The organism is Chryseobacterium sp. Leaf404, assembly GCF_001424145.1.
Classification (GTDB): Bacteria; Bacteroidota; Bacteroidia; order Flavobacteriales; family Weeksellaceae; genus Chryseobacterium.
The window spans coordinates 300,078-357,748 of record NZ_LMQM01000010.1; the positions used below are offsets into that span (position 1 = coordinate 300,078).

Here is a 57,671-nt window from a genome sequence, read left to right on the forward strand (position 1 = left end):
CGTTTTATTTTTTTTTACTGTATGCTAAAATTTCTGTGAACTGTTTGTGCGACTGTTTGAGATGGTACAGATGATCTGCCAGAACAGATTTTGTTTCTGCTGAAAATCCATCATCCTGAAGTGCTTTTTCATACGTCTTGTATGCAGATTCTTCCTCAGAAATCACACTTTCTAATGTAGAATTTACAGAGTCTATATTAAACGCACTTTTGATATCAATCCACGTGCTGTGAAGATTTCCGAGGACGCTTGAAGAGTCTTCGCTGCTTTGGTTCTCGTTCTCACGCAGAATATTGATCAGCTCATTTTTCATTATTTTGGTGTGCGAAATCATCTTGTCATATTCAGATTTAATATCCGGATAACTTTCCCAAATCTGACCCTCCACTTTTTCAAACGCCGAAATTCTGTCATTAGTGATCTGTACAAGATCCTTTATTACCGCCTGGGCTTCCTGTGTTTCCATGATATAATATTTTGTGATTGGTTTTAAGATTTAATCTAAAGGTCTTCTGCCTGTGAGAAGATTGATGATAATAACAATAATTGCAATTACCAGTAAAATATGAATCAGATTTCCTGTATCTAATCCCGGTACAAATCCCAGCATACCGAGAATCCAGACTGCGATGCAGATTACGGCTACAAGCCAGAGAATACTTCTCATAAGAATATAATTTAGTGTGTGTACAGACAGAGATACAATTAGTCTGCCCTTTTTCCTGCGGTATAAAACTTTAGATACCACACGTGATTTTATGGGCTTTTAAGGCACCATTATTGTAATTTAGTTACTACCAAAAATAATAAAGTAATATGGACAACACGAAAACAGTTTCAGTATTGAATGATCTACTGACGATTACCAACGACAGAATTCAGGGATTTTCTAAAGTAGAAGATAAAGTCTGGGAAGGCTACCCTCACCTGCGCGCAGATTATGACAACATGGTTGCACAGTCTGCTACAATGAAAAACGAACTTACTAATCTGATTACAGAACGCGGCGGAGAGCCAGACCATACAGGGTCCGCAGCGGGATCGGTTCACAGAGCGTGGATTGACGTGAAAAACGCTTTTGCAGGCGACAATGCTGAGGCAAGTCTTGGAAATGTAGTTTATGGAGAAAATGCCGCCATCAACGCTTACCAAAGTGCGCTGGACAGCGGAGATCTTTGCCCGGAAAGCTCAAAAACAGTACTTGACCAGCTGCATCATTTGAAAGCTTCACACGACAAATTTAAAAATCTTGAAGAGCTGAAAAACTAAATAAAATCATCCGCTTCCTTTACGGGAGCGGATTTTTTTATGATTTCAATCAGCGGATTTACATTAGATTTTCTGTTGTTTTACAAAAAAAAGAAATGACTAAATTTCTGCTCTTTCTTTCCCTTATGTGTTTTTCCTGCTTTTCAGCACAACTCTTGAGCTTTGAGAATCTTCAGCATCTCTCTCATTCTTCAGAGCAGATTCTTGATACCCAACTTTCTGCACATTTTGATTTGCTTCACCATCCCGAAGATAGCAAAGAAAATATAAAAGTTTACAGCAATAAGCACTTATCTGACAGCAAATTTACCGTTCTCACTGTTTTCCTGAAAGATTTAGGCTGCCATGTATTTTCAATTGTTTCGCACGACATAGAACAAGTGGAATTGTTTAAAAATAATTTAAGAACAGATCAGTTTCAGTCAGAAATTATTCAGAATAACGCTGGTGAAGAACTTCACGTTTACACCGATAAAAAAATAAAAATTTTAATTAAAAATCCGGATCCCTCTTTAGATGCGCACCAGATTGTCTGGATGTGTAAGTAAAGTAAGTCCGGATCTAATCTTGACAGTGTTTCAGGCAAAGTATAATTTCCAAAAACTAATTCTCTTTCCTGGGCTTCATGATCATTCGGATGGAGGCATTGTTGGTAATAAATAATCTGAACCATTCTGCAGCAAGCCGGAATCTGTTTCTAAAACCGGTAAGTGGAATAATGTGGATAAAAAGCCAAGTGAACCATGCTAAAATACCGGTGAAAGAAAATTTGGGCAGATCTACTACAGCATTGTATTTTGAAATAATCGCCATACTTCCTTTATCATTATATCTGAAAGGTTTTAGAGGTTTACCAGCAATTCTGTTTCTAAAATTTCTCGCTAAAAGTTTTGCCTGCTGAATAGCTACCTGTGCTACCTGCGGATGACCCTTGGGGAATGCCGGATCTGACATGTTTATGCAGATATCGCCCAGCGCGTAGATGTTTTTAAAACCATCAACCAGATTGTGAGAATCTACTGTAATTCTTTTACCTTTTGCCAGCGAAGCTTCAGGAATACCGTCAACGGTTCTTCCCACAACTCCGGAAGACCAGATCAGTGTTTTTGTCGGGATTTTTGTGCCGTCAGAAAGAATGACATTATCTTCTACATAATCTTTTACAGAAACATTCAGTTTTATATTTACTCCCAGTCTTTTGAGGTTTTCGTATGCTGTTTTTTTTGCAGTGTCGCTCATGTTTGAGAGCAGTGAGGGCAAAGCATCCACAAGATACAGATTAGAATGGCCAAGCGCGATGTCGGGATAGTCTTTTTCTGCGATATAGCCAGCCATTTCCGCAATCATACCTGCCAATTCTACGCCTGTAGGTCCTCCTCCGGCTATTACCACGTTGATGAGACTTTGTACACTTTCGGTTTTTGCATTCCGCGAGGCTGCTTCCAGATTTTGAAGGATATGATTTCTGATGTACAGGGCTTCATCAACCGTTTTCATCGGTAGTGCATATTTTCTTACATTTTCCAGCCCGAAAAAATTGGTTTCTGTGCCGAGAGCCAATACGAGCTCATCATAGTATAAAACTCCTTGGTCTGTGATTACTTTATTTTCTTCAGGAACTACTCTTTCCAGACTTGCCATGTAAAGACTGACGTTGGAGTATTTAGAAAACAGTTTTCTGAAAGGATAGGAAATATGAGAAGGCTCAATAAAAGCCGTGGCAACCTGATAGATAAGCGGTGGAAAAAAATGATAATTATTTCTGTCTACAAGTGTGATTCTGAATCTGTCATCGTCTCCGATGGTTTTGATTAAATTTAATCCGGCGAAACCTCCTCCTACAATTACAATGTGCTTTTCCATAGCAAATATTTTATTGTTATAAGTTTAACCAATATGAGACCAAATACAGGCAAAAAATGAATTAAACTGAACAAAATAAAGCTGCGGAAAATTGTGGTATTTTTACTTAAAACAGAGTTGTTAAACCGACTTTATAAAATTCACTCAAATTAAAACCGAAATACGGTTCAGTTTATTCTGAAATGATTTCAATGCTTCAAAACTGCTTTGATCTACGTGTCTTTGCAGAGAAACAGGATCAAAAATATCCCAGATTCCGCTGTGATGCCAGTCGTTGAGGTTGTCCCAGTCTGGTCTGTCAACCACTGGGTAAAAACAGCAGCCTAAAAGTGGCAAACCTGCTTTTAAAACTGATACGCATTCTTCTGTGACTGACTTTATCCACTTTGCACGGTCTTCGCCGGGATGGCTGGTTTCTGAAATAACTATGGGTCTTCCGTATCTTGTGAAAACAGTTTCAATCAAATTTTGAAGCGTTCTGTATTGTGGATGTGGTGGCTCTTCTGCCCAAGGTAAATAGTCATGAGTCTCGTTAGTCCATTGATTGTTATAGTAAAAATTGACTCCTATGATGTCTAAATATTCTGGCTTACCGCGAAGTTCCGGACAGATTTTCCCGGATAAAATATCGTGTACCTGAAACTGTTCGTAATGCTTTTCTTGAGCAGCAAGCAGAGAATAAGTGTCACCCGGATTATCTGACACGATACTGATTAAAGGTTCTGTGACCATAATCCTTATTGCAGAATCTACCGATTTCATCATTTCTATTCCCTCGATATAGGCTTTCATTAATGCATATTTCACTTCCCAGCCCTGCCCCACGCAGTATGGCGAAGTTCCTTTCACATCCCCGCCAAGCCATGAGATAAAACTGACCTCGTTGATTGGTGTAACAATTAGAAGACCATCCGGAACCAGACTTCTGTATTTTATTACAAATGCTCTGCAAAGATGGCTGAATCGTCTTGCAAACATAGGATGGAGAGGCGTGAGATCATCGGGGTAACCAAAATGACAGATGTCCCAGATCACCTGTATATTTTTGTCTTGTGAAACGGAAATTAATCTTTCCACTTCAGACCAGTCATAGTGGTAAGGTTTTTTTTCTACAGCACTCCAGCGAATCCCTTCGCGTACCGTTTTAATGTCTAAATTGTTGAGGTGGTCATAATCTTGCTCCAGAAATCTGTCGTGACCTGAAATTTCATATAAATCTATTCTTTTTCCGTAGGCATTCTGGTGGTCTGCACATTCAAATCCGCCCATCAGAAAACTGTTGAACGGATTGCTGTCTGAAGCTGGAAAATCATTGCTGAACATACTCTTCCTTATTTTTTATTTTCCTGAAAAGTGCCAGAGACTGCGCAACTACCTGATCCATGTTGTAATATTTATAGGTTCCCAAACGCCCTGTAAAAAGTACATCCGGATGTTGCTCTGCCAATTTTCTGTACTGATTGTAAATTTCCTGGTTCTGCTTTCTGGGAATGGGATAATAAGGATCTCCTTCTCCAGTGGGATATTCATAAACTATTGTTGTTTTATCGTTTTTCTGTCCCGTTAAAAATTTAAACTCGGTAATTCTGGTGTATAAATTAGAGGTTGGAAAATTAATGGTTCCTGTTTCCTGATAATTATCCTGGCTGAGGGTTTCAAATTTAAAATCAATCGAACGGTAAGGAAGTTTACCATAGCAGTAATTAAAATAACTGTCAATAGGCCCTGTATAAATTAGTTTTTTAAACGGAATAATATCCAGAATATCTTCATAATCTGTCTTCAGCATGATGCTGATATTTTTATGAGACAGCATCTTTTTAAACATTTCAGTATATCCGTTCTTTGGCATTGCCTGGAAGGTATCTGTAAAATATCTGTCATCTTTATTGGTTCTCGTGGGAACACGTGCGGTAACCGAAGCGTCCAGCTCTGATGGGTCAAGATCCCACTGTTTTTTGGTATACCCTTTAAAGAATTTCTCATACAGCTCCTTTCCTACCGCGTTCAGGACCACGTCCTCAGAAGTAAGAATAGGATTTCTTTTTTCTGCTTTTGAAGCAAGAAAATCTGTAACTTCATCTGACGTTAAATTTTTACCGTAAAGTTCGTTTATCGTTGTGAGATTAATAGGAATTGGAACCAGTAAACCGTCTACACTTCCCAAAACACGGTGTTCGTAAGGTCTCCATTCTGTAAATTTTCCTAAATATTTAAAAACATCCTCAGAATTGGTATGAAAAATATGCGGTCCGTATTTATGAATCAGAATTCCTTCTTCGTTATAAAAATCGTAGGCGTTCCCGGCAATGTGATCTCTTTTGTCAACAATTAAGATTTTTTTTCCTTCACTGGCGAGTCTTTCCGCTAAGACTGCTCCGGCAAAACCACAGCCTACTATTAAAAAATCATACATGGTTGATCTGCTTTTGTTTGTTAGTTATTTCAATTTTATCAATTAATGCGTTCATTCTGCTGAAGGCCTGATCCCAAGATTCATCCTCCAGAAAATGGTCTACAGTACGCAGCCAGTGGTCTCTGTCTGGATCTGCCATTATTTTTTCTGCAGCCAGAATAAAGGAGTCTGCATCATCGATAATCTGTACCAGTGATGCGTTACCATACGGCTGCACCACGTCTCTTATTGCGGTAGAAATCACTGGTTTTCCTGCTGCCAGATATTCGGGAGTTTTAGTGGGGCTTATAAATTCTGTAGATTCATTCAGAGCAAATAAAATCAAAGCAATATCCCAGTGTGCGATGTAAGATGGAAGTTCTGAGTAGCTTTTGGAGCCTAAATAATGAATATTTTCTGCTCTCGGCAGATCATCAGGATTTATTTTAACTACAGGCCCTATGATTACAAACTGCCAGTCCGGACGCTGGGCAGATACATCTCTCAGAAGTTCAATGTCAAATCTTTCATCCACAACACCGAAGAACCCCAGTCTGGGAAATCCTATCGCACACTGATCTTCAGGATCCGGCTGATATTGTCTCGCTTTTTCAAAATGAGACTTGTCTATACTGCTGGGCATCGCATGGATATTGTGGTGTCTGCCTTTTTTTGCCTGATATAGAGAATGACCTCCTGTGAAAACCACATCTGCCTTTCTGAAAAGTTCTTCTTCCATCTCCAAAAGCTTTGGCGGAGCAAACCTGAATGCCGAAAGCTCATCCATAGAATCAAAAATAACTTTCTGAGGCTGTAGCATACCTGTAAACTGCAGTGCCATTGGTGTGTAGTACCAGGTAAGATAATCTTTAATATCATACTCTCTCAAAACATTCAAAATCAAATTCTGAATCCTCTGGTTTGTAAACTCATTATGCTCAGAAATAATAAGCTCAATAATGTAAACGCCATCCTGAATATTGACAGTATATCTGTCTGAATCTCCAAGTTTAGGCTCTTCAAAATAGAAAACCTGATACTGTTTGGCAAATCTTGTGAGTAAATGTTGTGGTCTTTGGTACACAAAGTTCCACGATAAGTGACTGAAACATAGTAAATACTTCATTTTTGATGTGTGTGGTTTAATTGTTAACAATTTATTAGAACTTATCTTAAATTGTTATGACTATAGTCATAGTTTTTAAATATTAAAAATTTGAAAATTTTGGCTTGATTTTAGTGAAAAGTCTTCAAAATATTTAAACCAAATATTTTTCTCTTTAAGTTGAAAAGTTCTCAGACAAAATGATGGCTTTTTCTCTCAGATGAATGATCCGGTTTTTATTTAAAAAAGAAAATATGGCAACAAAAGAATTTAAAAAGGAAGATTTTACGCAGAATCAATCCGGAGAATATTCGGTAGAATACAAAACCGAAGAAATTGGTCAGGGAAGCAACCTCATTATTGAGGAAAAAATCAGCGATGGTGAATATCAGGTCGTTCAGGTTCCTGTAAGACGGCAAAATGACAGCATCTTTATCATTTTTTCTGAACCTGTGGATGGCCGTTTGATTATTGAAAAATAATCCTGAAAAAATTAAAGCAAAAACCAGAAATGTGACTGGAAACACAATTTAATTATTCCGGTTTTTATAAATTTGTGACAGGGAAAATGCTCTAATGCAACATAACCTTATTTTCATCATTTGTGTTTTTTAGCCTTCTCTCACGGGAAGGCTTTTTTTTAACCAATTAGTTCTGTGAGCAACAAATGAACCTTAAAAAAAAGAATGACCATCTGTGATGATGGACATTCTTATGAGTATTAAGCGATATCTGTGATCAATTCTTACGCAGATATTCTTCAATCTCATCTCTTGGCAGCAGATCCAGAATATCATTGATGTCAATTATTTTGTGCTTTGTGATAATGCTTTCAACAGCTGTTTTTACGCAAGGCTCTGTCACTAATCTTTCTAAAAGTCCGTACACGTTTACCATTTTTTTATGGGTATTTTCTTCATCTCCCCCAAACCATGAACCGTTGAAATGGTGGCTTACGTAATTCTTCGGCAAGTCCTGAGAAAAATAGACTGAGGGATAAAGTGTTACACCATGCTTAAGATGCTGAATGGTATCACTGTGCCGGTCTGCGCCATATTTCTCTTCAAGCATTTCAGAGAAAATGTCTGTGTTGATTCTTTCTACAAACCCATCCTGACTGTCATAATACGCTACAAAATCTTTAGAAAGCTGATGCTGAGGTTCTGCCATCCAGAAAGCCGAGTAAGGAACGCCCTTCACTTCAAATCCACAAACAGCTTTTTCATTTAAAAATTCATCCAGCGGAAGTTTGAGAACCATGTCGGTATCCATATAAATACCGCCATGTTCGAGCATTACTTTTGAGCGTACATAATCTGATACAAATGCCCATTTCTCTTGTTCGAACGCTTCTTTTACGTAATTATTGTCTTTCAGTGGCGCATTAGATTCATTCCATTCGATTATTTCAAAGTCTGGGTGAATCTTCTTCCACGTAGCGAGACAGTGCTCAGCAAGTTCATCTTTTTCTTTCCCGCCAAACCAGCAGTAATGTATTTTTTTTGGAATCATAAATTAATGTATTTGATGTGATTGATTACAGAACAGCAAACCCGCTCTTTCGCTTGAACCTGCAAAAAATAAACCTTTAACTGAATTTTGAACTATATAAAATACCACTTTTCAATAATCACATCATCGTTTCGCTTATTGGCGAAGCTGCTTTCCGAATATTTTAATCTGAAAAAAAGCTGAACATCAGTAGTCTAAATAAAGTCTGATAGGAAATGGTACAGTTATTTCTTTTCAGAGAATATTTTAGAATTTCATCTGAAAAATCAGACAAGTATTTAAGCAAGCGTTTATGACAAAGCCAAAACAAACATCTTATCAACCCAAAAACTATGTTGAAATCACCGCTCCGGATTGGGTGAAAAATGCTGTGCTGTATGAAGTCAACATCCGGCAGTTTTCTGAGCAGGGTAATTTCAGAGAAGTGGAAAAACAGCTCGGAAGACTCAAAAAAATGGGGATTGATATTATTTGGCTGATGCCTGTTCATCCCATTGGCGTTGTCAACAGAAAAGGAAGTTTGGGAAGTTACTATTCTGTGAAAGATTATTATGGGGTAAATCCCGAATTCGGGAATGAAGAAGATTTCAAAAGCCTCATCAAAGCCATTCATCAGCAAGGTATGTACGTAATTTTAGACTGGGTTGCCAATCATACAAGTTGGGACAATCCGTTGGTAGATGAGCATCCGGACTGGTACAGAAAATCCAGAAAAAATACATTTCAGTCCACAAGATGGCGGGATTATGATGACATCATAGAATTTGATTACCAAAATGCAGCGCTGCGTGAATACATGACTGAAGCCCTGAAATACTGGGTTCAGGAATTTGATATTGATGGCTATCGCTGCGATATCGCAAGTTTTGTACCCATTGATTTCTGGGAAAACGCAAGAACCGAACTTGATGCCATCAAACCTGTATTTATGCTTGCTGAAGCTGAAGATAAAGACCTCCATAAACGTGCATTTGACGCCACATACAACTGGACTTTATGGAACATCCTCCATCAGATTTCCCGTGAAGAAACCAATGTGAAAACCTTGGCAGAAGCCTATCTCGCCGAGCATGTTTCTATTTTCCCAAAAGAAGGAATCAGAATGAATTTTGTAGATAATCACGATAAAAATTCGTGGGAAGGAGATCAATACAGCAATTTTGGTGACGCTCTGAAGGCTGTTTCTGTTTTTACTGCGATGATGGACGGCATACCGTTAATTTACAGCGGTCAAGAAGCCGGTCTTAACCGCTCCCTCGAATTTTTTGAAAAAGATCCCATCGAGTGGAAATCACATGAAAATGAAGATTTATATAAAACCCTTTTCACATTAAAACATCAGAATCAGGCTCTCTGGAACGGCCCGCACGGCGGGGAGATGGTAAGAATTATGAATGACAAAATGGAACAGGTGATGTCTTTTGTGCGAGAAAAAAACGGCGATAAGGTTCTGGTTTTTATTAATTTCAGTAGAGATCCTGCACTTGTGCAATTTGATACGTCATTTGATATCAGTGTCTATACCAATCTTTTTACCGGGAAGCTACATAGCATTACAGGAACGTTTATTCTCGAGATGGCGCCGTGGGATTATCTTATTCTTCATAATACAGGTCTTCAAAAGTAATTATTTTTACCGATTTTAAAGAATATCAAAATTCACATACCACAGTAATGCAACTATTATCATGAGTTTAAGTTTTTGGCAGATAAATTGTTAACAATGCAGAAGGTTATTTACTTACAGATAACTTTACACCCAATTAAATCAAATTATATGAAAAATTCAATTCTAACGTTATTTGCCGTTGCAACGTTAGTTGCGTGCAACAAAAAAGAAACGCAGACTACAGACACATCTACAGACAGTTCTGGAACTGTAATGACTGACGACACTATGAAGACTCCAGGAGATTCTACAATGGCGACTACCAATGCAAACGCTGCTACACTAAATGATCAGGACAAAAAATTTGCCGACGCTGCAGCAATGGGCGGTATGATGGAAGTGATGTTGGGCGACCTGGCAAAAACAAATGGCAGTGCAGCTTCGGTAAAAAGTCTTGGCGCAATGATGTCGAAAGATCATGGAAAAGCAAATGACGAACTGAAAGCGTGGGCATCCTCAGCTGGTTACATGTTGCCAACGAGTCTTGATGCTGAAAAGCAAAAGATGGTGGATGATCTGAAAGCCAAAAAAGGTGCAGATTTTGACAGAATGTACGCAGATGCAATGGTAACAGACCACCAAAAAGATATTGCTGAGTTTAAAAAACAGGCTTCTTCCGGGATGGACGCTTCATTGAAAGGATTTGCAGACAAAACACTTCCAACCCTTGAGCATCACTTGATGGAGGCTGAAAAAGTGAAGGCTTCTATGAAATAATGACCTCTGATTCAGATTACGAAAAATCAGATAATCATTTTGTTATCATTTATACTTTCAAAGGTTTGGCTTCTGTGCTGAACCTTTTTTATGAGCTTAAAATTTAAAGAACAATATTCTGAGTTTAAAAGTGAGATGAATGAAATCTTTTTTTTAAACTGATAATCAATCATAAGTCAATCGAAAACTGTTGAAAGAATGAAAAAATTCTGGACTGCCTTTTTAGTCGGAAGCTCTGTAAGTGCTGCAATTTATATTTCGGGATTTGGATATATTTTTAAAGCGATTGGCAAAAATCTCAAAAAAGGCCCCATCACTCCATCTACAGATGATGAAGAAAAATTTCCATCCCATATCATTCAAAATTATCACTGTGATTTGTGGGATAAAGACGCGGAGTATAACCAAAAGACTCTTCCCGAAAATATTTTGCAGGAACTGAAAAAAACCAGAACTTCTTCACTCGTAATTATTAGAGATCATCAGCTGATTTTCGAACAATACTGGAAAAATCACAGCCAGGATTCTCTGCTCAATTCTTTTTCTATGGCAAAAGGCATTCTTTCTATGATTACAGGATTTGCAATCGAAGACGGAAAGCTGGATTCCGAAGATCAGCTTATTTCCACGATATTTCCTCAATATGCCGACAGTGATTTCGGCAAATTTCTCACTGTGAAACATCTTATGATGATGCAGGCAGGATTCGACTGGGAAGAAGAATACCGCCATCCGTTCGCAGAAAATTCTAAGCAGTATTTTATTGACGATCTTGCCAGTCAGACCCTGAATGTTGACCTGAAAGAAATGCCCGGAACGAGGTATGAGTATCAAAGTGTTGCAGCACAGTTATTGGGCTTGGTTTTAAGAAAAGTAATTGGGTGTGATCTTTCTTCATACCTGTCAGAAAAGCTTTGGAAGCCTTTAGGCATGGAATATCCTGCAAAATGGAGCACTGATGAAAACAATACAGAAAAAGCATTCTGCTGCATTCACGCCACCGCGAGAGATTTCGCAAAGATAGGTCAGCTGGTGATGGATGAAGGTTTTTGGAAAGAAAAACAGATACTTTCAAAAGAATTTTGCAGAAAACTTATTAGTCCTTCCGCGCAAAACCCTGCTTTTGCTTACAATGTCTGGGCTAACAGAGATCATACAGTTCCGCATTATTTTTTTTACGGTTTTTTAGGACAGTTCATTATTATGATACCTGAAAAGAAATTGATTATCGTTAAAACCGGCCTGTATAACCGTCTTGAGGTAGATAAAAATAAACGTCCGCAGCAGGTGAAATTTTTGGTTGATGAGCTCAGTACTCTTTTTCAGAAAACTTTTCCACTTCAGTTTTTAATATTTTTTGTGTTTACAAATCGGTTTTTTGCTTACTGAAATTATTTTCCATTCTGAGAACTTTTTTAAAAATAATTAAAAAACAAATTTTCACGTCATTTTTCTTTACCCCAGCCCTCAAGGTTGGAAAAATGTCTTTAAATTTCATCGAAATAAACTCCAATATCATCCTGAACTTGTAAAACTAAGTGTCGGGATAATTAATTTTTATGAAATTTAGACGAGCTCCATAAATAATAAAATACCCTAAAAATCATAAAATCCATTGCCTGGCGGGGATTTTGAATCATGAACTTAAAACTGTAACCAAAGTTTTAAATTTTTACTATTTTACAGATGATGAGGTACTGTTTGGTCTTCCGATTTTGCCACATTTATTTAAAGATAAAGTGAAATTTATTGAAAATTCAGATCATTATTCCTGTACGTATTGTGGGCATTCTCTACTCCTGAAAACCGGTAACCATACCTGCGGAAGATGCGATAAGAATAGGTAAAGGCGATCGGCACTGTGCGTTTAACATAGATTACTTTGCAAAAATTGATTAAAGATATTAAAAATTATATTTAACTTTACAGGAACCGGAATAATTTGAAGATATGAAAAAAATAATATTTTTTCTTCTTACCACTTTCATTCTCACTTCCTGCGGTGAAGAATGCTACAATGCTCCCCAACCTATTGTTTTTGAATTTGTAAATGACAATGGAGATAACCTCATTACCACTGGAGCGCTCAATCCGTTTACAATAAAAGATGAAAATCAGGTGACAGTACAGGTTACTAAGACGGATGATGACAAGATTGTTCTCCAAAATGTAGGAGCGTATAACGGAACCAAAAATTATACTTTCACTTCCCCCGTCAGAACATTCAGTTTTTCTATTGTCTCTTCTGAATTTAAAGGTGGCTGTGATGGTTACCAGATCAATAAGCTCACATTTACAGGAATCGCTATTGACGTTAAAGATGACAATGGCTATTACCAAATTATTCTTAAATAGGACGATAATTAATAATTCAGATCTTCTCTGAATTTTTACCATTTAATTTCGAAATTCTCTACGCTCTCTTCACATTTTGAAGAGAGTTTTTTTTTTCAAAATAAAGAAAATTTGTTGATATTATTTGTTGCAAAATAACGTATATTTGTTGCTGTAATTTATAGCAATGTCAATTTTATCTGAAAATATAAGGTTTTTGAGAGACCAGTCAAAAGTATCACAACAAAAGGTTGCCGATGAAATTTCGATTACACGCGGAAGATATTCTACGTATGAAGAAGGCAGATCAGAGCCACCTATTGAACTTCTGGTCAGACTTTCAAAATATTTTAAAATTAATATTGACGTCTTACTCACCGTAGATTTAACAAAATATTCTCTGCACGACATCGTGAATCTTCCTAACAACAGAACGCTGCTGCCGATGAAAGTGGATGAGGCAGGAGAAAATAAGATTGAAATTGTACCACAGAAGGCAAGTATGGGATACCTGAGCGGCTATAACGATCCGGAATTTGTAGACAGTCTTCAGCATCTCTCACTGCCGTTTCTCAGAAATGGTAAATTCAGGGCTTTTCCTGCTGATGGTGATTCGATGCCGCCTTATAGTGACGGGACTTTTATCGTAGGTAAATATCTGGAAGATAAAAAAGATTTAAAAAAAGGCAAAACCTATATTTTTATTACAAAAGACGGTATTGTTTACAAAAGATTTTCACATCAGAATGACTCCGGGAGTTTTGTAAGTTCGGATAATACTTTTTACGAGCCCTACGAAATCAAATGGCAGGAAGTCTATGAAATCTGGGAATTTGCCTGCAGCATTAATACTCAGGAACTGAAAATCGAAAATCTTGAACATCAGGAAATCAGACGCATGTTTGAAGAATTAAGATCAGAAATACGAAATTTTAAAAATTAAATCTGAATAGATATCGTTGAAAGCATACAAACACAAATAACAAGAATTGTTTAAACTTTAAAAGCTTAGAAAATCATGAGGCAGCTCAGTTTATTTGATACAGGAGAATTTTATAACTTTCCGCTGAATCTTCTTGAATTCAGGGAGAATTTTCTTACGCCCGAAGAAGCCAATCTGATGCACAAACTGCTTCTCACAAACTGCCCGTGGAAACAAAGAACTCAAAAAATGTATGATAAAACAGTTCTCACACCCAGACTTACCGCCTGGTACGGTGATGGCGAAAAAGCATATAAACTCGGCGGAAGCGATTTTGAAGTCAACAGTTGGACGCCGGAACTCTTTTCACTGAAAGAAAAGATTGAAGGAGCATTTGGGTATGAATTTAATTCGGTTCTCCTTAATTTATATAGGGATAATAACGATTCTGTTGCCTGGCACCGGGATAAAGAGAAAAGATACGGCGAACGTCCCGTGATTGCATCTGTAAGCCTGGGAGAAACCAGAAAATTTGATTTCCGCAAAATGGACGATCACAGCAGAAGATACAGCCTTCCACTTCCCCACGGCTCACTGCTTATTATGAAAGGCGATCTGCAGGAAAACTGGCAACACAGAATTGCAAAATCTACCCAACCCATGAAAGAAAGAATCAATCTTACCTTCAGGATGATGAGGGAAATTTAGATTGAATTCAATTTTTCAGTACAGATAGAAAATACTTTCTCAAAAATTTAAGATTCTAATTTTCATTTTAGAATAAGTCATGATTTCAAAAAATAGCGACCCGTAATTTTCAAGATTTCTGGAGATTTATGGTGAAAATTTAAAAATGATTTCAATCATAAGCTTTCAGCAAAATTTAAAGTATGAATCTAAAATAAGGGTACATATTTTGAAATGAAATAAGAATAAGACCACACACTTTTATGCCAGACATCAAATCACAGACTGTAGCCCTCATTGGAGGTGGGCCTGCAGCACTTTTTTTCTTCAAACACATAACAGCAAAAAAAATTAATCCCAGAAAGATCATTGTCTTTGAGAAGAATTCTTATTTGGGGATGGGAATGCCATACGGAGCCGCGGGAGCTGGGAGGGAGCATGTTGCCAATGTTTCAGCAAACGAAATTCCGCAGCTGGTGACCGATATTGAAGAATTTATTACAAAGAACGATCTCGCAGATTTCCCGGATTACAAAAATGAAGGAAAAATCAACAGAGATCAGGTGATCCCCCGCCTTGTACTTGGGAAATACCTTGAAAACCAGTTTAAAATGCTTGTAAAATCTGCAAAAAATCTGGGAATCGATGTTGAAATTCATTTGAATACTACTGTTGACGATATAAAATCCCATGATGATGATTCATTTAGCATTATTACCACTGACGATGAAAAATTTACTGCTGATGTAGTGGTTTTGAGCACAGGTCATCAATGGATAAAATCGCGCGAAGGAGGTCAGAAAGGATGGTATGATTCTCCCTACCCACCGTCAAAATTTACAGAAACTACTAATTTTCCCGTTGCAGTGAAGGGTGCTTCTCTCACGGCAGTGGATATCATCAAAACGCTTTCAAGACTGAATGGTCATTTTTCTGAAATGAAAAATCATCAGCTGAAATACACTTTAAATGATGATGCTCAGGATTTCAGAATTGATCTTTATTCTTTGAGCGGGCTTCTTCCGGCTCTGCGTTTCCATTCTGAAGATGAAGCGTTTTCTACAGAATGGAAAATGTCTCTGAAAGAAATTTACGAATATAAAAAAACACACGCTGGCTTCGTAGATCTTGATTATGTTTTCGATATTAATTTTAAAAAAATTGTTGCGAAAAAAGATCCGGATTTTTATGAAGAAATCAAAGACCTGACAATTGAAGGTTTTGTAGAAAAAATGATGAAACTCCGAAAAGAGCTCGATAGTTTTGAGCTTTTCAAGGCAGAATATACGGAGGCCGAAAAATCCATCAGAAGACATCAGTCGATCACGTGGAAAGAGGCTTTAACATCTTTCAGCTATGCGATGAACTATCCTGCAAAACACTTTTCGGCGGAAGATATGCTGAGGCTTACCAAAACACTGATGCCTCTGATTTCTATTATTATTGCTGCGCTTCCTCAATCCTCATACAGAGAAATTATTGCTTTGTATGACGCAGGAATTATAAGTTTGAGTAATGTGGATGCAGAAAGCGAGGTAGAACCTCACAACGATGAAGGGGCAGTCTACAGTTTTAAAAATAATGAAGGAATTTCACATGAAATTTTTTACCGGATGTATGTAGACGCCACGGGCCAGCGTGCGATGAATTTTAATGATCTCCCATTTGACGGGCTTAAAAAGGAAGGTTTGGTTTCTTCCGGCTATCTGAATTTCAAGGATTCTCAAAAAGCCCTCGAGCTGCTGGAATCTGGAAATGAGATGATCAAAAAAGGTCAGAATGATAATTTTTATCTTCAGGTGAAAGGGCTGAGCATTAACGATAATTTTCAGGCGCTGGATGTGTATGGAAAAATACGCAAAAATCTCTACATCATGTCTGTAGCTTATATCGGTGGCCTCAATCCTGATTATTCGGGCCTGGATTTTTGTGATACCGCTGCTGAAATTATTGCGGAATCTCTGGCTCACACTCATTAAATCATTTTTTTTTTAACTTGATTAAACAAATTTTATTAATCAATTTTTATGAAATAAGAATTGGTTCTAAATACCTTAAATATAAGAGCTTATCTAAAGATCATTAAAACTATTTGATTATATTGATTTTTAGCGGATGATTTATTTGGTTTTCGAAAGACATAGATTTACAAATCTAATACTAACCGATCAATATAATAGTTTCATTATGAGTTTGTTAAAAAGTTTTTAGACCATGATTAATATTTGATAAAAATTTAAACAGGCTGTAAGCAGAAGATATTTTATTTTAAAAACTTTGAATTATGGTTTACAGGTTTCAAATCATATTTGATAATACTTAATTTGTTTACATTTGCTCACTATGCCGAAAATACGTTCTACATCAGACGGTTTAATCTACGTTAAATCTTCTTTAATCGAAAACTTAAAAAGACCGAATGCCCTGGAAGGAGCCAAGGCACTGGGCAAACCCGTTATAATCAATGCAGATCATATCGGCTTTCTGAGCTACAATAACGACGGGAGGGTAACTTTTTTTATGACGAACGGATTCGAGATTTCCATCAATGTTTTTTTTGATGAAGCAGAAATAATTTTTAACTGCGCGAAAGGTGGTATAGAGAAGGAAATTCTGTAGTTTAATGAAATAACATCGTGGCAGTTTCTGATGGAGTTTATTAAAAAAAACTTTTCAGCTTTTCTAAATTAGCTTTTAATAAATTATTCTGATTTTTATTAATACCAATCAATTTTTTATTTAAAGTATTTATTTACAGTATTTCTGTAGTTATTTCAGAATCATTTTCAAAATCAAGTTTTTTATAAATTACCAAATCAATAATATTTTGGTGCTATTCTTGCAATATCGAAATATGAGAAAAATTTATATCGTTGAGGATGATGATTCCATCAGGGAAATTTTAGAGATATTTTTGATTTCAGAGGATTTTGCAGTGCAATCGTTTGAAACTGTGAAAGATTTTGATCAGCGAAATAAGGAAGACAAGCCGGATCTTTATCTTTTTGACGTCATGTTACCCGACGGATCTGGTATCGATCTTTGTACAGAAATCAAAACAAGTCGTGAAAATGCAGAAATACCGGTTCTGATAATGAGTGCTCATGCTCAGCTTAAGAACTTTGCAGATGACTGTCAGCCCGATGGATTTATATCAAAACCCTTTGATATTGATCACCTTCTCAGCCAAATCAAAGAAATTATCGGAAACAGAGAAAATCACAGATAAATTTATTCTCATCAATTCAATCTTACAGTAAATTCAAATTTTTTTAATACAAATTTCCGTTTTGCAATCATCTGTGGGATGGGTTTTTTTTTGAATTACTACGCTTAATTTTACTTTTCAAAAACAGTTTTAGGTTTTCTTCATGATTTTGAATTAAATCTTGGTTTTAATTGGTTCAGAATCACATTTTTTCATTATTGGAATACGTTTTGTTAAAATGCTATTTATATTCTCACCGATGAAAAACAAAACCCAACACCCTCCTACCAAGCGACGTAAGTGGCTTATTTCTATAATTGCTGTAATCGTTGTTTTGGCCCTCCTTTTTCCGTTTGCGCTCGAGTATTATCTCGAAAAAAAACTGCCTTCATTAGTCAGCAGCAAGACTCCGTATACTGTAAAACTGGCAGATTTTAAGCTGAATCTCTTTAAAGGAAATATCTCTGTACTGAAAGTTGATATTGCAACCAAAAATCCTGCAGACAAAACAATTACACAGATTAAAGGTCATGCAGAAAAAGTTGAAATTACGAACATGGGACTTTTTGCAGCTGCATTTAAAAAATCTTATAACGCTGATAAAATCGTTCTTAATAATTCTGATATAACTGTAAAACTGGCTGCTCCCAAGAAAAAAGAGGCAAAAGAAAGAAAACCTTTTGATCTGAATGTAAATTCGCTTGAAGTAAAAAATGTAACGGCAAATATTTCTGATGCTCTGGGGAAACCTGTTTTCACGGGCAAGAATATTCATATCAATATAAAAGATATTAAGCAGAGTGAAAGTACTTCCAAAATTCCTCTTGCTTTTTCAAAAATTAATATTGATGCTTCAAATGTGAAGATTGGAGTGAATGAATTTTATGAAATTGATGCAGACAAAATCAATACAGATAACAGGATTTTAACTTTAACTAAATTCAGACTTAAACCATTACAAGATCCATCAAAGTATAATGCGAAAAACGTGTTTGATTTTGCAGCTGATGAATTTGTGGCGAAAAACTTTGCCGTAAGCCAGGATTCTCTCATCGTAAATGAGGTTTTATTCTTAAAACCAGATCTGAAGGTGATGTCTACCGGTAAAAACAATGTAGAAAAGAACACCAATCCCAAAGAAGTTGAGATGAAAATCGGAATGAAAAATATTCATTTTAAAAATGGTAAAATCGCCGTATTCCAAGCTAATAAAGAGAAAACTGCATCTGTAGACAATTTTAATTTTAACCTCAGTGATATTGTTTTTGATAAAAATACGGTGAAAGAAAAAATTCCGTTCCGTTTTACCAATCACGATATGGAGGCTGAAAATATTTATTTTAAAACCAATCCTCTCCAGGCCATCAAAGTTTCAAAAATCACTTCTAAAAACTCGGATATTATTTTGGATGATTTCAAAATGATTGCCTTGGGAAAAAGTAATGTGAAAGATGTTTTTTCAGTTTCCACAAAGCAGCTTAAAATTTTAAAAAATAAAAGTAAATTCAATGGCCAGAAACTAAATCTGAACTTTGCCGGTATTGAAGTGAATCAGCCTGTAATAGAAGTTTATTCTGCCGCCAAAAAAGCTCAGACTAAAAAGAAAGACAATGCTGTTCCTGAATTTTTGGCTCAGATTGGGTACATCAACATTATCAACGGTAAAATTAAGCATTCTCTTAATTCCAAAGAAAAGCTGTCTGTAGGTGAGTTTAATGTAAAGCTGAATAATGTAAAAGCTGATCCTGAAACATTAAAAGCTACCCTGCCCTTCACTGCTGTGAGTCATCTTGTTAATCTGAAAAAACTGCATCTGGATGCAGGTAAATATTACAGTCTGAACGTAGCAGAGATTGTAAACTCAGGTAAAAAAACAGATATCACCAATATTCAATATCTGCCAAAATATTCAAGAAAAGCATTCAGCCGCGTTATTGAGAAAGAGGCTGATCTATATACTTTGAAGGCTAAAAGGATTTCAATTCTTGACCATAATACTTCGTTCGGGAAAAATGGAGCTGTTGACATAGAAAAAGTCTTTATTGACGGTCTTAACTGTAATATCTACCACGATCTGGCACCGCCCGATGATGTTGCTGTTAGATATCTTTTCAGCAAAAAATTAAGAGATATGAAAATGCCGCTTTTCGTAAAAAATGTAGTGTTGAAAAATTCTGAGCTCGTATATGAAGAAGACGCAGACAACAAAAATATCCCTGGCAAAATTATTTTCAGCAACTTTAATGCAAATATTGCCAATGTGAACAACGGGAAGATAAAAGGCCGCCCAACGGTCATCAGTACTGATGCACAGTTTGATTTTTATGACAATGCACATACAGATGTGAACTGGAAATTTGATGTTCTTGATAAGGCTGATAAGTACACAATTAAGGGAGATATTCAAAAGCTATCTGCTGAAAATGTTAATTTATTTGTACGACCCTATCTCAACGTAACGCTTGACGGGCAGATTGATTATTTAAAATTTGATTATTACGGTGATTCTAAGGGAATTGCAGGCAGATTTTATTTTAAGTATAAAGATATGTATGTGAATCTGCTCAACAAACAGGGAAAAGAGCGTAAACTGCTTTCAACAGTTGCAAATTGGTTTGTAAAAAACGAATCTACCGGCGAGCCAGACCACGTGGTGATCGAAAAAGAGCGAGAGCCTACACGCAGCTTTTTCAGTATGCTGTGGCAGGGCATTATGGAAGGTCTCAAAAAATATGTAATCTAAATCTGAAAAAATATTCAGAACAAAACTTTTAAAATTCCCGGCTGACAAATTCAGTCGGGAGTTTCTTTTTTTTCTGTAGGATTTCATTGAGGTAAGCAAAAAATTCTGATTTTAAGAACTACACACTATTCTTTTGTGCAATCTGAAATTATTAGATTCAATACCAAAAAAATCTCTCTGTTTGTGGCAGAGAGATTTTTGGTATTGTTGTAAAATCAGTTTATGCTGTACTTTATTTAATTTTTAAGGGATTCATTAACCAGTAAGATAATTTCTTCTATATCAAATGGTTTTGCCATAAATTGATTGGCTCCTGTTTCTAATGCAATATCTTTCTCATTTCTGCTTGCCGAGAGAACGATGATGGGTAAATTTTTCACCTCGCGGTCTGATCTTATTTTTTTTATTAAATCATAACCGGACAAGATGGGCATCCATAAATCCAAAAGAAGTAGATCAGGTTTTTCTGTCCTTACCCTGTCGTATAGAAGTGTGCTGTCTATTTCCTTGGCAACCTCGAAACCTTCGGGTTCCAGAAGCATTTCCAGTACATCTAAAATTCCCTGATCATCATCACAGATCATGATCTTCATGTTTTCTTTTTCCATTATTTAGTTGTTGTTTAAGGGTAACGTAAAGTGAAATGTAGAACCATATCCGGGTTCAGATTCTACCCATAATGTTCCGTTGTGGTTGTCTATAATTTTCTGGCTCACGTAGAGACCGATTCCCATTCCTGGATACTGTTTCTGCGTACTGTCTGCGCGGTAAAAACGGTCAAAAATTTTGCCTTTATCTTTCTGGTCTATTCCCAGACCCTCATCTTTCACAGAAACTTTTGCAAAATTGGCTACTTTTGAAATGTTAATATGAATGGGTTTGGATTTTGGAGAATATTTTACAGCATTAGAAAGAATATTATTCACCACCTGGGTAATTTGAGATTCATCTATATTTACGATGAGTTTCTCTGCTCCACTCACGATCATTTTATGGCTGTCGTCAGCAATCTGAATGTTGTCTACACAGTTGCTTACCAAACTAGAAATATCGCAGGGTTCAATATGAGATTCTATATTTCCGGACTGGATTTTTGAGGTATCTAAAAGGTCGGTAATTAAATTGTTCAGCCGGTCCACATGCACAGCAACTTTATTTAAGGTTTCAGTGTATTTTTCGCTTAAACCCTCTCCCGAGAATCTCTGTAAAATCTGCACCAAACCTTTAATCGTCGTTAAAGGAGTTTTAAGCTCATGGCTTGCGATTGAAAGAAAATCGTCTTTGCGGTTTTCTATCTCAAGACGGTCTGTAGCGTCTTCTATGGCTAAAAGTATTCTGTCTTTGTAAGTACCTTCAAATTCTATTCTGTAGGCATTCAGTATCATCACTTTTTTCCCGATGTTAGGAAAATCATGCTCTACCTGAAAATCAATCACCGGATTGCTGGTAGGAAGAATTTTCATCAGTAAATCTTTCAGCGGCTGAATATCCCACTGGTGATTTCCCAGTTCATACAACAGCTTACCGATAGTATCTTCTGAAGAAACTTTAAATGTTTTCAGGAAATGATTGTTGGCACTCAAGACATGAAAATTTTCATCCAAAACCAATAAACTTTCTCTTACAGTCTGAATGATGCTGGAAAGAAATATTTCTTCTTCTTTCAGATCTTTCGTTCTTTCGATTACCTTTTTTTCAACATTGGCTTTCTCTTCTCTCAAATCGTGCTCTGCCTGCTTCTGCTGACTAATATCATTCTGAACACCAATGAAATGCGTTGTTTTTCCATTTTCATCTTTAACCGGCGAGATAAACAGTTCATTCCAGAAAAGATCACCGTTTTTCTTGTAATTTCGGATCACTACCCTTGCTTCTATCTCCTCAGCAACGGCTGATTTCAGTTCCTTTCTTGCATTCTGATGCCTGTCGTTGAGCTGTAAAAATCTGCAGTTATGCCCAATAATTTCTTCTCTGCAGTACCCCGTCATATTTTCAAAAGCTTTGTTGCAGTAAATAATCGGATTGTCTTCAATGCTGTTGTCGGTGATTATAATTCCCGAATTTGAGGAGTCGAGAGCCAGTTGATAGAGTTTAAGGCTGGTATGATGTTCTGAATTATCCAATGTGTATGATTTTGTAGTGCTGTTTTACGTCATACCATTTTTATGCCCAAAAGAGTGATCAGCATATCTTTTTTGATATAAAGTTCAAACAAATTAGAGGTAGATAAAATATTCTGTTTTTAAAACATAAATACTTAGGCATTTGCTTTGTAAATATTTTTAAATGAAAAAACAGAAACCCAGCTATCTGCATTTTAATTCAAAAGAATATGCCTGGAAACCAGATACCGATTACCGCAAGCATCCAGAGTTATACAAAGTGGGAAAAGGCGAACAGGGTGTTTTAATCTGCGAACCCTACAAAAGTGAAATAGGTAAATTCTGGCGCTTTAAAAATTCGGAGATAGCTCGTGAGAGTTCAGAAAAAATATTCTCACTTTTTCTGGATTATATTAAGCAAAACGAATTTGTGGGAGCTGATATATCAAGAAAATATCTGCAGATGGGTTTCACAAGAGCGCGCAGATATTTTAATTACAGAGGCGGCAAAAAGTATGATCAAAAAAATAATTATGAGCCGATGGAATGGGGAACGGGTGATCCGGAAAAAGAAAAATCAGCAGCGGTTTTCTATAAAAAATGGAAGGAAGCTGAAGAACACCCAAGCTACAGTAAAATGAAACAGGACTGGAAAGCAAAACTGGGTTAATTATTTACTTTTTCATTATAACCAAACCTGAGTTTAATTTAAAATTTTATCTGAAAAACGTTCACATCAAACTGCCATTCTTCTTTGGCTTAAAAATTCATTGAAGGGAAAAGAAAATTAACGTAGTTTTGTTTTATGGAGAAAAGAGACCTGCTTATCGTTCAATATCTTGCAAAGGGATTTAAGATTGTGGAAATTTCAGAGTTGATGACAAAAAATGATTCACTTAAAATAAGTGAAAGCATGATTAAAAAAAGGCTGCGCGTCATCCGCAAACAATTTAATGCCGCAACTCTTTTTCAGCTGGGAGCTGTTTTGAAGGAAAATAAAATCATCTGAGAGCATTGTTGTGGAAATTTCTAAACATGTAAGTTCTTACAAATCAAACTTCCTGAAAATTTCCCTACCTGCGGATTTTAAAACAAATAATCCTGAAAACAGAATGTAATCAGGATCAGATGAATTTTTAGTGCATTTTTAAAATCAGTTTTCGGGATCTGCGAATTTTGCATACGAATCCTTTAGTTTCTGATGCTGATCCTGAACGAGCAGAATGCTTTCCGGGGTTAATTTATCGCTTTGCAAAGCCTCCTGATACGCCGAAATGGCAGATTTTTCACCAAATACCACATTTTCAAGTGTTGCCTCTGCGTGATTGGGAGTAAATGCGTTTTTTACATCAATCCAGGCTCTGTGAATTGTTCCCGTTACCGTCGGCGAATCGTCATATTCTCCCCCATTTTCAGTAATGCAGTTGATGAGATCAGTTTTCATCTGTTCAGATTCTGCAACCATCTCTTCGTAATCGTTTTTAAGATAAGAATGGGTGTCCCACACTTTCTCCTCCACTTTGCTAAACCCTTTAATGCGGTCAATAGTAATGTTCAGTAAATCATTAAGAACTGAAACTGTTTCTTCGTTTTTCATAAAAATTTTTTGACTGGTTGTTTCCTTAGTTCTGCAAGCGCTGTACCATTGAAGATTTTTGGTTAAATGATAAGATACAGACCGAATTTTGAAATCTTTACGGTTTTGATAATTGCAGGTTTAAAAATACTTCTGATCAATACATTTTTTTCTACTTTTGCTTTACATGAAAAAACCATCACACTTTAAAGCGCTCATCAACTATAATCCTACTGATGAAGGAGGTCTTGTAAACCCGGCATCTTCGGGATTCCGTGCTTCTTTTCAGTTTCCTTTTGAGATGAAGACGTATTTTGGCAGTCAGACTTTTGATGAGCCGGAACATATTTTTCCGGGTGATTCTGTGACCGTTGATGTTACATTGATTAATGCTGAAACCTTTCTTACGGAATTATATTCCGGAATGGATTTTGAAATTCTGGATAATTCCGGAGTGATCGGAAATGGCTTAATCACAGAGGTATATACCAAATAGGAATATTGCAAACAGTACAACCCGCAGCTCATTTACAGCTTTCACAGATTTTTTTTTGTAATATTTTGAAAAAAGCTGGTGATTTTCAGGAAATATTTTAACGGTTCGTCAATTTAATTTCATCTTCTGAATCCTCACCGCATTCAAAATCGCCAGTAAAGCCACGCCTACATCCGCAAAAACTGCTTCCCACATCGTAGCCAAACCATCTGCACCAAGAATCAGAACAACTCCTTTTACTGCAAATGCAAGAATAATATTTTGCCATACAATCTGTTTAGTTTTCTTGCCAATTTTGATGGCCATTGGAATTTTTGAAGGTTTATCATCCTGAATGACCACATCAGCTGTTTCGATGGTAGCATCACTTCCCAAACCGCCCATTGCAATGCCTACATCGCTCAAAGCTACAACAGGAGCATCATTTACACCATCGCCTACAAAAGCCACACTTTCATTTCCGGATTTTACTTCTTCAACTTTTTTCACTTTGTCTTCTGGAAGTAGATCGCCAAAAGCATGATCAATTCCAAGCTGTTGAGCCACAAATTTCACAACGGTACTTTTATCTCCACTCAGCATCGTAACTTTTACTTTCAGCTCGTGCAACTTTTTGACGGTTAATTGAGCATCTTCTTTAATTTTATCTGCAATTGTAAGATATCCCGCAAATTTTCTGTCATAAGCAACCGCAATTACGGTATAGACAATATCAGCCGGATTGATATTATACTGAATATCAAACTGGTCCATCAATTTAAAATTCCCCACAAGCAATTCTTTTCCTTTCACATCAGCTTTTAAACCCTGACCTGGAATTTCTTCTACATTTAAAATTTCCATTGATGAATCAATCCCGCCAACATATTTATGAATAGCTGTTGCAACAGGATGAGTGCTTTTACTTTCCAGAGCATTAACCATTTGAAGCAATTCATTTTGGTAAAAATCTTTACTGATATTCACTTCCTGAACCTCGAAAACTCCTTCGGTCATCGTTCCGGTTTTATCCATCACAACGTTTTGAATTTCGGCAATTTTATCTAAAAAGCTGCTACCTTTAAATAAAATTCCATTTCCTGAAGCCGCGCCAATTCCTCCGAAATATCCCAGCGGAATCGAGATTACCAAAGCACACGGACAGGAGATAACAAGGAAAACCAATGCTCTGTACAGCCAATCTCTGAATACGTAATCACTGACGAAAAAGTACGGCAAAAGGCAAATAAATAATGCTAAAACCACAACAATCGGTGTGTAAATTCTTGCAAATTTTCTGATGAAAAGCTCTGTAGGTGCTTTCTGAGTGGTCGCGTTCTGAACCAGCTCCAGAATTTTGCTCAGCTTACTGTCTTCATAAGCTGTTGTAATTTTTACCTGCGAAACAGTCTGAAGATTAATCATTCCGGCCAAAACCGTTTCACCCTTTGTTTTAGTATCAGGCTTACTCTCACCCGTTAACGCAGCGGTATTGAAAGAGGCAGATTCACTCAGTAGTTCTCCGTCCAGAGCCAGTTTTTCGCCAGATTTCAGCTGGATAACATCGCCAATTTGTGCCTGATCCGCTTTGATAATTTTAGGTGAATTGTTTTCTACAACCGTTACTTCATCGGGTCTTTGATCAAGCAGTGCCTTAATATTACTTTTCGCTCTGGTTACCGCCAAAGTCTGAAAAACTTCTCCTACAGAATAAAAAAGCATCACCGCAACACCCTCCGGATATTCGCCAATCGCAAATGCACCAACAGTTGCAATTACCATCAGAAAAAATTCTGAAAAAACATCGCCTTTCGCAATACTTTCAAAAGCCTCTTTCAAAACAGGTAATCCCACAGGAAGATAAGCCACAGCATACCAACCGATTCTCACCCAACCTTGGAACCAATCCTGAGGAAAGAAATGATCCATCCCGATTCCCAGGAGTAAGAAAACCAGCGAAATTAAGGCGGGTAGAAACATTTGAAAAGGTGTCTTATCAAAATTTCCGTGATCGTGACCGTCCTCATCATGATGATTATGCTGATGACTATTTTTTACTTTGTTTTTTATATTTTTTCCGTCTTCCGCGGAACAACATTCTTTTGACATTTTTTCAGCTTTTAATAGTTTGGTTAGTGCCCGTGTTCACTAGAATCAGTCAGTTTTGCATTCACAAAAAACGCACCTTTCACCACAATTTTTGCGTCAGGAGCAATTTCAGAAACCGGAGTTATTGCCGTGTAGCCCATATCAGAAGAACCTTTCACAACTTCAATCTTTTGAAAATTGATTGTTTTTGATTCTTTTTTAAGATCCTGTTTTGAATTATTCTCTTCATGATGTTCATCGCCTTTTTTATCGGTCTGAACAAAAACATAGTATTTTCCATCAGCTTCCACAATGGCTTCGTTGGGTATTGCAGGCGTTGTACTTTTATCGAGACTTACAATTCCGGTAATGTTCATTCCATCTATTAAACCTGTTTTATTGGCTGTAACACTGGCATGAACAGAAATCGTTTTGCTCTCATTTTCAAAGGATGAACCGATGCTGTAAATTTTCGCATCATATTCAGTTTCAGGATTATTGGTGAGTTTAAAATGAACGGTTTGTCCCACTTCCATTGTGGGTAAATCTTTTTCAAAAATCTGTAAATCAAGATGTATTGATTGATTGTCAATGATATCTAAAACCGGCGAAGAGACGTCTACATAACTTCCAATCTGTGCATTGATATTGCTTATGGTTCCGCTGATTGGCGAAGTAATCACTAATCCCGAACGTAAATTCCCATTAGAAACTTTCTCCGGACTGATTCCTATCAGCTGCAATTGCCTTTGCAGAGAAGCCCGCTGCGTTCTCAAACTTTTCAGCTCTGAATCGGCGCTCTGAAGATTCTTTTTTGCTCCTGCATCGTTTTCAAACAGTTCTTTCTGTCTTCGGAATTCCTGTTCAGCAAAAGAAATTCTGCTTTTTACTGTAAGATACCGTTCCTGAACCTGGATATATTCTGGATTAGATACAGTAGCCAAAACCTGACCTTTTCTCACAAAGTCTCCAATCTGAACTTTAATCGTCTGAATTACGCCGCCGTACAGAGAAGTAACGGTCGCTTTTTTATTGTTTGGCACTCTCAGCAAACCATTGGCTTTGATGGTTGAAGTAAGTTCTTTCATTTCGAAAGTTCCCAAAGTAATTCCTACCGATTTTATCTGTTCATCGGTTAATTCTGCGATGGTTTGAGGTGCTTCGTCGTGTTTTTCCTTAGTCTGCAAGGTTGCTGCTTCGCCTTTTGGTTCTTCTTTTTTTCCACAACTGATAGCGAAAAGTGAGATAAATAATAACGAAACGATTTTATATTTGATTTGCATTTTTATTGATTTATGATTGAATTGATAAGTACAACAGATTCATTAACCTGCTGAATAGATTCCAGGTATTTTAACTGAATTTGGGTTGCCGTTTGCAGAGCGAAAAGATATTCTACGTAGGAAATTTCTCCTGTTTTGTAGCCTAACTGTCCTGCTTTTGCAATCTTCTCCGCATTAGGAATCGCCTGACTGAAGTAATATTCATACTGTTTTACATTTTGCTGATACTGATTTAAAGCATTTTCCAACTGTGCTTCCAGCTGTTTCTGCTGATATTTTGCATTCGATTCCGCCATTTTTTTTTGATAATCAAGAGACTGCATTCTGGCTTTTGTAGCTGCAAAGGTCAGAGGAATTGAAACACCCAATGTTGCTGAATGAAAACGGTTTCCCCCATTGAAATACTGCTCTACTCCATTCACATTTTGAAAACCTAGCAACGACTGATTGGTATAGCCAATTGTCAATTCTGGAAGTCCCTGTGATTTTTCTACGTTTTTATTTTTCTCGACAATTTCCATATCCTGATAAAACGCTTTTACCAAAGGGTGTTTTGCGATGGTCGTACTGTCCATTACATAATCAGCTTTCAGGGGTTGATAATTTTGGTTAGACGGAACCGAAAAATCATCTGAAAAATTTAAAACAGTTTTTAAATTTTTATAAGCATTCGCCAAATAAACTTGGTTCTGTTTCAAAAGTAAACTGATTTCGCCTTTTTGAGTTTCTGCGGTATTGATTTCAATTTTCTTAATATCTCCAGCTTTAAATCTCACCGTTGCAATTCTGATAAAATCATTGTACAAACTGTCCAGGTTTTTGAGCTTTGAATGATTGTATTGTAGATATTCGATCTGATAATAGTATGTTCTGACCTGTTTTGCGATTTCGTTTTCCGAAATTTCTCTGTTGATCTGTTTGCCTTTAATCTGCTCGTTAATCAGTTCTTTTCTCGCTTTAAACAAAGTGGGAAACGGAATCGTCTGAGAAATTGAAAACGACTGATCAAATTTCCTGGAATTGTACTGTCCCAACTGTGCGTTAACATTCATTTTCGGAAGTTCTTTTACAGTTGGTTTCAAAACTGCCGTTGATTGAATATCAAAATCTTTCGATCTCATCAAAAAACTGTTTTCCAAAGCAATCTGAGTTGCCTGCTGCACCGTCAAAGGATTTGCCTGTTGTGCTCTGAAAGTCTGACCAAGCAGTAGAAATCCCACAACGAGTACTGTTGTAGCACTTTTAGATTTAAAATTTTTAAAATTGATTTTAGAATTAAAAATAATATACAACATCGGCAAGATAAATAATGTAAGAAAAGTGGCTGTCACAAGACCTCCGATAACAACGGTCGCCAAAGGTTTCTGAACTTCCGCACCTGCTCCGGTGGAAATGGCCATCGGTAAAAAGCCTAAAGAAGCAACAGTTGCAGTCATCAGAACTGGTCTTAATCTGGTTTTGGTTCCTTCCATCACTCTTTTTAGAATATCTGTTTCGCCATCTTTTTCCAGTTGATTGAGAGTCCCAATCAATACAATTCCATTCAAAACTGCAACTCCGAACAAAGCAATAAAACCGATTCCTGCACTGATACTGAACGGCATATCTCTTAACAGCAAAGCGCAAATGCCCCCAATCGCACTCATCGGGATTGCCGTAAAAATAAGTGCGGACTGCCAGAAAGAACGAAAAGTAAAATACAGTAAAAGGAAAATCAAAAATAATGATACAGGCACAGCAATCATCAGTCTTTCACTTGCTGCCTTTAAGTTTTCAAACTGACCGCCATACGTAAAATAGTATCCTGAAGGTAACTTCACTTTTCCATCTAATTTTTGTTGAATTTCTTCTACAACACTTTGTACATCACGGTCTTTCACATTAAATCCAATAACGATTCTTCGTTTCCCGGCTTCGCGGCTTATTTGCGCTGGACCGAGTTTATAACTTACATCCGCAACCTGCGACAGCGGCACCTGAGCACCTGAGCCGGTAGAAATCATCAGATTATTGACGTCATCAATATTAGTTCGGTTCAGACTGTCTAAACGGACAACCAGATCAAAACGTCTTTCATTTTCGAAAACCTGACCGGCAGATTTCCCTGCAAAAGCGGTACTTATAGCGTTATTAACATCTTCGATATTCAAGCCGTAATTCGCCATTCTGGTTCTGTCGTACTCCACATTGATTTGCGGAAGTCCGCTCACGCGTTCGATCTGTGGGGAAGTTGTACCGTTTACCGACTGAATTATTTTCGCAGTTTTTTCTGCGTAAATGGCTAACGAATCTAAATTTTCACCAAAAATTTTCACGGCAACATCCTGCCTGATACCTGTCATCAGTTCATTGAAACGCATCTGTATCGGCTGGTTTTTTTCAAAGAAAACTCCAGGAATATTTTCTAATTTTTCGGATATTTCATCAGCTAATTCTTCATAGGATTTTTTGTTTTTCCAGTCTTTCTGAGGTTTTAAAACAACAACCAAATCGCTCGCTTCAGGCGGCATAGGGTCAGTGGGAACTTCCGCAGCTCCGGTTTTTCCCACCACCATTTTTACTTCGTCAAACTGTTTGATTATTCTTGAAGCCTGCATTGATGTTTCAATACTTTGGCTTAAAGAGCTTCCCTGTGGGAGAATGCAGTGAAAAGCATAATCGCCTTCCTGTAACTGCGGAATAAATTCGCCACCCATATTTTTAAAAAGCAGAAGGCAAACAGCAAAAACTGCCACCGTAATCCCAACGCACCAATATTTTATTTTCAAAGCTTTTTCCAATAGTGGCTGATAGATTTTCTGGAGTTTATTGATTAATTTATCTGAAAATGTTGCTTTCGTCATTGGTTTTTTAGATAAGAATAAGGCGCTCATCATCGGGATGTAAGTAATAGATAAGATCAAAGCTCCTAAAATGGCGAAACCAACTGTTTTTGCCATTGGCGTGAACATTTTACCTTCCACACCCACAAAAGTCAGGATCGGAATGTAAACAATTAAAATGATAATTTCTCCGAAAGCAGCGCTGCTTCTAATCTTTGATGCAGAAAGAAAAACTTCTTCATCCATCTCAGATTGCGTGAGAATTTTATTGGTTTTTCTTAAACCTAAATGATGCAAAGTTGCTTCAACGATAATAACGGCTCCGTCTACAATCAAACCAAAATCTATTGTGCCCAAACTCATCAGGTTTGCACTTACACCAAAGACATTCATCATTCCTAAAGCAAATAATAATGAAAGCGGAATTGCTGAAGCCACAATTAAACCTGCCCGGAAATTTCCGAGAAAAATGACTAAGACAAAAATGACAATCAATGCGCCTTCAATTAAGTTTTTTTCTACGGTACTGATGGCTCTTCCTACCAAATCTGTCCGGTCTAAAAAAGGTTCAATCACTACATCATCCGGGAGTGATTTTTGAATAGTAGGGATTTTATCTTTAATTCTCTGAACGGTTTCGTTGCTGTTTGCCCCTTTCAGCATCATCACAACACCTCCCACTGCATCTACTTCACCGTTATACGTCAAAGCACCATAACGGACAGCGTGCCCAAACCCAACATTTGCAACATCTTTTATAAAAACAGGAACGCTTCCTGTTTCATTTTTAACGGCAATATTTTTAATGTCTTCCATTGAAGTTACCATCCCTATCCCGCGTATGAAATAAGCATTTGGTTTTTTATCGATATACGCTCCACCGGTATTCTGATTGTTTTTTTCCAAAGCTGTAAAAACGTCGGTAATGCTAATTCCCATTGCTTTTAACCGGTTTGGATCTATGGCAACCTCGTATTGTTTTAATTCACCACCAAAACTGTTGATTTCTGCCACGCCGGGAGTTCCGTTGAGCTGTCTGCGGATAATCCAGTCCTGCATAGTGCGTAAATCTTTGCTGCTGTATTTTTTTTCGCTGCCTTTTTTGGGATGCAGAATGTATTGATATACTTCGCCCAGACCTGTACTCACAGGAGCCATTTCGGGAGTTTCAATGCCTTTCGGAATTTCTTCTGAAGCCTGTTTCAATTGTTCGCTGATTAACTGACGGGCAAAATAAATATCCACTTTTTCTCTGAATACAACGGTAATTACAGACAAACCGAATCTTGAAATACTTCTGGTCTCTTCGATATCAGGAACGTTGGCAATGCTTTGTTCGATGGGAAATGTGACCAGTTGTTCTACTTCCTGTCCGGCCAGTGTAGGACAAACCGTGATGATCTGTACCTGATTGTTGGTGATGTCTGGAACGGCATCAACAGGAAGCTTTGTGGCACTCCAGATTCCCCAGATGACAAGCATAAAAGTCATTATCGCAATGATAATCTTGTTTTTGATGCTAAATCTTATAATATTATCTAACATTTAATTTTAAATTTATTGAAAACCCTGATTAATTCATAAAGTCATGAATTCTGAGGGACATAGATGAACAGAAAACCCTTGCAACGCTGTTGCAAAGTTTCCACGACAAATGACTGAAAGACGCGTGTCTTCCACTTAATCAATAAAATTAAATTTTGGGAGGTTGCCAGATTTGGTCGTACACCAGATAAGCGAAATCATTTTTCTGAAAATGAATTTTCTTTGAAAAATATTCTGCTCTGTTTTTAAACAGAGGTATCAAAGGCTCAGCTTTAAAAGAAGTGACCGTTATCTGACAGCAGTTGCATGAGCATAATGGTGAACAGATATCACCTTGATCTTTAGAATGGCTGTCTTCAGAATTGAGTAAAACACTGTAAGTTTCTTTAGAACTTTCCGGGAACTGCGCATGAACATCATTGCATGGCACTACAGAAAGTACTATGAAATAAATGGTAAGCAGCAGTTTGAGAAAATTCATCAGACAAATGTAAAGAATTCCTGTTGAAGTTTTTATCTATTTTCCACTAAAACAGATAATAATTTTTATGATGATTCTTTTTTCCACTTATCTTTTTTTTATAAGATGTAGTGTTTAGTAAGGTAACATTGGGTAAATTTTTAATGAAAGCGTTACCTAAAAAAAATTTTTGAACTGACTAAAAGGGTCGGGGGAAATTAATTTTGACGAAGTTCAGACAGGCTCTAATAGTTTAAAATAAATCTTCAATGCAAACTGTTTTCTTACTCGCTGGCTGAATTTTAAAATTTGATTGGTCTTTTAGAGAAATCTTCCATCATTGATTGTATGAGCGGTTTTAAAGCAGATTTAAAAAAGATTGAGACATAAAAAAAGCTGTCACAACTATGTGACAGCTAAAGAAATTAGAAGTAAACAATATTTATTTTGCTTTAAAATACACTCTTCTATTTGCTCTGTTTTTCCACTCCGGGCATTTTGATGCTGGATCACATTCCGGGTATTTAAGATCGGTTTTTCCGTTTCCCACAGATTCAAGTTTTGAAGCCTGCACTCCATTTTGAATTAAGTAAGATTTTACATTTCCTGCTCTTTTTTCAGACAGATTTTTGTTATAAGCTTCAGAACCTCTGGTGTCTGTAGCTCCCACTACTGTGAAACCACCATCTGAAGAGTTGATGTAGCTTACAGCATTATTAAGAATTGGCGTATTTGAAGGTAAAATTCTGTCAGAATTCAAATCAAATTCAATTCCGTCAAGTTTTGTTTCATTTTCTGTTACAGTTCCTGTTCCCTGTCCTTCAATTGGGCAACCGTTATTTTCTACAGGTCCCGGTACAGTTACACATTTATCATAAAGGTCAATTACACCGTCAAGATCTACATCCAAAGCAACACCTGCCCCGTCTACTCTTGCTCCCGCAGGAGTATCAAGCTGTCTGTCCCAGTCGTCACAAACTCCGTCACCATCCATATCACCTTTCTGGCAAACCGTAATATCCTGATTTTTTTCTGCCAAAACATCTAATTTATAATAGATTTCCTGCAAAGGATCATGCCACATCAAGTGAGAATCATGTTTCCCTAAATTAAGGGTAAGCCCCAATGTAGCATTGATAAAGTTGTCTGATACCTGATCTTCTCTTTTGTTGATGGCACTGTACTGCTCACCACCACCGTCAAACTGATCATCAGTAGTTACCACATACATTACTCTACCCTCAAGATCAAGTCTGTTGTTCAGTTTATATTTAAGACCTGCCCCCGCCTGTCCGAAAAGAGAATTTAATTTAAAAGGTTTAACTTCCGTCATTAATCTCTGCCCGTTTTCGTCTTTCTGATAAGCACGGTAAGCTAATGAACCAATACCTCCGTAAGCGTGTAATGCCCATCTGTAAGGAGATTTATTATCAACTCTTCTCATAAGGTTTGATAAATTGATGTCTCCTAAAATAGAAAGTGCATCATATTGTGTTCTGGCTCCAACCTGCATAGTGGAAGAAGCGTTTGCCGGTGCCGCATCTTTTGTGTTGAAAAAACCCTGACGTGTTTCTCCCCTGTCATACTGAAGATTCACTCCGAATGCATGGGTAATAGCTTTGTTGATACTCACATACGCTGAATATCCGAAAAGATTTTTACCGTTACCATTTTTGATGGAAGTTAAATCTGCAGACTGCATCAGCGGTACCCCAGCTCCTGCTGAAATAGACCAATCATTGAATCTTTTTGAAGATTGAGTGAATTTTTCTACACGACCAGATCCCGATGAGAACGTGTTTGGGTATTCTGATAAAGAATCCACAGTCATGTTTTCCTGAGCGCACATAGAGGCAGGTATCGCCATGGCCAGCGACAAAATTGCTAATTTTGATTTCATACTATATTATAATTATTATTGATTAAAAACTAATCGGTAAAATTTTTCTCAACAAATAAATGTTCCGCAGAAAAATATTGAAAGCACTAAAATGTGCCGTTTACATATGTGCCTTGTTCCTTTCAATTAGCGTACCAACTTTGCTTTGTGAACGGGCTTTTTGGCTTATAAGAGACTTTACCTGTGTTAAAATGTACCACATTTTACATTATAAACATCTGGCAATCAAAGGTGGTAACTTTGTGATTTTTTAAGAAAATAAATAAATTGTATTATTCGTAAAAATTGCCGGAAAAAATGTGGTTTAGATAATTGGTGAGTATTTTTTTATAAATTGAAATGAATTACATTTAAAACTAAAGTGGATAAAGACAATCAACTGCCCATCATTTAAGAAAAAAAACTCTGACTTGTTGTCTTTATTTCTGTCATGTTTATTGAAAGTTCAGACAGCGTAAACAATTTCAAATAAAATTTAAAAAATATTTTTACTTAAAATTTTCAAGTGATAACCGGATTATGTTCTGTTGGAATACGTTAAAATACTGAATATGTATCATTTCTGTAATCATAATTTCAAATATTAAATATATTCTCATTTATTGGTGACAAAAGATGGGAGCAGGCTAATAATCAGCGAGTTCTTAGGCATAAAATTTGCTACAATGCTGGAATGTATCAGGTATACATCATTTTTAAAAATTATATTATGTAAAAAGTCCCCTTGATTTTAAATTAGGTGGGAATTTTAGTATTACTGTCATGAATTATAAACTAGTACTCAATACCAAATCTGAAAGCTCAAATATCTTCTATAATACCATAACATTTGATACCTTCAAAATTAATGTTATAGACAGATACCGTGGAGTAATGAGCCGAAATCCCATTCTGTGTGAGTCGATTCTGAAAGTGAGAACATTGGATGACCAACTGATGAAAACGCGCGAAGGTAACAGCAGAGTGAAACTGAAAGGTCAGGATCTTGAAACGTATAAGAATCTTATGGATATCCTCAATTCTTACAACTACAAAAACAAATTAATTAAGCAGAAAGAAGCAGATGAAGATTATGTGCATTTTGTAATTAGAATATATATTGAAAATTACCAGATTGCCTGATTAAAATAGACAAAAATGTTATTTAAAAATCAGAATCCATTTTACAATTCTGATTTTTAAAGATTTAATATTTAAAATTTAAAAAAAGCCTTTAAATAATTTTATTTAGAGGCTTTTATCTGTTCTGATAAATAATCATTCATAACTGAATACAGCCTTATTTTTCGGCAGCATTTTTGTGAAAGTGTAGGAAATAACCCAGGTGTGAATACAATCTCATTCGAAAAAGAAATTTCTCGGGCAATCATCGAAAAAAACGCAGAAAATTTTGATATGGCTCATCTTAATCTTTCTGATTTTAACCGAAGGATGGATAAAGATTATGATCTTATCTGCAGATTTACCAATGAAAATCCGCGGTTTTTTTTAAGGCAGGAACTAAGATATCCGGAAAATACCAACACGATTGCAAGCCAGATCAACTGGTTTCTAATGTGGAAAAATTCGCAGGATCAAAAAAGCTATTTCAGGATGTTTTTTAGTGATGTACGCAGAGAATTTGAAGCGATCACGTTCTATCATTCTCCACACGTGCAAAAAGATAATGTGTATTTTAAATTGGCAGATAACTTCAAAAAGAAATATACGGATTATGCACCTTTGGGATTTTTAAGTACGGATGAAGAAAACTATATAAAAGAAGAAATCAATATAAAATTCTTACGAAATCTTTAAAATTGTAAAAATAACTTTGATGCTGTTTTCTGTTTATGTTTTGATCTTTTTTATCAGGCTAATAGCTCTCTCCCACTTCTTATAGACTTCTGCCGGTTTGGGGTAATCCTTAATTTCAAATTCCCAGGGTATCAAAACTTCGATATTATTATGATCTTTCAGCTCCGGAATCCACTGTCTTATAAAATCCTGACCTTTGTATTTATTGGATTGATGTATAGGATTGGTGTAGTACATTTCAAAAGCCTGCATGTGCCAGTTCATCCAGTTTGAGCTTACGTCATAGTCAATAAGTTTGCTTTCAAAATAAGGAGCGCCCCACGTCCGGTCGATTTTCAGATCATGTACAAGATAGCTAGCGCAGTTTACGCGTCCTCGGTTACTCATGTATCCCGTTTCGTTCAGCTGCCGCATGTGCGCATCAACAAATGGAATTCCTGTTTTTCCATTACACCAGTTTGTGAAATTTTTCCTGTTGTTCTCAAATTTGATTTCTTTATTCTTGTACCCTCTGGTCATAAAAATCTGATCACCAAATTTCATCCCTTTAAAAGTAAAATAGTCGCGCCAGACAAGCTCAAAAACAAGCCACCAGGTGCTTTGATTTTTTTTGATTTTTCTTTCGTAATCTTTTACTGCATCAAATATTTTTCTTGGAGATATGCAGCCCAAAGCCAGATAAGGAGAAAATTTAGAGCTGTAATCAAGTCCCAAAGACTGATTTCTTGACCATCGGTAGCCTGTTAAAAGTTCAGATTTGAAGAAGTAATAATCTAGTCTTTCCTGCGCGTCGGTTTCTCCGCCATCTACAAAAGGTTTTGCAGCATCATACTCTTTTTTTGTAAAACCAAAATCTTTATATGAAGGAAATTTACTGCTTTTGATGGCTTTTGCTGCCTTCAGACGGGATGGTATCTTCAGTATTTCTCTGGGTTCAGATTCTTTTCCTGCCGGTATTCTGTATGCTTTGCTGGATAATGGAATTTTTGAAATGGTAAAAGGAATATCATCTTTGTGGTATAGGGTCTTGCCCCAGAAGAAATGAAATTTTATTTTCGGTAATTTTTTCTGAACATTTTGAACCAGACGGAGTTCTTCACTCGCATATTCTTCTTCTGCAAAAATATCTGAAATACTGTATTTTTCGGCGAGTTGAGGCAAAAAATCAACAGCAGAATCTGTACCTGTTAAAAGATGACCACCTAACCCTTCAAGCTGATTTTTCAAATCTGTAAGAGACTGTTCCAAAAATTTAAAGCGGTTGACATCGCATTTTCTGAATTTCAGTTTCAGTTTTGCAAAGTTTGTTTTTTCTATTGCATAACAGAAAATAACTTCATCGCATTCACGGATTGCGGCTGTTAGGGCTTCATTATCGTGAAGGCGTAAATCATTTTTGAACCAAACCAAACCTGTTTTCATAGCAGTTTTAGACTGTTCTTACAAAATCAGAACCTTTTCTCTGAAAAATTATAAGATAGATTTAAATTTTATCATTTCATTTAATTTTGAAGGATTGAAGTTTCTGCGAAACTATTGCAACAGCAGATTTACAAAATTCACATTTTTTGTATTCCACTAAAAATCTTATCCGATAAAGTTTTTAAAGCGTGCATATCTTTTATGTTAAGATTTAGCGCTGTAAGAATTTGACCGGGAACACTGCCAGCCTCTTCTTTTATTTTTTTTCCATCATCCGTAAGACTGATCTCAACCACACGCTCATCACTCTTTCTGCGCGTTCTTTTAAGAAATTTTTTAGCTTCAAGGCGTTTGAGCAAAGGTGTTAATGTACCGTTGTCTAACTTCAGCTGATCTCCTAACTGATTGACTGTCATAACGTCATTTTCCCATAATGCCATCAGGGTGATATACTGAGGATACGTAAGACCGATTTTATCTAAAACAGGACGGTACTGCTGCATTATTTCCCTGTGCAAAACGTAGATCGAGAAGCACAGCTGCTGATCTAATTTCAAACAATCTTCCATAATTTTAAATTTAAAAAGGCAGTAAACTGCCTTTCATTTAATATTTTATTTCTTTAAAAATGTTATCAGTTTTTCGGCAACTTTCTCTGAAGATGCAGGATTCTGCCCTGTGATAAGCAATCCATCTTCAACCACGTGCACTCCCCAATCATTTGTTTTGGTGTAATGACCTCCCAGTTTCTGTAACTCATCTTCTACCAGGAAAGGAACTACATCTGTAAGCTGCACTGCCTCCTCTTCTGTATTTGAGAAACCTGTTACATTTTTACCTTTTACAAATGATCCTCCGTTTTCTAAGGTAACATTTTTAAAAACACCGGGTGCATGACACACTGCTCCTATCGGTTTTTGGCTTTTATTAAAATCAAGAATCAACTGTTGAGAATCTTTATCGTTAGCCAAATCCCAAAGAGGCCCATGCCCTCCCGGATAAAATACAGCATCAAAATTCTCCGCCTTCTGCTCACTCAGTTTCTGTGTGTTGGAAATGAGGTTTTGAACCTCTTCATCTTTGTAATACCTTTCTGTGGCAGCGGTCTGCGCATCCGGAACCTCGCTGCTGGGATCTATGGGAGCCTGCCCGCCTTTGGGAGTGGCCACAGTCACCTCATAGCCGGCATCTTTAAAGGTGTAATATGGGGCTGCGAATTCTTCTACCCAAAAACCCGTTTTTTTTCCTGTGTTTCCCAGTTGATTATGGGATGTAACAACAAATAGTACTTTCATATTTTTGATATTTAATGTGATAATGTTAATGATTTGAAACTGTAAGATTTACTTCAATATTTCCACGTGTTGCGTTTGAATACGGGCAGATCTGATGCGCCTTCTCTATCAGGCTCTGAGCTTCCTCTAAACTTACATTCGGAATATTTGCATGCAAGTCTACTGCCAATCCAAAACCTCCGTTTTCCACCTGCCCGATACTTACCTGAGCAGTAACCTCTGTTTCTCCCGCCTCCACTCTGTTTTGTTTGATTACTAAATTCAGTGCACTGTCGAAACATGCAGAATATCCTGCAGCAAAAAGCATTTCCGGATTTGCGAAATCGTCATTTGCCCCTCCCAGTCCTTTAGGCATTCTCACTTCCAGATCAAGAAATCCGTTTTCGCTTTTTACCTTTCCGTTTCTTCCGCCAGTTGCTGTTGCCTTTGTTGTATACAATGTTTTCATTGATAATGATATTTTAAATTACATGACAAAAGTACTGCAAATTATATCGTGCAAAATATAATTGTGATAAATATATTAAATTATATTGATAGAAAACTGTGATTTTTAAGAATGGATATTTAGATGTTCACAGGTGGATCCTATTATAGGAGCGGTAGTTTTTTAAGAGGTAATTTTAAAAGAAAAATATTATTTTTTTTTCTTCCATACAATTGTCAGGAATGATTTACACATTCAAAAGAAAAATTGCGGTCATTCCATTAAAACAAGAAAGAGATGAAATTTTAAGCTCGCGGCTTTGCATATTTCATCCTTTTTATTAATTGAGTGGTATGATATCCATCCAAAGAAGATCCGGCAATGGATCCTGCCTTTTCGATATCGAGAACGCCGCTGTCTTCCCAAATTTCAGACGGGAAAAGTAAATGTTTAATTTCGCCAATAACAAGAAGAGTATTGTTGGTTTTCACAGAGATAATTTCTTTTAATTCAAGACCAATTTGAATATCTGATTGCCTTACGAAGGGTGCAGGAAAATAATTTTTATAATCAGAAGTCAATCCTGTGGCTTCAAATTCCGATTCATCCCTTTTATATCTTGCAGAGGTTTGATGTGCCTTTTCAAAAATATCTCTGTTGACATGATTAATTGTATAAAAAGCCGTTTCCCTTATATTTTCAATGGTATGTTTCTCCACTGAATCCGGGCGCGAGATAAAGCCCATCAAAGGAGGATTTGCCCCGATGTGTACTACAGAATTAAAGATAGCTAAGTTACTTTGTCCGTGCTTATTTACCGTTCCAATTAAATTAAGACTTTTAAAACCGCTTAATGAATTGATCAGTGCTGTTCTTTTTCTATCCTCCAGATCTGCAATCTGGCTATTGTCTAAGTGGGTTAACATCATTATGACCTAATTAAATATTAAAAGTATGATTTAAACAGCTGACTTTTTAGTGAACACTTTGATGACAGCATTTAATGCAAGAAATACGGAAGTACTGATGGCAAAATAATAGACAGTCCCGTTCAAATTTTTATTGGCTGCTGCAATTGCAACCAATGCCCACACTGCAACCATTACAAAAGAAATCATATCTCGCTTCCAAAGCATATAAAGGTGAATACCTGCAGCTGCAACAAACATTATCACTGTCCAGATAGTTTCGGAAATTCCAAATCCTGACCATTCTATCTTCTTTAGATAGGCTGCAACATCCGCAATCAAAGCTACCGAGATCCAGCCTGAGTAGATATAAAATGGCAGGCGGAGAAAGAACAGTGTCTTCAGGTCTCCCGCTTCGATTGTTCCTTTATTGTTTAAAATAATTTTCATAAGAGAAGTAAGCAGTACAATCATGACCGGAATGGTAAGGAAAGTGTATTCATAAAGCCACGTAACGATCCAGAGACAATTTGCCACACAGGAAACAACGAACCACCAGCCGGTATCTCTAACCGTATTTTCTTTATCACCGGTGTTTTTTGTAAACGGACCAAAGTAGAGTACAAAGCCGAAAAGTAAAAGGTATATAAGTCCCCAGATGGAAAATGCATAGCCCGCAGGAGTAAAGAGATTTTGATACTTCCCTGAAATACTCGCCATTGTTTCATCATTGAAAAATCCGGTATTGGAAAGATAGTTAACGAAAACTGTTACGATCAACGCAACGATATTTAAAATTTGGAAAGTTTTTATCATTATTAATTCTTTTGGAAGTGTATTAGATTTTACTGACGGGTTAAGTTAATTAAATTTCCTCAATCAGGAAAAATCATATCGAAAACTGTGCACTTTCTATAAAATTAAATTCTGATCTGCTGACACTATAAAAAATGTAACTTTAAAAAAATAATTAAATCTGAATGTATTCAATTCTGGAAAAATTTATCCTGAGCAAAGGCGAGATCTCTGAAGCTAATCTGGAACTGATCAAATCCTGTTTTAAATTACTGAAAACGAAAAGAAACGAAATTTTGATTGAGTACGACCAGGTTTGCAAATATTATTATTTTATCAACAGCGGATGCATCAGACTTTTCACCTCCACAAAAGATGGTTCAGACAGTTCACGTTATTTTGCGTTTGAAGGCAGCTTTGCCACAGCATTGCCCAGCTTTATAGACCAGAAGCCCGCTGAGGAATATCTGCAGACAATTGAAAAATCAGAGTTACTTTATATTTCCAGAAAAGATTTTTATCATCTTGTGGATAAAGTACCCGAGTTTTCTAAAATATACACCGAGATTCTGGAACTTGGATTTATTACCGCTCAGAAAAGGATCTACGGATTTCAGGGATTTGACGCCGTGGAAAAGGTAAAGTGGCTGATTGAATATCAACCGCAACTTTTACTTCGGATATCCAACAGGATGGCTGCATCGTATCTTGGAATCTCACCTTCTACACTAAGCAGAGTAAAATCAAAGCTGTAAAAAACGTTGACCTGCGGCAACGTTTATGATTTTCAGACGGGCTAGCTTTGCAGAAAAACTTATTAAAGTTTCCTTCTTTCTGATGATATCCATTTCATCTGTTGTTTTTACTAAGAAGCCGCAACAGAGATTTACTGCATCTAAATAATAAAAAAATCATATCAAAATGAAATCACTTTTCCTTACCATTCTTATAACACTTTTCTCAGTCAGCGCTTTTGCACAAAATGAGGATTTTCAGCTTTCCACACATATTCTGGACGTTTCCAAAGGCCTGCCGGCTCCAGACGTTGCAATAAGACTGGAAAAATTAAATACGCAATCTAAACTCTGGATAAAGGTTGACGAAAAAATAACAGATGCCAATGGCAGAATTCCTGATTTTCTTCCGTCTGCTCATCCAAACACCGGTATTTACAAACTGATCTACCTGACCGACGATTATTTCAGAAAAAGTAAAACAGAAAGCTTCTACCCATTTATTGAAGTGGTATTTGAAATAAAGGATCAAAACCATTATCACGTCCCCATTACCCTTTCACCTTACGGCTATTCAACTTATCGGGGAAGTTAAATGTTATCTGGAAAAAACAAACCTTCTTCCTGATCCATTAAGATTGACGCTATAAATATTTACTGGTTATACAACCTGAGTATCTCTACCAATTCTGGGATAGACCTTATTTTAAGTTTTTCAAAAAGTCGGTTTTTATACGTGCTGATTGTAGATGAATGCAGATTAAACTGATTGGAAATTTCCTTTAGTGTAATACCTTCTGCAAGTTTGGTGGCAATTTGCAGTTCGCGGTCTGAGAGCGTTTCAAAAGGAGAACTTTTTCCCGAGCCGCTTAATGATTCTACAAACATCGCTTCTTTTACGTTTTCGCTTATGTACCGGCCTTTTGTAAGCATCGCATTTAAAGCTGCCTCAATGGTTTCTCCGGAACTTTGCTTGCTTAGATAACCGCCAGCTCCCATTTTAAGATAGCGCAGTGCATAGACTTCTTCATCCTGTGAAGAAAACAGCAGGATTTTCAGCTGAGGCTGGTGAATTTTAATGAAATCAATCGCCTCCTGTACAGTACCATTTGGCATATTAACGTCCATAACTGCAAGATCCAGTTTTTCCTTCTGAATTACTTTATAGAGTGATTTATAGTCTTCCACCTCCAGGATCACGGCTTCAGATCGAAGTCGTTTAATGGTCTGAATCAAACCCATCCGGACAATACCATGATCATCTGCTATAACAATACGGACGTTTGGCTGTAAATCCTTCATGAAATAAAATTAGGTAAATACAGGGAGACAGTAGTTCCTTCACTTTCGGCCGACTGTATGTCGATATTTCCCTGCAGCAAGAATATGAAATTTTTTACAATTTTCAAACTTAATCCCGCCCCTTTTTCGCCGTGGGTGCCTTCAAATACAGGATTATCATAGCTGTAGATTGTCGGTAAGTATTTCTCACCAATTCCGGTTCCGGAATCAATCACAGAAAGTATGGTTTGATTTTCCTCTGAAACTGCCTGTAAGTAAATTTCCTTGCCAGGTGACGAATATTTTACTGCATTGTTGAAAATCTTGTCTAAAACATATTGCAGCAGTAAGCGATCGCTGGTAATAAATAAATCGTGATCTCCTTTAAAATAAAATCTGATGCTTTTTTCCTCTAGTTTTGCAGCGTACTTCTCTTTGAGATTATGAAAAAGATCTGTCACTAGGATTTTCTCAGGTTTAATCTTAAAGTTTCCGTACTGCGTTTTTAGCCAGGCAGTACTGTCCTGAACAGTCTGCAGATTCTTGCGGGCATCATTCTTTACCTGTGGCAACAGCCTGTAAAAATCCTGCTCACTTACAATCTTTTGCTCCAGAGATTCTAAAAGCCACAGAAAATTTCCAAATAATTCTTTTGAATCATGAGACAATATCGATATCAGTCCGTTCTTAAAACTGATTTCGTTTTCCAGCTTTTCTATTTTTAACCGTAATTCATTGATAAGATCATCCATAAACTAATTATAATGGTAAATTTTCCACTTTAATGTTTTTTAACAATCTAAATATATGATTTACTTTTTATCTTTTTCTTTACCGATCCATTTCCGCAACATATCTGATAGGGTTTGTTTCAACAAGGGCTTAGTCAGAAAGTCCGACATTCCGCTCTGCATGCATTTTTCTTTTTCTCCGGGAAGGCTTCCAGCTGTTAATGCAATAATAGGAATTTCAATATTTTTTTCCATCGATCTTATTTGCTTTGTTGCATCAATGCCATTGAGCTGTGGCATCTGTATATCCATTATAATAAGATCCGGATTTTCTTTCTGATAGCGTTCAACTGCCTCTACTCCATCTTTTGCTTCAATGATCAGGGCCTGTGGAAGAATATCTTTCAAATAAGTTTTGGTAAGCAGTAAATTAACAGCATTGTCTTCAGCAATTAAAATTTTTATTTCCTTTGAATTCACATCAGGACGCTTATCTTCTGCTTTTATCAGTCCTTTTTTTTCAGAGGTCTTCAAAGCAGACAAAATCTGATACATCTGCTTCATACGAATAGGTTTGATCAATCGGTTTTCGATCTGCAGTTCGTCACATGCATCCTGAAGCTCAGTGTCGTCAGAAGAACTGTACAGAACGATATACGGCGCAACATCGGAAGTGCCCGTCATCATATTTCTCATTTTTCTGATGGTTTCAATTCCATTCATTACAGGCATGTGATAATCCATGATAATCACATCGTAATCAGACCTTTCCATGATCATAAGCAATGCTTTCAGACCGCTGTCACATTCTGTTACTTCTATATTTTTTCGTTCCAAGATCCTTTTCAGGATTTTTCTGTTGTTTTCATTATCATCTACTATCAGTACTTTTATGATGCCGCTCAGGCTTAGATCGTATTCTTCCTCCTGCGTATCAAACTGCATATCGAAGTAAAAATCGCTCCCTTTTCCCTGGTTGCTTTCAACCTGTAAAACACTGTCAAGAAGTGCCAGGATTTGATTGGATATTGTGAGCCCAAGACCTGCGCCGCCATATTTCTTACTGATGCTGCCGTCTTCCTGCGAAAATGCTTCAAAAATTTCAGACTGCTTTTCGCTGCTAATTCCAATTCCTGTATCGCGAACTCCAAAACGAATTTTCTTTTTTCCTTTTCCCAAATCATCCAATACCTTTGCGTATACTACAATCTCCCCCTCTTCCGTAAATTTCAGAGCGTTGCTCAACAGATTCACAAAAACCTGTTTTAAACGCATTGCATCAGTCCAGATATATGCAGGTATGGCATTGTCAATATCCAGGATCATTTTCAAATGCTTTTTGCTATTATTGTAAGAAACAATATTAAAAGCTTCTGAAACCATCTCCTCTATCTCTACTTTATCAAGGTGCAGCTTAAGTTTCTGTTTTTCCAGTTTTGAGAAATCCAGGATATTATTGATTATGCTGTATAGGGATACTCCGGATTGGTTTATAATTTCCATGTACTGCCTCTGCGTCTCGTCAAGATCCGTTTCCAAAAGAAGTTCGGTAAAACCGATAATACCATTGAGAGGAGTTCTGATCTCATGACTTATGTTGGCTACAAACTCAGCTTTCAGTGCGTAAGCTTTGTCTGCAAGCTCCTTTACTTCCAGAATATCGATTTCTATTTTTTTGCGTTCGGTAATGTTATCTCTGGATGTTTCAAAAAGCGCATCATCATTATTTAGAAACTGTTCCTTTTCTTTTATCAAAAAGCATTTCGAAGCCTCCTTTAAGACCTTGCTGAGAATATCTGTTTCTGTTTTATCAGGATTTTTATTTTCACTGTCAAAAAAATTTAAATAAGCAACAAAATGATCATCCGAATTTGGAATCAGATAGCTTCTGTGAAATTGAAATTCTGTCTCTTTAAATTTATAAACTGAGGTGTCACCGTCAAGATGAAAATCAGGATTCTGCGGATAGATTTGATTTGAAGAAACATCACTGGTTGCTATAACGTAAGCCGTTCCCTCTGTGACAATGCTAACGCTGCAATGTTCCGTATTGGTCATCTTTGCAGCGGTGTAAACTATAAAATCAAAAACGCCGGCATATTTTTTTTCGAATGCTTTCAGTCTGTCAATTTCGGGATGAGAATGATTATTGCTTTCAGAGTGATCCATAAATAAGAGCTGAGAAAAATAGGATTAGATTGCAGTAAAGCTGTAATAAACATTGATGGAATAAGTACTGTTCTCCTTTCCTACCAAACCCTGGGCATCCGCTGGAGATATGGTATATTTTACATTCAGCTGGCGGTCCAGAACCGGTGTTCCGTTAAAGAGAATTTTTTGTGGAGTTTTGGATAATGGTGCATTTACAGAACTTCCATCGATCCCAATCTGTAAAATATTTGAGTTGATGCTGGTCTGAAGGCCGCCTTTTTTAAAATAATTTTCGTCTGATTTTACATAAAGTTCAAAACTTTCGTTATTAGATAATGTAATTTGATTGGGAATTATCTGTGACTGCCCATTTGTGTATAATGCTGCTGTATTAAAATTGAAATTTACGTTTTTCCCTGAACCTGGTATTGTAATCTCCGACCTGGGAAGGACCTTCATCTGTACAGCTGTATTTTGAATACTGTTGACTGAATTATCTGTACTTCTGGCATTAAAATTCAACTCAAATGTATACGTTCCAGCTTCAAAAAAATAGTTTTCAAAATCATCAGCTGAAATATACAGCTCTGGTGTGAAACTGTTTCTGTTACCTGCTACAACATTAAAATTAGTTGCTGAAAAATTCTGAAAAGTGTTGGATAAAGCTTTTGTGGTGAGAGCAGATCCATTACTTCCCAATTTAATACTGGCAATATTTCTGGTTCCCGGAACACCCTTTGAGGAAGTAAACTGAACCGTTGTAGTAGCTGCTTTTGCCCAAAAGTTAAAATCTACAGTATTTGCGAATTCTGTATTTCCCAAATCCCAAACTTTCGTGGCTGTTCCGCGGTAGTCATTCAAAGAAGATACTTCGATGTACTTCGTCAGAGAGTTTGTAAGCCAGCGTACCGATGAGGGAATGACTATAACTGTTTTAAAATTAATTGGTGTGAAATCATTATAATTCTGAGCAATATCCATAGAATAATTCCCGGCGCGGAAGGCATTCGCAGAAAATTGTGCGGCAGGTATTTTAAATGTAAAATTAATATTTCCCCTGTTGAATCCTGCTCCGAAAAGCAGGGATCCCGGTGGTTCAAACCATTTTACAGCGCTCGGACTGAAAGACTGAAAACCCGGTAAAGAACCTGAAAATCCTGTGCCTGGCAACTGCCCTCCCATACTCTCCAGCTGCCACGTAAGAACGCTGGCGGGTAAAGTAGCTGAAGAAGAAGCCATCGTAAAATTCTGCCCTGATGTAGAGGTAAATGTGGGAGCTACCGGTCCAAATCCCAAAAAGCCGTAGATCCAGTTTGTTCTGTTGGAGTTCGACATTACCCTTGTAGGCACTGACGTGAATTCTGTTCTGTTATATATGTTATTTTCAGGAATAGTCAGAAATATATCCTGAGCTTTCATGAATGATGATCCGAAGCACAGCGTTAAAATTCCTGTTAAAAAAAACCTCATCGTTTTCATACCTCTAAATTTAAAACTTTTTAACCTTAATGGTTGTGTCTTTCTTTTTGTATTCAAAAATGACATCAGCTGAGTAACCTTCTTTCGTCACCTGAATGGTTTGCCTTGGCTGTGTGTAGCTGTACTTGTCATTTTCAATATAGATTTCATATTTTCCATCTTTTAGGAAAAATTCAAATTCGTTTTTCTGATTGACCACAGCTGTATAGATCACTCCATCTTCACCTTTTGCATAGACCGCTATACCGGTTACATCAGTATCCAAAACATCGTAAGCCTGTTTAATCTCGGTTAATTTTCCACTAACCCTGATGTTTTTTACGAGGCCTACCTTGCGGTTGATATTTTTACTGACCATAATCACAGGATCCATCATTAATCTGGCACCTGCACTTTCGTTTACCTTCAATGTATAAAGACCTTCGGGCACATTTTGAAAAACCACTTTTCCGTTTTTATCCGTCATTGCGATGTAATCGTCCAGTTTTACAATCTCATCAGCAAATATCTTTTCACCTGAATCCGGAAGTCCGTTGAAATTTATGTCTTCAAAGAACTGAAATGTCACTTTATGATTTCCAAGGGCGGTGGCTGGTGCAAAATATTTTTTAATACCCACTCTGAACTGATAATAACTGCCACTGGTTGAATATTCAGCCATAGATTTGAAACCTGACAGATTAAAATATCCGGTGCCCGACCACGAAGGTGAAATCCTGTATTCAAGATTTCCGGTGATATTGGTGTTTAAATTTTTGTAAAGTTCAGAATAAAAAGTTCCGGCTGAAAAATTTCCTGTCAGATTATTACCCAGTGTATGGAAGTTATACGATGCATATAGATTGTAATTGGCAAAATTACGGTCTGTATTATAATAAGAATTTAAATCAAAAACATTGGCTGCATTCCATTGTGCTGTTCCGTTCAGAGAAAACGATTTATACCTGTACGACAAAGTTGTTCTTAAACTGTTGAACCAGTCTGATTGACTGTCTGCATTTGAATAGGAATATTCTGCAGTCAGATTGATCGCATGATTGCCCAGTGTTGTGCTTATATTGGTTTCCAGTCTGTAAGAAAAAAGTTCGTGTGAAGTATAAAAATTAGCAGTTTTTTGCTTTTCAACCTTTGGAGAAACAAGGAAATTCCAGTTTTTTCCAGTAAACTGATAACCTGTTGCCAATGCTTCGGTGGAGTTAAAATAATAACGCAAATTAGTACTGATTTCAGGTTGATAAGGCGCATTCTGCAGACTCAGAAAACCGGGGTCTATCTGCGAGTTCTGGTATTGTATAAAAGCCCGTTGAGAATCAGAAAATTGTCTCCCGATACGTTGATTTGAGAAAAAAGATCCTCTTTTTATCCCTGCATAACTTTTGGTAGCGAACGAATTCACAGACTGCAAATCCCATTTTCCTATCCGTCCTTCGTAATTTGCTCCCACCAGGCCTCCTGCATTTTCATCCTTATTGACAAGGCCTTTTTCATGACTCAGACCAACCTCCGTACGGACTGTGTGTTTGCCGGCAATTAAAAAAGATGTTACGGCATTTGCCAGTTGTGTGTCCACATTTAATCGCGGATCGTGGTCGTATATGTACGAAATTTTTCCGTTTAAAGTTTTGGCATTTCCAAAGTTATATTTTGCACCCAATACGTTAGACCCATTTATCTGCTGGAAATATGTACTGTAAAGATTGTAATTATTTTCCAGCGCAAGCAATTCAATCTGTTTGTTATTGCCAAATTTGGTGGAAATTTTTGCACCTCTGCCGAAAATCGGGTATTCGTAATCTGTGCTGTTGATGTTTCCCACGCGCAAAACCGTATTTTTTCTCTCCAATTCTAACCAAGTATCATAGATGTTGTAAAGACCTCCTTCCATAAAGTAATCTGTGCCGATATTGAAGCGCGATTTCACGTTTTCGCTCACTCTAAATGCTGTATTTGCTCTCAGCTGAAGAAAATTGAAACCTGAGCTGTTTTCGTTGTAGCTCATTTCAGCAAAATTACTTCCGTTTACAGATTCAGGTGCTCTTGCAATTTGTCTGTTGTTTGATAATATGAGTAAATGGAGCGTGTTGCTTCCCACAATTTCATTATCAGAAAGATCCGTGGCGATTGCATTGATATTAAATTCAGGAAAAATCGTGTTCTGCTTTCTGATTACAATTTTGATCTCAACAGTTTGTTTTTCCAAAGCTTCCAGAGAAAAAGTCTGTTGTTTTGGCATCATCTCTAAACCATCGGGTATAGATTGAAAATCAATCTTGATGTTTCGTTTGCTGTAACTTTGGTTTTCTACAGTGAGTGATATTGAAGAGTCCGGCGCATTAGGATTAATGAAATTCTCGAAAGCCTCCGTGTAAATTGCGATGTTGCTGTTTTCTTCTTTTTTAATTATAAACGAGATACTCTCGGTTTTTGGTAATAATGTTTTGATGTAAGAAACCTGGAATTTAATCTCATTGGATCTTAGTTTCATAAAATCCACATTGGCAATCAGTTTTACAGGGAGATTTTTAGACTGTCCGGCATTGAGTATCAATTCATTTTTTGGATAGAACAGCAATCCCGGATAATTTTCCTGAGGCACGATATTCTGAATAGTTACAGTTTCAGAACTTTTATTCTCGATCACCAGGAAATTGGTAAAAGTTGAACCTTTTTCAACCGCTACACTGTCTTTTTCAAAATAGATATTGATATCCTTCTTATCCTGCGAAAAAGCAAATGAAAAGTTTAAAAGAACAAATGCTAAAAGTAAAATTGTTCTCTTAAGAATTAATATCGACATTCTATTTAGTGGTTTTAAGACTTAATTTTAAAATTTAAAGTTTTTCTCGCCTACGCGTAAATCATTGGATCCTGCCATTTTGATAATTGCCACACCAAGGAAATTTCCTGAAATTTTTTCGGGCAAAGAAAATTGAATGACCTGATTGGCGCCGGGAAGCATGGATATTGAAATTGCAGGTAATTTTATTTCCTTGCCGCTGTCAGTATCTGTCAATTCAAACTCAACGGTCGCATCGTTGATCGTGTTTCCATCATTATGAATGCTTACTGCAACTTTTCTTTCTGTGATATTATCAGAAGAAACCTCTGCGATATTTGTAATATCAAGGCTTTTTACCAGGTTTCCGGATGGAGTATAAAAGATATGAAGTCCGACTTCAAATAGTGTGATAATCCCAATCCCGTTTTTAGCCTTTGCCTGATCTGCCTGCTGCGGTAACTGCGTGAAGAAAAGCATGCTGTTTGTGACAGCAGACTTGGATGCATTTGCAGGAATCTGCATGGTTACTACAATCTCTTTGGTACTTTTCGCAGGAATGGTGACAGCGTTTTCTAAAGTGGAGATCCATGCGGCATTGGAAGTTTTTGAACTTCCTGCATCAAGATAAATTTTATTTCCGTTTTCATCTCTTACCCAATCTTTATAGTTGAGATTAAAGACATAATCTTTGTCTGAGCTGTTCTGCAGTGTGACTGTCTGATTCACTTTTTCTCCCGGACTGCCTGTAAAAAAAAGACGTGTGGGTGACATAGAAATACTTTGTGCCAGAACTGAAGAAGCTGTTGCGATTATCAGGAAAAGGAAAAGGTTAATAAACTTGCGCATGGTGTAAATTGTTTAAAAATAAAAGATTCCCAAAACTACTGAAACGTAACTAAAGGAACCTTCATAATCTTAAAAATTTTATTATAAAGCAGTGGCAGTATAAGTTACTGTCTGCGTATAAGTTCCGGCTGGTTTACCTAAAATTTTAGCAGAAGATGATTCTGCTGCAGGAATGGTGTAATCCAAATTCAATGTTAATGCACTTCCAAGCGGAGCATTTGAAACTAAAAGCTGATTACTTGAAGATAAAACAACAGCATTCTTTGTTCCACCCATTGTACCGGAAGATGTAGCAGCTTTAATCGTCAAGACGTCTACTGGGATTAAGTTGGTTCCATTCATAAAATTAGCACCTCCAGCTTTTACGTTTACATTAAAAGCTTTAGTAGAAGTTACTTTTAAAGCATTGGCTTGAGCCACAGTTTGTGCCGAGTTATAATCTGCTGCAGTAGCGTAAGTAAAGGCCACTGCACCACCAATCGCCGTACTTCCGGAATCGATAGAGATTACATCACTCAGGGTAATGTTTACCGTTGTAGTTGCTGTGGTATTCTGTGCCTGAAATGCGTTAGTTCCTAATATAATTGCTCCGAAAGTTAAAGCTGAGATTAAGATTTTTTTCATGATAATACTACTTATTTTTTTATTTTTATTAACTTGTTTTCTTTTGAACACTGCAAATCTACAGCGGCGACAAAGATTTTTTTGTAGTTGAAAATGGAAGTTTGTGTAGTAAAATAACTACATGGATTATTTATTTGATCTAAAGAGAAAGCCCTCAGCAATTCAATGTTGAGGTCTTTCTGTTATAGATTGTTTCCGGAAATAGTTACAATGCAGTAGCAGTATAAATTACTGTTTGTGTATAAGTTCCGGCTGGTTTACCTAAAATTTTAGAAGAAGAAGATTCCGCAGCAGGAATGGTGTAATCCAAATTCAATGTTAATGCACTTCCAAGTGGAGCATTTGAAACTAAAAGCTGATTACTTGAAGATAAAACAACAGCACTCTTTGTTCCACCCATTGTGCCGGAAGATGTAGCGGCTTTTATCGTTAAAACGTCTACTGGTATTAAGTTGGTTCCATTCATAAAATTAGCACCTCCGGCTTTTACATTTACATTAAAAGCTTTAGTAGAAGTTACTTTCAAAGCATTGGCTTGAGCAACCGTTTGTGCCGAGTTATAATCTGTTGCTGTAGCGTAAGTAAAAGCTAATGTACCACCAATCGCCGTACTTCCGGAATCGATAGAGATTACATCACTCAGGGTAATGTTTACTGTTGTAGTTGCGGTGGCATTCTGTGCCTGAGCAGCTGTAGTTCCTAATATAATTGCTCCGAAAGTTAAAGCTGAGATTAAGATTTGTTTTTTCATGAGAGTTTTATTTAATTTTTATTTTTGATTTCCTGTCCTCTTTTGAACAATGCAAATCTACATCGGCATAAAATGTTTTTTTGTAGTTGAAAATGGAAGTTGATGTAGTAAAATAACTACACAGAAGTTATCACAAAACAAAAACCCCCAACATGTAAATGTTGAGGGTTTTAAAATATTATTAATTGAATTAAAGTGCTGTAGCAGTATAAGTTACTGTTTGTGTGTAGGTTCCTTTAGGCTTTCCCAGCAGAACCTTTGATGCCTTTTCTGCAGAGATAGAATAGGCAATATTCAAAGTTTGATTTGCACCTAAACTTGCATTGCTCACCAAAACCTGATCGGCTGTAGATAAAGTTACCTCATTCATGGTTCCCATTAGACTTCCACCCGATACTGCTTTTACCTGTAATACATCCACAGGAATAAGGTTTGAGCCACTTACAAAGTTTCCGCCCTCAGATTTTATTTTGACGTCGAAATTTTTAGAAGAATTGATTACCAGACTATTCGGTACAGCGACATTCTTTGAAGAATTATAATCTGAAGTATTTGAGTAATTAAAATCTACCGCTCCGCCTAAACCGGCAGCCCCCAAATCCATCGAAATGACATCTGCTAAAATAATATTGACTGAGGTACTTACATTGTCAGAATTTTGTGCCGATACGTGGTTGCCTCCTAACAGGAATAATCCCAAAGCAAACGCAGCAATAGCTATTTGTTTTTTCATTACAAAAATATTTAATGTGATTCGAATAAAATGGTGTATTGAAATCTGATCTTGCAATCAGACCTCGCTTAATTCAAATGTAATACCATTTTCTGATATAACCAAAGCCTTTATTCTTATTTTATTAAATAATTTGCATTAAGAAATTTGAAGCTGTTTTTCTCTATTTCGGGCAGCTCTTACTATTATTTTATTACATTAAATATCTATTAAACGTACAATAAATTCCCAACAATCCATAATTTTGCTGTTACAGAATGCTCGTCTAAATTTATCACGAACATTTTTTTCTATAATGCATGAATAACAACGGTAATTTCGCAGACAAAAATTATTCAGCGTAGTTCTTTCAATAGTTTGTGCTGATTTGAGGATCATTTCACAATAGTTTATGATCAAAATAAACATTTTTGACTGATTTTTATTTCATTAAATCATTTATAACCAGTAATCCCATATTAATTTCGGTAATAATTTCTTTTTCCATGTCTGCAAAATTTATATCCTGATCGCTTTTATTCTCCCATTGCAGTGCAGATTCCACAAGTCTGAACAGACCTGCAGTTCCTGCGGTGCCCTTTAGTTTGTGAAGAATCATTTTGGCCGCCGTTGCATCTTTTTCAGCTGCTGCAACACCTATATCATCTTTTGTCTGCGTAAGTTCTTTAATGACAAGGTCTAAAAATATTTTTTTGAAATTTTCATCATCACCCATTTGTTCCCTGAGCATTTCCATACTAATAAATTCCTCCGGAATGATTTCAGCTTTAACGTCCGTATCCTTTTCACAGCCAATATGTTTTTTGAGCATTTCCAACAGATCTGCTTGGCGTAAAGGTTTCGGAAGAAAATCATTCATTCCGGAATCCAGACATTTCTCTTTCTCTCCCAATACATTTCCTGCAGTAACTCCTATAATGGGCACATTTTCGTACCCCGGCAGGTGGCGGATCTTCTGTGTAGCTTCAATCCCATTCATCACAGGCATCTGCACATCCATAAGAATGATAGAAAAATCTTTTTGCATACATTCTTCCAATGCCTCCAAACCGTTTACCGCTTCTGTAAGCTGTACATCTGGCATCAGTGATTTCATTAACCTGTTATTCAAAACCATATTCACTGGATTATCATCTACTAAAAGAACTTCCAGATTTTTCATCAACGAAAAATGATTCTTTTCCAGATTTTTAGGTGCAGCAACTTCTGCTACATTAATTTGTGAAACACGTTTTAGGAGTCTGTAAAGATCATCAGATTTTATTGGCTTTAAGAGAAAATAAGAATCATCTTCCTGACGGAAAGAACTGATGACATCATGCTCTTCAGAAGAAGTATGAAGAATTACAAGTGGTGAAGTCTCGCTTTTCTCAGTGAATAATTCGCGGATCTTGGTTACTGTCTCCAAACCGGAAATTACCGGCATGTGATAATCCATCAGTATCGCATCGAAACGTTCGCCTGCAAGCAAAATCTGCAAGGCCTCCATTCCATTGGCAGCCAGCGTGGATTCTATATTTTTATAGTTTAGCATATGTTGCAGAATGATTCTGTTTGCTTCATTATCATCCACCACAAGTACCTTTTTTATAGTGAGATCGTCATCCTCACTTGATTTTGAGATTTCGTACGGGATTTCAATGTCAAAGAAAAACACAGAACCTTTTTCAGGTGTGCTGCTCAATAACAAATGGCTGCCCATGTAACCCAAAATATTGTTTGATATGGTGAGGCCAAGACCTGTGCCGCCGTAAAGCTTGCTTATAGAGCTGTTTTCCTGAGTAAATGCGTCAAAAATATGTTGCTGCTTATCCACAGGTATGCCTATTCCCGTATCGCGTACAGAAAATCGGAGAACAATATTCCTGTCATTCATACGCAGCTTTTCAACCTTAAGTTCTATTTCTCCTTTCTCAGTAAATTTTACGGCATTGCCAAGAAGATTTATAAGGATCTGTTTTAATCTTGCCTCATCAAGCAACAGGGTTTTTGGCAAGCCCTGTTCTATATTTAAAAGAAGTTCAATATTTTTTTTCTGAGACTGATAAAGGATGACATTGATAACCTGACTCACCATTTCATAAACATCACTTTCCTCGATCGAAAGTTCCATTTTGCCGGATTCTATTTTAGAAAAATCAAGAATATCGTTGATAATATTGAGAAGGTTTTCTCCTGATTCATTTATATAATTTAGGTACTGTGTCTGAATATCATTAAGATTGGTTCTCAAAAGAAGATCTGAAAAACCAATAACTCCGTTCAGCGGAGTCCGGATCTCATGGCTCATGTTGGCGAGGAATTCAGATTTTGCCTTACTCGCAATATCAGCCATATTTTTGGCATTCTTAAGCTCTTCGTTCGTCTTTACAGCTGTCGTAATATTCTGTACAGAAACAATGACACCTCCGATTTCATGATCAGACAGATACCAAGGTCCAACTTTGAGGTCATAATGCTGAATCTCATCTTTACCATCAAGATGAATTGCAAAATCTTCATTGATGTATGTCTTACCCTGCAGGGCGGCATGATAAATTTCTTTTCTTTTAAGAGGAATGTTTGGTGAAATCACAAAAAGATTTTTGCCAATGATATCAAGGTCATTCATTTCAAATTCATCCTTCCATTTGCTGCTTACAGAAATATAATTCAGATCTCTGTCGAACATTGCAACAGCTGCGGGAACATACGTTACAAAAGATTGCATCATGGCTTCCTTTTTTGCAATATCAAGAAACATTCTCTTGAAAACATCAATATCCTGAATGATACCGAAAACCCTTGTGCAAACTTCACCCTCAAATTCAGGAATTGCTTTCACTCTTACCCAAATGGTAACTCCGTCATTGCGAACGAGCTGGAACTCATCATCATAAGGTATTCCTTCTCTTACTGCTCTTTGAAAAAGAAATTCCACTTTTTCTCTGCTGTCTTCGGTGTAAAAACCCATGGCATTTTCCAGATCAGGCTCATATTCGTCACCTATCCTGTGAATTTCTTTGGTACTTTGCGACCAAAATAAGGTGTTTTTCTTAAGATTCACTTCCCAGCCACCAACCTGTGCTACCGAGCTTGTCTGTTCCAGCATTTTTTTTGTACGAATAAGATCTCTTTCAAGTGTCATTCTTTCGGTAACATTTAGTGCCGTACTTATGACGTAAGGCTTGATGTCTTCATCAGTCTCAACAAGGTTGTGATACATCCATACCTGCTCAACTCCGGTTTTAGACCTAAGAATCATAGTTCCAAAGTCTTCTTTCTGTCTGTTGATGCGTTTCAGGTACTCGTTTAATGAAGGCAGGTTTTTTTCCGGAACAAGATCACGAAGATTTAAATCTTTCACCTCGTTGGTGGAATACTGCAGGGTTTCCCTGCCTTTTTCATTTACCGCAAGAATGTTTCCGTCCATATCATGCATGCTCATCAGACCAATGGCGTTTTCAAAGAAACTTCTGAAACGTCGCTCCGAGCTGGCCAAACGGTCTCTTTCTTCGGTCTGCATCGTGATGTTGGTTCCGAAACAGAAAATTTCAGAAATTTCCACACTGGGTTTCAATACCCATTCCACGACAACAGTGCTTCCGCCTTCAATAACTTTAGATGTCGTAAAACAAACTTCTTCAGCGCGATTTATAATATCTTTCAATTTTAAAACGTCCCTCTCTGCTTCACCAAAAATTCCGGTAAAATCAAGACCTACAGCTATTTCTTTTTTTAGAGAGAAAATTTTGCCAACTTCAGGATTGAAATCTTTAATGTTCAGTTCGTCATCCAAAACACAGATCAGATTATTCGATGTGTTAAAGATTTGCTGGAAATATTCTGCGTAGGTGGTTCTTCTTCTCGCCGTTAAAAGTTTCGAAATAACATCTGAAAGCTTTTTGAGTGCAGTAATCTGACTGTCTGTAATTAATCTGGGCTTATAATCAATCACACAGATTGTTCCCAATGCAAAATTTTCTTCATCAAAAAATGGTATTCCTACATAAAAACGTATTCCTCCTGCCGCAATCAAGGGATTTAGACGGGATCTCTCATCTGAAAGGGTATCATTAATAATGACAGTTTCCCCATTTGCTATTGAGTACTGACAAATTGTGTTCTCCCGCTCTACAGAATCGATCTCCATACCGATGCAGCTCTGGATATTTTGCGTGTCGCTCCCCATTATCGAAATAAAAGAAACAGGGCAATCCGCTATCAGGCATGCAGTTTCCGCAAAAACATCGAACTGGGAATC

At 36.9% G+C, this 57,671-nt stretch carries 51 protein-coding genes (1 of these 51 only partly in view); 20 read left to right on the forward strand and 31 right to left on the reverse strand.

Features of this window, described 5'->3' with window-relative positions; all coding sequences use genetic code 11:
* Positions 1-4: 4 nt before the first annotated feature.
* Both ASG31_RS07195 and ASG31_RS18340 read right to left on the reverse strand, forming a co-directional pair.
* Positions 5-466 carry a PA2169 family four-helix-bundle protein gene (locus ASG31_RS07195; RefSeq protein WP_056029889.1) on the reverse strand — a complete coding sequence of 154 codons (462 nt, stop codon included), beginning with the start codon at positions 464-466 and terminating at the stop codon, positions 5-7.
* A 30-nt stretch (positions 467-496) separates the two neighbouring features.
* Entirely contained in the window at positions 497-667 is a 171-nt protein-coding gene (locus tag ASG31_RS18340; RefSeq protein WP_056029892.1) for a lmo0937 family membrane protein, read from the reverse strand.
* Between the two features lie 149 nt (positions 668-816).
* Between ASG31_RS18340 and ASG31_RS07205 the strand changes: the two genes are divergently transcribed.
* Complete coding sequence (locus ASG31_RS07205) at positions 817-1,269, forward strand: ferritin-like domain-containing protein (protein ID WP_056029895.1); 453 nt, start codon at positions 817-819, stop codon at positions 1,267-1,269.
* Positions 1,270-1,364: 95 nt separating this feature from the next.
* Positions 1,365-1,817: a hypothetical protein gene (locus tag ASG31_RS07210; RefSeq protein WP_056029903.1), complete on the forward strand. Its 453-nt coding sequence runs from the start codon at positions 1,365-1,367 to the stop codon at positions 1,815-1,817.
* 55 nt (positions 1,818-1,872) lie between these two features.
* On the opposite strand, the gene ASG31_RS07215 is transcribed toward ASG31_RS07210, so the two are convergent.
* The 4 genes from ASG31_RS07215 to ASG31_RS07230 all read right to left on the reverse strand — a co-directional run bounded on the left by ASG31_RS07215 (position 1,873) and on the right by ASG31_RS07230 (position 6,653).
* Entirely contained in the window at positions 1,873-3,132 is a 1,260-nt protein-coding gene (locus ASG31_RS07215; protein WP_056029906.1) for an NAD(P)/FAD-dependent oxidoreductase, read from the reverse strand.
* Positions 3,133-3,276: 144 nt separating this feature from the next.
* On the reverse strand, positions 3,277-4,455 hold the full coding sequence (locus ASG31_RS07220) for a hypothetical protein (RefSeq protein ID WP_056029909.1): 1,179 nt from the start codon (positions 4,453-4,455) through the stop codon (positions 3,277-3,279).
* Positions 4,442-5,548 (reverse strand): UDP-galactopyranose mutase, encoded by a 1,107-nt coding sequence (gene glf, locus ASG31_RS07225; RefSeq protein WP_056029913.1) that lies wholly within the window; start codon positions 5,546-5,548, stop codon positions 4,442-4,444. The genes ASG31_RS07220 and glf overlap by 14 nt, the downstream gene beginning before the upstream one ends.
* Positions 5,541-6,653: a glycosyltransferase family 1 protein gene (locus ASG31_RS07230; protein ID WP_056029916.1), complete on the reverse strand. Its 1,113-nt coding sequence runs from the start codon at positions 6,651-6,653 to the stop codon at positions 5,541-5,543. Before ASG31_RS07230 ends, glf begins: the two co-directional genes overlap by 8 nt.
* A 233-nt stretch (positions 6,654-6,886) precedes the next feature.
* Between ASG31_RS07230 and ASG31_RS07235 the strand changes: the two genes are divergently transcribed.
* Positions 6,887-7,114 carry a hypothetical protein gene (locus tag ASG31_RS07235; RefSeq protein ID WP_056031347.1) on the forward strand — a complete coding sequence of 76 codons (228 nt, stop codon included), beginning with the start codon at positions 6,887-6,889 and terminating at the stop codon, positions 7,112-7,114.
* Between the two features lie 256 nt (positions 7,115-7,370).
* On the opposite strand, the gene ASG31_RS07240 is transcribed toward ASG31_RS07235, so the two are convergent.
* Complete coding sequence (locus tag ASG31_RS07240) at positions 7,371-8,144, reverse strand: glycosyltransferase family 32 protein (RefSeq protein WP_056029919.1); 774 nt, start codon at positions 8,142-8,144, stop codon at positions 7,371-7,373.
* A 292-nt stretch (positions 8,145-8,436) separates the two neighbouring features.
* Between ASG31_RS07240 and ASG31_RS07245 the strand changes: the two genes are divergently transcribed.
* The 10 genes from ASG31_RS07245 to ASG31_RS07290 all read left to right on the forward strand — a co-directional run bounded on the left by ASG31_RS07245 (position 8,437) and on the right by ASG31_RS07290 (position 20,424).
* Positions 8,437-9,771 (forward strand): alpha-amylase family glycosyl hydrolase, encoded by a 1,335-nt coding sequence (locus ASG31_RS07245; protein ID WP_056029922.1) that lies wholly within the window; start codon positions 8,437-8,439, stop codon positions 9,769-9,771.
* Positions 9,772-9,921: 150 nt separating this feature from the next.
* Positions 9,922-10,530, forward strand: a complete 609-nt coding sequence (locus tag ASG31_RS07250) for a DUF4142 domain-containing protein (protein ID WP_056029925.1) — start codon at positions 9,922-9,924, stop codon at positions 10,528-10,530.
* A 198-nt stretch (positions 10,531-10,728) separates the two neighbouring features.
* Positions 10,729-11,919 (forward strand): serine hydrolase domain-containing protein, encoded by a 1,191-nt coding sequence (locus tag ASG31_RS07255; protein WP_056029928.1) that lies wholly within the window; start codon positions 10,729-10,731, stop codon positions 11,917-11,919.
* A 561-nt stretch (positions 11,920-12,480) separates the two neighbouring features.
* A complete protein-coding gene (locus tag ASG31_RS07260) occupies positions 12,481-12,885 on the forward strand; it encodes a membrane lipoprotein lipid attachment site-containing protein (RefSeq protein ID WP_056029931.1) in 405 nt (134 codons plus the stop codon).
* A gap of 166 nt (positions 12,886-13,051) precedes the next feature.
* The gene (locus ASG31_RS07265) at positions 13,052-13,807 is read left to right on the forward strand and encodes an XRE family transcriptional regulator (RefSeq protein WP_056029934.1); all 756 of its coding nucleotides are present in this window, start codon (positions 13,052-13,054) and stop codon (positions 13,805-13,807) included.
* A 75-nt stretch (positions 13,808-13,882) separates the two neighbouring features.
* Positions 13,883-14,494 carry an alpha-ketoglutarate-dependent dioxygenase AlkB family protein gene (locus ASG31_RS07270; RefSeq protein ID WP_056029937.1) on the forward strand — a complete coding sequence of 204 codons (612 nt, stop codon included), beginning with the start codon at positions 13,883-13,885 and terminating at the stop codon, positions 14,492-14,494.
* A gap of 242 nt (positions 14,495-14,736) precedes the next feature.
* The gene (locus ASG31_RS07275) at positions 14,737-16,452 is read left to right on the forward strand and encodes an FAD/NAD(P)-binding protein (RefSeq protein WP_056029940.1); all 1,716 of its coding nucleotides are present in this window, start codon (positions 14,737-14,739) and stop codon (positions 16,450-16,452) included.
* Positions 16,453-16,816: 364 nt separating this feature from the next.
* Positions 16,817-17,092: a hypothetical protein gene (locus tag ASG31_RS07280; protein ID WP_056029943.1), complete on the forward strand. Its 276-nt coding sequence runs from the start codon at positions 16,817-16,819 to the stop codon at positions 17,090-17,092.
* Positions 17,093-17,327: 235 nt separating this feature from the next.
* On the forward strand, positions 17,328-17,702 hold the full coding sequence (locus ASG31_RS07285; RefSeq protein ID WP_056029946.1) for a response regulator transcription factor: 375 nt from the start codon (positions 17,328-17,330) through the stop codon (positions 17,700-17,702).
* 238 nt (positions 17,703-17,940) lie between these two features.
* Complete coding sequence (locus ASG31_RS07290; protein ID WP_056029949.1) at positions 17,941-20,424, forward strand: hypothetical protein; 2,484 nt, start codon at positions 17,941-17,943, stop codon at positions 20,422-20,424.
* A 236-nt stretch (positions 20,425-20,660) separates the two neighbouring features.
* Here ASG31_RS07290 and ASG31_RS07295 read toward each other — a convergent pair whose 3' ends face one another.
* Positions 20,661-21,032, reverse strand: a complete 372-nt coding sequence (locus ASG31_RS07295) for a PleD family two-component system response regulator (protein ID WP_056029953.1) — start codon at positions 21,030-21,032, stop codon at positions 20,661-20,663.
* 3 nt (positions 21,033-21,035) lie between these two features.
* Complete coding sequence (locus tag ASG31_RS07300; RefSeq protein WP_056029956.1) at positions 21,036-22,547, reverse strand: PAS domain-containing sensor histidine kinase; 1,512 nt, start codon at positions 22,545-22,547, stop codon at positions 21,036-21,038.
* A gap of 163 nt (positions 22,548-22,710) precedes the next feature.
* Here ASG31_RS07300 and ASG31_RS07305 point away from each other — a divergent pair, with 163 nt between their 5' ends.
* Together ASG31_RS07305 and ASG31_RS07310 are read left to right on the forward strand one after the other, a co-directional pair.
* Positions 22,711-23,196, forward strand: coding sequence for a DUF4385 domain-containing protein (locus ASG31_RS07305; protein ID WP_056029959.1), 486 nt, complete (start codon positions 22,711-22,713; stop codon positions 23,194-23,196).
* 135 nt (positions 23,197-23,331) lie between these two features.
* Complete coding sequence (locus ASG31_RS07310) at positions 23,332-23,535, forward strand: helix-turn-helix transcriptional regulator (protein WP_056029962.1); 204 nt, start codon at positions 23,332-23,334, stop codon at positions 23,533-23,535.
* Positions 23,536-23,679: 144 nt separating this feature from the next.
* Here the strand turns inward: ASG31_RS07310 and ASG31_RS07315 are convergent, their stop codons facing one another.
* Entirely contained in the window at positions 23,680-24,123 is a 444-nt protein-coding gene (locus tag ASG31_RS07315; RefSeq protein ID WP_056029965.1) for a PA2169 family four-helix-bundle protein, read from the reverse strand.
* A gap of 166 nt (positions 24,124-24,289) precedes the next feature.
* On the opposite strand from ASG31_RS07315, the gene ASG31_RS07320 reads away from it, so the two are divergent.
* A complete protein-coding gene (locus ASG31_RS07320; RefSeq protein ID WP_056029968.1) occupies positions 24,290-24,598 on the forward strand; it encodes a hypothetical protein in 309 nt (102 codons plus the stop codon).
* A 108-nt stretch (positions 24,599-24,706) separates the two neighbouring features.
* Here ASG31_RS07320 and ASG31_RS07325 read toward each other — a convergent pair whose 3' ends face one another.
* The 5 genes from ASG31_RS07325 to ASG31_RS07345 form a co-directional block, all read right to left on the reverse strand.
* Entirely contained in the window at positions 24,707-26,686 is a 1,980-nt protein-coding gene (locus ASG31_RS07325; RefSeq protein ID WP_056029971.1) for a heavy metal translocating P-type ATPase, read from the reverse strand.
* A 23-nt stretch (positions 26,687-26,709) separates the two neighbouring features.
* On the reverse strand, positions 26,710-27,948 hold the full coding sequence (locus ASG31_RS07330) for an efflux RND transporter periplasmic adaptor subunit (protein WP_056029974.1): 1,239 nt from the start codon (positions 27,946-27,948) through the stop codon (positions 26,710-26,712).
* 2 nt (positions 27,949-27,950) lie between these two features.
* Positions 27,951-32,315 (reverse strand): CusA/CzcA family heavy metal efflux RND transporter, encoded by a 4,365-nt coding sequence (locus ASG31_RS07335; protein ID WP_082504503.1) that lies wholly within the window; start codon positions 32,313-32,315, stop codon positions 27,951-27,953.
* A gap of 148 nt (positions 32,316-32,463) precedes the next feature.
* Positions 32,464-32,796, reverse strand: a complete 333-nt coding sequence (locus ASG31_RS07340; RefSeq protein WP_056029977.1) for a DUF6660 family protein — start codon at positions 32,794-32,796, stop codon at positions 32,464-32,466.
* A gap of 421 nt (positions 32,797-33,217) precedes the next feature.
* Entirely contained in the window at positions 33,218-34,675 is a 1,458-nt protein-coding gene (locus tag ASG31_RS07345) for an OmpA family protein (protein WP_056029979.1), read from the reverse strand.
* Between the two features lie 762 nt (positions 34,676-35,437).
* On the opposite strand from ASG31_RS07345, the gene ASG31_RS07350 reads away from it, so the two are divergent.
* Complete coding sequence (locus ASG31_RS07350) at positions 35,438-35,797, forward strand: hypothetical protein (RefSeq protein ID WP_056029982.1); 360 nt, start codon at positions 35,438-35,440, stop codon at positions 35,795-35,797.
* A gap of 204 nt (positions 35,798-36,001) precedes the next feature.
* Complete coding sequence (locus tag ASG31_RS07355; protein ID WP_056029989.1) at positions 36,002-36,472, forward strand: hypothetical protein; 471 nt, start codon at positions 36,002-36,004, stop codon at positions 36,470-36,472.
* Positions 36,473-36,505: 33 nt separating this feature from the next.
* Here ASG31_RS07355 and ASG31_RS07360 read toward each other — a convergent pair whose 3' ends face one another.
* The 6 genes from ASG31_RS07360 to ASG31_RS07385 form a co-directional block, all read right to left on the reverse strand.
* Positions 36,506-37,894: a DASH family cryptochrome gene (locus tag ASG31_RS07360; RefSeq protein WP_056029991.1), complete on the reverse strand. Its 1,389-nt coding sequence runs from the start codon at positions 37,892-37,894 to the stop codon at positions 36,506-36,508.
* Between the two features lie 137 nt (positions 37,895-38,031).
* Positions 38,032-38,463, reverse strand: coding sequence for a MarR family winged helix-turn-helix transcriptional regulator (locus ASG31_RS07365; protein WP_056029996.1), 432 nt, complete (start codon positions 38,461-38,463; stop codon positions 38,032-38,034).
* Positions 38,464-38,508: 45 nt separating this feature from the next.
* On the reverse strand, positions 38,509-39,189 hold the full coding sequence (locus tag ASG31_RS07370; protein WP_056029999.1) for a type 1 glutamine amidotransferase domain-containing protein: 681 nt from the start codon (positions 39,187-39,189) through the stop codon (positions 38,509-38,511).
* Positions 39,190-39,214: 25 nt separating this feature from the next.
* Complete coding sequence (locus ASG31_RS07375; RefSeq protein ID WP_056030002.1) at positions 39,215-39,637, reverse strand: organic hydroperoxide resistance protein; 423 nt, start codon at positions 39,635-39,637, stop codon at positions 39,215-39,217.
* 284 nt (positions 39,638-39,921) lie between these two features.
* Positions 39,922-40,545 carry a flavin reductase family protein gene (locus tag ASG31_RS07380; RefSeq protein WP_056030005.1) on the reverse strand — a complete coding sequence of 208 codons (624 nt, stop codon included), beginning with the start codon at positions 40,543-40,545 and terminating at the stop codon, positions 39,922-39,924.
* A gap of 30 nt (positions 40,546-40,575) precedes the next feature.
* Entirely contained in the window at positions 40,576-41,340 is a 765-nt protein-coding gene (locus tag ASG31_RS07385; protein WP_056030008.1) for a hypothetical protein, read from the reverse strand.
* Positions 41,341-41,504: 164 nt separating this feature from the next.
* On the opposite strand from ASG31_RS07385, the gene ASG31_RS07390 reads away from it, so the two are divergent.
* Both ASG31_RS07390 and uraH read left to right on the forward strand, forming a co-directional pair.
* Positions 41,505-42,074 (forward strand): Crp/Fnr family transcriptional regulator, encoded by a 570-nt coding sequence (locus ASG31_RS07390; RefSeq protein ID WP_056030011.1) that lies wholly within the window; start codon positions 41,505-41,507, stop codon positions 42,072-42,074.
* A 166-nt stretch (positions 42,075-42,240) separates the two neighbouring features.
* Positions 42,241-42,648 carry a hydroxyisourate hydrolase gene (uraH, locus tag ASG31_RS07395; protein WP_056030014.1) on the forward strand — a complete coding sequence of 136 codons (408 nt, stop codon included), beginning with the start codon at positions 42,241-42,243 and terminating at the stop codon, positions 42,646-42,648.
* A 59-nt stretch (positions 42,649-42,707) separates the two neighbouring features.
* Here the strand turns inward: uraH and ASG31_RS07400 are convergent, their stop codons facing one another.
* The 10 genes from ASG31_RS07400 to ASG31_RS07445 all read right to left on the reverse strand — a co-directional run.
* Positions 42,708-43,355, reverse strand: a complete 648-nt coding sequence (locus ASG31_RS07400) for a response regulator transcription factor (RefSeq protein ID WP_056030018.1) — start codon at positions 43,353-43,355, stop codon at positions 42,708-42,710.
* Positions 43,352-44,086, reverse strand: a complete 735-nt coding sequence (locus tag ASG31_RS07405; RefSeq protein ID WP_056030021.1) for a sensor histidine kinase — start codon at positions 44,084-44,086, stop codon at positions 43,352-43,354. The genes ASG31_RS07400 and ASG31_RS07405 overlap by 4 nt, the downstream gene beginning before the upstream one ends.
* Positions 44,087-44,146: 60 nt before the next feature.
* On the reverse strand, positions 44,147-46,234 hold the full coding sequence (locus ASG31_RS07410) for a response regulator (RefSeq protein WP_056030027.1): 2,088 nt from the start codon (positions 46,232-46,234) through the stop codon (positions 44,147-44,149).
* Between the two features lie 24 nt (positions 46,235-46,258).
* Entirely contained in the window at positions 46,259-47,686 is a 1,428-nt protein-coding gene (locus ASG31_RS07415) for a hypothetical protein (RefSeq protein ID WP_231433720.1), read from the reverse strand.
* Positions 47,687-47,705: 19 nt separating this feature from the next.
* The gene (locus ASG31_RS07420; protein ID WP_056030033.1) at positions 47,706-50,492 is read right to left on the reverse strand and encodes a TonB-dependent receptor; all 2,787 of its coding nucleotides are present in this window, start codon (positions 50,490-50,492) and stop codon (positions 47,706-47,708) included.
* Between the two features lie 27 nt (positions 50,493-50,519).
* Positions 50,520-51,320: an Fn3-like domain-containing protein gene (locus ASG31_RS07425; protein ID WP_231433721.1), complete on the reverse strand. Its 801-nt coding sequence runs from the start codon at positions 51,318-51,320 to the stop codon at positions 50,520-50,522.
* Positions 51,321-51,401: 81 nt separating this feature from the next.
* On the reverse strand, positions 51,402-51,947 hold the full coding sequence (locus ASG31_RS07430) for a peptidoglycan-binding protein LysM (protein ID WP_082504530.1): 546 nt from the start codon (positions 51,945-51,947) through the stop codon (positions 51,402-51,404).
* A gap of 202 nt (positions 51,948-52,149) precedes the next feature.
* Positions 52,150-52,695: a hypothetical protein gene (locus ASG31_RS07435; RefSeq protein ID WP_056030036.1), complete on the reverse strand. Its 546-nt coding sequence runs from the start codon at positions 52,693-52,695 to the stop codon at positions 52,150-52,152.
* 190 nt (positions 52,696-52,885) lie between these two features.
* The gene (locus ASG31_RS07440) at positions 52,886-53,428 is read right to left on the reverse strand and encodes a hypothetical protein (protein WP_056030038.1); all 543 of its coding nucleotides are present in this window, start codon (positions 53,426-53,428) and stop codon (positions 52,886-52,888) included.
* Between the two features lie 421 nt (positions 53,429-53,849).
* Positions 53,850-57,671, reverse strand: the 3' portion of a protein-coding gene (locus tag ASG31_RS07445) for a response regulator (RefSeq protein ID WP_056030041.1). The gene runs 81 nt beyond the window's last position; only the last 3,822 of its 3,903 coding nucleotides appear in the window; its start codon lies off the right edge, out of view; it ends in the stop codon at positions 53,850-53,852.

Excerpts from the sequence above, each read along its gene's own strand:
- ASG31_RS18340 (WP_056029892.1), bottom strand. The coding sequence starts at position 667 with ATGAGAAGTATTCTCTGGCTTGTAGCCGTAATCTGCATCGCAGTCTGG.
- ASG31_RS07340 (WP_056029977.1), bottom strand. The coding sequence starts at position 32,796 with ATGAATTTTCTCAAACTGCTGCTTACCATTTATTTCATAGTACTTTCT.
- ASG31_RS07365 (WP_056029996.1), bottom strand. The coding sequence starts at position 38,463 with ATGGAAGATTGTTTGAAATTAGATCAGCAGCTGTGCTTCTCGATCTAC.
- ASG31_RS07405 (WP_056030021.1), bottom strand. The coding sequence starts at position 44,086 with ATGGATGATCTTATCAATGAATTACGGTTAAAAATAGAAAAGCTGGAA.
- ASG31_RS07275 (WP_056029940.1), top strand. The coding sequence starts at position 14,737 with ATGCCAGACATCAAATCACAGACTGTAGCCCTCATTGGAGGTGGGCCT.
- ASG31_RS07290 (WP_056029949.1), top strand. The coding sequence starts at position 17,941 with ATGAAAAACAAAACCCAACACCCTCCTACCAAGCGACGTAAGTGGCTT.
- ASG31_RS07350 (WP_056029982.1), top strand. The coding sequence starts at position 35,438 with ATGAATTATAAACTAGTACTCAATACCAAATCTGAAAGCTCAAATATC.
- ASG31_RS07425 (WP_231433721.1), bottom strand. The coding sequence starts at position 51,320 with ATGCGCAAGTTTATTAACCTTTTCCTTTTCCTGATAATCGCAACAGCT.
- ASG31_RS07310 (WP_056029962.1), top strand. The coding sequence starts at position 23,332 with ATGGAGAAAAGAGACCTGCTTATCGTTCAATATCTTGCAAAGGGATTT.
- ASG31_RS07420 (WP_056030033.1), bottom strand. The coding sequence starts at position 50,492 with ATGTCGATATTAATTCTTAAGAGAACAATTTTACTTTTAGCATTTGTT.
- ASG31_RS07435 (WP_056030036.1), bottom strand. The coding sequence starts at position 52,695 with ATGAAAAAACAAATCTTAATCTCAGCTTTAACTTTCGGAGCAATTATA.
- ASG31_RS07260 (WP_056029931.1), top strand. The coding sequence starts at position 12,481 with ATGAAAAAAATAATATTTTTTCTTCTTACCACTTTCATTCTCACTTCC.
- ASG31_RS07410 (WP_056030027.1), bottom strand. The coding sequence starts at position 46,234 with ATGGATCACTCTGAAAGCAATAATCATTCTCATCCCGAAATTGACAGA.
- ASG31_RS07235 (WP_056031347.1), top strand. The coding sequence starts at position 6,887 with ATGGCAACAAAAGAATTTAAAAAGGAAGATTTTACGCAGAATCAATCC.
- ASG31_RS07205 (WP_056029895.1), top strand. The coding sequence starts at position 817 with ATGGACAACACGAAAACAGTTTCAGTATTGAATGATCTACTGACGATT.
- ASG31_RS07345 (WP_056029979.1), bottom strand. The coding sequence starts at position 34,675 with ATGAAATCAAAATTAGCAATTTTGTCGCTGGCCATGGCGATACCTGCC.
- ASG31_RS07360 (WP_056029991.1), bottom strand. The coding sequence starts at position 37,894 with ATGAAAACAGGTTTGGTTTGGTTCAAAAATGATTTACGCCTTCACGAT.
- ASG31_RS07440 (WP_056030038.1), bottom strand. The coding sequence starts at position 53,428 with ATGAAAAAACAAATAGCTATTGCTGCGTTTGCTTTGGGATTATTCCTG.
- ASG31_RS07250 (WP_056029925.1), top strand. The coding sequence starts at position 9,922 with ATGAAAAATTCAATTCTAACGTTATTTGCCGTTGCAACGTTAGTTGCG.
- ASG31_RS07280 (WP_056029943.1), top strand. The coding sequence starts at position 16,817 with ATGCCGAAAATACGTTCTACATCAGACGGTTTAATCTACGTTAAATCT.
- ASG31_RS07245 (WP_056029922.1), top strand. The coding sequence starts at position 8,437 with ATGACAAAGCCAAAACAAACATCTTATCAACCCAAAAACTATGTTGAA.
- ASG31_RS07305 (WP_056029959.1), top strand. The coding sequence starts at position 22,711 with ATGAAAAAACAGAAACCCAGCTATCTGCATTTTAATTCAAAAGAATAT.
- ASG31_RS07385 (WP_056030008.1), bottom strand. The coding sequence starts at position 41,340 with ATGATAAAAACTTTCCAAATTTTAAATATCGTTGCGTTGATCGTAACA.
- ASG31_RS07240 (WP_056029919.1), bottom strand. The coding sequence starts at position 8,144 with ATGATTCCAAAAAAAATACATTACTGCTGGTTTGGCGGGAAAGAAAAA.
- ASG31_RS07285 (WP_056029946.1), top strand. The coding sequence starts at position 17,328 with ATGAGAAAAATTTATATCGTTGAGGATGATGATTCCATCAGGGAAATT.
- ASG31_RS07380 (WP_056030005.1), bottom strand. The coding sequence starts at position 40,545 with ATGATGTTAACCCACTTAGACAATAGCCAGATTGCAGATCTGGAGGAT.
- ASG31_RS07370 (WP_056029999.1), bottom strand. The coding sequence starts at position 39,189 with ATGAAAGTACTATTTGTTGTTACATCCCATAATCAACTGGGAAACACA.
- ASG31_RS07330 (WP_056029974.1), bottom strand. The coding sequence starts at position 27,948 with ATGCAAATCAAATATAAAATCGTTTCGTTATTATTTATCTCACTTTTC.
- ASG31_RS07320 (WP_056029968.1), top strand. The coding sequence starts at position 24,290 with ATGAAAAAACCATCACACTTTAAAGCGCTCATCAACTATAATCCTACT.
- ASG31_RS07335 (WP_082504503.1), bottom strand. The coding sequence starts at position 32,315 with ATGTTAGATAATATTATAAGATTTAGCATCAAAAACAAGATTATCATT.
- ASG31_RS07270 (WP_056029937.1), top strand. The coding sequence starts at position 13,883 with ATGAGGCAGCTCAGTTTATTTGATACAGGAGAATTTTATAACTTTCCG.
- ASG31_RS07390 (WP_056030011.1), top strand. The coding sequence starts at position 41,505 with ATGTATTCAATTCTGGAAAAATTTATCCTGAGCAAAGGCGAGATCTCT.
- ASG31_RS07400 (WP_056030018.1), bottom strand. The coding sequence starts at position 43,355 with ATGAAGGATTTACAGCCAAACGTCCGTATTGTTATAGCAGATGATCAT.
- ASG31_RS07215 (WP_056029906.1), bottom strand. The coding sequence starts at position 3,132 with ATGGAAAAGCACATTGTAATTGTAGGAGGAGGTTTCGCCGGATTAAAT.
- ASG31_RS07255 (WP_056029928.1), top strand. The coding sequence starts at position 10,729 with ATGAAAAAATTCTGGACTGCCTTTTTAGTCGGAAGCTCTGTAAGTGCT.
- ASG31_RS07220 (WP_056029909.1), bottom strand. The coding sequence starts at position 4,455 with ATGTTCAGCAATGATTTTCCAGCTTCAGACAGCAATCCGTTCAACAGT.
- ASG31_RS07325 (WP_056029971.1), bottom strand. The coding sequence starts at position 26,686 with ATGTCAAAAGAATGTTGTTCCGCGGAAGACGGAAAAAATATAAAAAAC.
- ASG31_RS07415 (WP_231433720.1), bottom strand. The coding sequence starts at position 47,686 with ATGAGGTTTTTTTTAACAGGAATTTTAACGCTGTGCTTCGGATCATCA.
- ASG31_RS07265 (WP_056029934.1), top strand. The coding sequence starts at position 13,052 with ATGTCAATTTTATCTGAAAATATAAGGTTTTTGAGAGACCAGTCAAAA.
- ASG31_RS07315 (WP_056029965.1), bottom strand. The coding sequence starts at position 24,123 with ATGAAAAACGAAGAAACAGTTTCAGTTCTTAATGATTTACTGAACATT.
- glf (WP_056029913.1), bottom strand. The coding sequence starts at position 5,548 with ATGTATGATTTTTTAATAGTAGGCTGTGGTTTTGCCGGAGCAGTCTTA.
- ASG31_RS07375 (WP_056030002.1), bottom strand. The coding sequence starts at position 39,637 with ATGAAAACATTGTATACAACAAAGGCAACAGCAACTGGCGGAAGAAAC.
- ASG31_RS07230 (WP_056029916.1), bottom strand. The coding sequence starts at position 6,653 with ATGAAGTATTTACTATGTTTCAGTCACTTATCGTGGAACTTTGTGTAC.
- uraH (WP_056030014.1), top strand. The coding sequence starts at position 42,241 with ATGAAATCACTTTTCCTTACCATTCTTATAACACTTTTCTCAGTCAGC.
- ASG31_RS07295 (WP_056029953.1), bottom strand. The coding sequence starts at position 21,032 with ATGGAAAAAGAAAACATGAAGATCATGATCTGTGATGATGATCAGGGA.
- ASG31_RS07195 (WP_056029889.1), bottom strand. The coding sequence starts at position 466 with ATGGAAACACAGGAAGCCCAGGCGGTAATAAAGGATCTTGTACAGATC.
- ASG31_RS07210 (WP_056029903.1), top strand. The coding sequence starts at position 1,365 with ATGACTAAATTTCTGCTCTTTCTTTCCCTTATGTGTTTTTCCTGCTTT.